Genomic DNA, 57,671 nt, shown 5'->3' on the forward strand with positions numbered 1-57,671 from the left:
CCCGGCCCCGCACCACGCCATCGACAGCAATCAGGATCTGCACGCCATGGCAGATGGTGAAGATCGGCTTGCCGGCCTCGTGAAAATGCCGCACCAGCGCCTGCACCCGCTTGTCGATGCGGATGTATTCCGGGCCGCGCCCGCCCGCCGCATAGACGGCATCGTATGCAGCTGGGTCCACCTCGGAAAACGTCTTGTTGAGGATGTAGTCGTGGCCGAGCTTTTCCGTGTAGGTCTGGTGGCCTTCGAAGTCGTGCAGCGACGTTTTCAATATATCGCCCGCCTTCTTGTCCGGACAGACGACATGCACGGTGTGGCCGACCGCATGCATCGCCTGCTCAAAGACGAAAATCTCATATTCCTCGCTGAACTCGCCAACGAGCATCAGTATCTTCTTGCCAGCCATTCCCGGTTCCTCCCTTGTGGCCATATTTATTTCGGATCACGAAATAATGAACCTATCCTAAGGGCAGGATGGCGAAAGGGAAAGCACAAATCGCACAATTGGTAAGACCAGTTGATGTCGATTGGCACCGGCATCGTCACAGGGTATTCCACAGCAGGCAAAACCAGCACCACTGGTTCGACCAGAATTCTGATCAGGCAGCCTTGATCATGTCAGCGGCCTTTTCGGCGATCATGATGGTCGGCGCGTTGGTGTTGCCGCCGATCAGCGTCGGCATCACCGAGGCATCGACGACACGCAAGGCCTGCATGCCGCGCACACGCAATTGCGGATCGACCACCGCCATATCATCGATGCCCATCCTGCAGGTGCCGACCGGGTGATAGATCGTGTCGGCTCGGGCTCGGATATGCGCCATCAGCTCGGCATCGCCCGAAACGCTGGCGGTGTAGATTTCCTTGTGGCGGTATTTGGCCAGCGACGGCGCCTCCAATATGCCGCGCATCATTCTGGCGCCCTTGAGCAAAAGCTCGGCGTCGCGTTCGTCGGACAGAAATCGCGGATCGATGCGCGGTGGCGCCAGCGGGTCTGGCGTCGACAGCCCGACCTCGCCGCGCGACTGCGGCCGCAGCACGCAGACATGGCATGAGAAGCCATAGCCCATATGAAGCTTGCGGCCATGGTCATCGACGATGGCGATGCAGAAATGCAATTGCAGATCGGGCCGATCGATCGCCGGGTCGGACTTGAGGAAGGCACCGCTCTCCGCGTAGGGCGTGGCGATCATGCCGCCGCCATCCTTGCGCCAGCGCCACAGATGCCGCAGCAGGCCAGGCAGACCGCGCAGGCCGATGCCCATCATGTCCGCATCCCTTGATGTCCAGCCCATGATGAAGTCGAGATGATCCTGCAGGTTCTTGCCGACGCCGGGCAACTCATGAACGATCGGAATTCCGTGCGCTGCAAGCTCGACAGCTGGCCCGATCCCGGACAGCAACAAGAGCTGCGGCGAGCCGAAGGCACCACCGCAGACGATGACCTCGCGCCTGGCTTTCGCAATGGCTTCGCCCTTGCCCGTGCGGTAGCGCACGCCGGCGGCCCGCTTGCCGTCAAGGACGATGCCCGTGGCATGCGCTCCGGTGATGACGGTAAGGTTTGGGCGGTCCATGGCCGGATGAAGATAGGCGGCCGCCGCCGAGCAGCGCTCGCCGTTGCGGCGTTCGCCCCAGAATTGCGTGACCTGATAGAGCCCCGCCCCTTCCTGCTCCGGTCCATTGAAATCGTCGTTGCGACGGATCTGGTTTTCGCCGCAGGCCTCGAGAAAGGCCCTCGAGAGAGCGCGCGGCTCCTGCTGCTCGGCGACCCGCAGCGGTCCGTCGCCGCCGTGCAGGCCATCCGCGCCGCGCTGGTTGCCTTCCGCACGCCGGAAATAAGGCAGCACCTCGTCCCATGACCAGCCGTCGCAGCCGAGATCGGCCCATTCGTCATAGTCGCCGTGGTGTCCGCGTGTGTAGAGCATGGCATTGATTGCGCTGGAACCACCCAGCGCCTTGCCGCGCGGCTGGTAGCCCTTGCGCCCGCCAAGCCCTTGCTGCGGCACCGTCTCGAACGCCCAGTTGTTGATCTTCGGCCGACCCGGCAGCAGCGCGATGACGCCTGCCGGGGCTCGGATGAGCAGATCTTTGCCCTCGCCGCCGGCTTCGATCAGGCAGACCGTTTTCGATGGATCCTCGGAGAGCCGCGCGGCAAGCGTGCAGCCGGCGGACCCGCCACCGGCAATAACATAGTCAAAATTCATGACCTCCTCCTCGCACCCGGCGGATATTTCCGTACGGACGACCAAGAGAAGGCCCGATCACAGCTGATGTAAAGACGCGCGGAATTACCGCAACGTCAGCTGTTGCGAACGCGCCGCCAGGAATATTTCGGCCCTTTTGGTTCCGGCACGGCGGCTGGCTGGTAGTAGAGCCCCAATCCGCCGGTACGTCCCTCCTCCAGCCGCTTCAACAGCACCGGATTCGAGATCTCGAACTCGTCGAAGCCCAGCCGCAGCATATGCGGCAACTGGTCGACCAGAACCTGCCCGGTGGCGCGCACCGCACCTTCGAAATCGTGGCGGCTGCGCAGCAACTCCCCCTTGGAGAAGGAGCGGCCATCGCTGAAGGCCGGGAAGACCAGCGCTACTAGCGAGAGCTGGTCGAGTAGATCGGCGATCTTCTCGAGCTGATCGCCGGGCTGCAGCACCACACCGAGCCGTTCCCTGGCGGAGCGGCGCACCTCCGGATCGAGATCGAGGAACGCCTGCAGCGGCAGGATGAAGCGGCCGTTGCCGGACAGCGCGTCCGCGCTTTCGGCATGAGCCCACTCGTCCTCGCGAAAACCCGTCGGGGTCCAGAGGCGGATCTCCGGTGTCGTCGGTTCAGTCATCAAAAATTCCTAAAAATTCAAAGAAGCTCATTGTGTGTTGAGGTTCAGGTCAGGCCGCGCCGAAAATGGTGGCTTCCGAGAACCGGAGGGAGCGTACTTGAAGTACGTGAGCACCGGAAGCTGCCGTTCGCAAGCCGGCCTCACCTGTATATCAACATACCCTAAAGGGATGCGTCGGTCAGCGACTTCTCCAGCCCCGACAGGTGAATGCCGCACTCGGTCTTGGCATGACCGGCCCAGCGGCCGCTGCGCGCGTCCTCGCCCGGCTGCACCGGCTGCGTGCACGGGAAGCAGCCGATCGACAGATAGCCATAAGCGACCAGCGGATTTTCGCGCAACGCATGCGCGCGCATATAGTCGGCCTGGTCCGATGTCGTCCAGTGCGCCAGCGGATTGATACGGATGCGCGGGCCGACCGCTTCGAACACCGGAAGTGCTGCCCGGGTCGAGGCCTGGAAGCGCTTGCGGCCGGTGAACCAGGCACGGAAGGGGGCGACGCCACGCGCCAGCGGCTCGACCTTGCGCACGTCGCAGCAGGCGTCGGTGTTGCTTTGATGCAGATTGCCCATCGGATCGATCCGTTTGAGCGCCGCTTCCTCGGGCTTGATCACCCTTATGTTGGTCAGCCCGAAATCGGCGGCAAGCGCGTCGCGATAGCCGAGTGTCTCTTCGAAATGCTTGCCGGTGTCGAGGAAGATGACCGGCAGCGTGCGGTCGATCTTGGCGATCATGTGCAGCAGCACAGCCGAGTCCGCACCGAACGACGACACTGCGGCGATCTCGTCATGGAACAGTTCGCGGGCCGAGCGTTCGATGATCTCGAGCGGGTTCAGATGACCGTAAAGCGCATCGAGCCCCGCCGCCTTGGCGGCGATGCCGTTATCGACATCGGCAATATGGTCAAGCGGCCTTGGCTTCGCCAGCATAGAGCGCCTCCTTGAACGGCGCAGGACCGACTCGGCGGTAGGCGTCGATGAATTTCTCTTGTGGGTCGAGCCGAAGGCCGAGATAAGTCTCGACGATCTGCTCGATGGCGTCGGTGATCTCATCCGATGAGAAGCCGCGGCCGATGATCTCGCCAACCGAGGTGTTCTCGTCGGCCGAGCCGCCCAGCGTCACCTGATAGAGCTCGGAGCCCTTCTTCTCGACGCCGAGGATGCCGATATGGCCGACATGGTGATGGCCGCAGGCGTTGATGCAGCCGGAGATCTTCAGCTTCAGTTCGCCGATCTCGCGCTGCCGCTCCAGCGAGGCGAAGCGGCGCGATATTTCCTGCGCGATCGGAATCGAGCGCGCCGTGGCCAACGCGCAATAATCGAGGCCAGGGCAGGCGATGATGTCCGATATCAGGTTGGAATTGGCCGTCGCCAGGCCGATGCCGACCAGCGCATCATAGACCGCCTTGAGGTCGGCGCGCGCCACATGCGGCAGGATCAGGTTCTGCTCATGGCTGACGCGCAGCTCGTCAAAGGCATATGTCTCGGCGATGTCAGCGACCGCTTCCATCTGGCTGTCCGAGGCGTCGCCCGGCACCTCGCCAATGCCCTTGAGCGAGATCGTCACTGCCGCGTAGTCGGGATGGCGGTGCGTCACCACATTCTGGTCGAGCCACTCCGAGAACCCCTTGGAATCCAGCCGCGCCAGCTTGACCGCCTGGTCGCCCTCCGGCCGCTCGGTCAGCGCCGGTGGTGCGAAATAGGCCTCGATGGCGCGGATATCGGCTTCCGGCAACTTCAACTCCGCGTCCTTCAATTCCTGCCACTCGGCTTCGACCTGGCGGGTGATTTCCTCGACGCCGGTCTCGTGGACGAGGATCTTGATACGCGCCTTGTACTTGTTGTCGCGGCGGCCATAGAGGTTGTAAACGCGCAGGATCGCCGTGCAGTAGGACAAGAGGTCGGCTTCCGGCAGGAAGTCGCGGATCTTGCGGGCGACCATCGGCGTGCGGCCCTGGCCGCCGCCGATATAGACGGCGAAGCCGAGTTCGCCGGCGGCGTTCTTCTTCAGGTGCAGGCCGATGTCGTGGGTCTGGATGGCGGCGCGGTCGCGCTCGGCACCCGTCACCGCGATCTTGAACTTGCGCGGCAGGAACGAGAATTCCGGATGCACCGACGACCACTGGCGCAGGATTTCCGCATAGGGGCGCGGATCGGCGACCTCATCGGCGGCGGCACCGGCGAAATGGTCGGCGGTGACATTGCGGATGCAATTGCCGCTGGTCTGGATGGCGTGCATCTCGACGCTTGCCAGATCGGCCAGGATCGCCGGAATGTCCGACAGCGCCGGCCAGTTGAACTGGATGTTCTGGCGCGTGGTGAAATGGCCGTAGCCCTTGTCGTATTTGCGGGCGATGTGGCCCAGCATGCGCAACTGCTTGCCGTTCAGCGTGCCATAGGGCACCGCGATGCGCAGCATGTAGGCGTGCAGCTGAAGGTAGACGCCGTTCATCAGCCTCAGCGGCCGGAACTGGTCCTCGGTGATCTCGCCGGCAAGGCGGCGCTGGACCTGGTCGCTGAACTCGGCGACGCGGGCCTGGACAAAATCGTGGTCGAACTCATCGTAACGGTACATGCTTCGTCTTTCAGGGCGCGTCCGCCCATGCCTGGTGTCTTGGTTATGCTGCCCAAGTTGACTGCTTGCCAGCCTGCTTGCCGAGATCGTTGCGGATGGTCGGGCCTGCGGCGCGGATTTTCTCGCGCAACCGCACCGGCTCGACGACGCCGTTGACGACGTCCGCATCGATCAAATTGACGTCGACCACTTCGTTGGCGGCGTAGGCCTTGGCGCCGATCGCCTCGAGCCTATCCTCGGCTGCCTTGTCATGGGCGAGGTCGGCATGGTCCACCGTCTCGGCCCAGCCGCCATCGGCATACCAGACGGCAATGCCGTCGGTCAGGCGGTTGGCGGTCAGTATCTTCATTGCTGAACTCCTTCGGCGACCGAACTGGACGCGCCTTCATGCCTGTGTGCCGCGAGCGGCTCGGACCGTTCAAAGTTGGCGCCGGCGACCGCATCGCCGATGATGGTCATGACCGGACCGGAAAGATCGGCGCGCGCTTCCAGCGACGGCAGGTCGGCAAGCGTACCGTGGAAGCGGCGCCGGTTGGCAAGGCTGGCATTCTCGACCACGGCCACCGCCGTATCCGGCGACAGCCCGGCCTCGATCAGCCGGCCGGCAACCTCGGCCGCCACCGAGCGGCCCATATAGACGGCGACGGTGGCGCCCGAAATAGCGAGCTTGGCCCAGTCGGGCAGCGAATTGCCCTTGAGGTCGTGGCCCGTGGTGAACACCATCGACGAGGAAACACCGCGCAAGGTCAGCGGCAGTTCAAAATCGGCGGCGGCGGCAAAGGCCGCGGTGACGCCCGGAACCACCTCATAGGCGATGCCGGCATCGCGCAGTGCCGCCATCTCTTCGCCGGCCCGGCCGAACACCAGCGGATCGCCCGACTTCAGCCGCACGACACGCTTGCCTTCACGGCCAAGCTCGACCAGCAACGTATTGATCTCGGCCTGGCTCTTGGTGTGGCAGCCCTTGCGCTTGCCGACCGGCAGGCGCTCAGCATCGCGGCGACCCATGGCAACGACCGCCTCCGGCACCAGCGCATCATGAACGATGACATCGGCTTCCATCAGCAAACGATGGGCACGCAAGGTCAAAAGATCCTCGGCCCCAGGGCCGGCGCCGACCAGGGCGATGTGGCCGCAAGCCGGCACATTCGACAGCAAAAGATCGACGGCGGCATCGTGCGCCTGCGAAAGCTGGCCGGCTTCAGCCGCGCGGGCAGGAGCGCCAGCGAAGAAATCATTCCAGAAGCGACGGCGGGCACTGCCTCTCGGCAGCAGATTCTCGGCAGCCCCGCGAAACGAAGCGGCAAGAATTGCCAGCGGCCCGAGCGACGGCGACAGCATGCGGTCGATGCGGCCGCGCAGCATCTGGGCAAGCACCGGGCCTGCACCTTCCGTGCCGATGGCGATGGCGACCGGTGCGCGGTTGACCAGCGCCGGGGTGAAGAAATCGCAAAGCTCAGGCCGATCGACGGCATTGACCGGAATGCTTAAGCGGCGCGCATCCGTGACCACGCGGCGGTCGAGTTCCTCGTCGCCGCTGGCGGCAAACACCATGACCGCGCCTTCGAGCTGCGATGCCTCGTAAGCGGCGGCAAAATGGTTCGTGCCAGTCTGAGCGATGAAGGCCAGCAGGGCCGGCTCGGCATTTTCCGCGATGATCCGCAGGACCGCGCTCGACTGTCCGATCAGCCGCGCCTTGGCCAGCGCCTCTTCGCCGCCGCCGACGATGGCCACGGTCTGCCCCTCGACCCGCATGAAGACGGGGAAGGCATTGAGCTTGGGAGTAGTGTGCGACATGGGCGCGAGCGGAATCCTGAACAGGCTTGCAGTTCTACGCGCGAGCGCGAGAAACCAGAAGGAACGCACTCGCGCATCGCCTGTCGGGATGCAATCGCTTTTCTGAAAGCATCCCGGCCAACAGAAAAATATTCCTCATTGGTGGATGGAGCGGATTCAAGCTGTCGCACGCCTTGATTTACAGCTCTTTTAGCGCTCGGCGAGAAATGCCGCAAAACAGTTTTTTCTAAATTCTACCAATTTAGTAGATTAAAGCCACAGGCATTGGACAACCGAATTGCCAACACCCGCGAGGGTCTGGTTGGAACATTACCGGCTCGGGGCGCGTTCCCCAAAAAGCCCATCGCGTCAGATCGAACCCGGCCGCGGCATGTCACAAGATGCCCCGAGCGGCCCAAGAAGGAACCTGTCATCATGAGCACAATCAACCTGAAGCACGGCATCTGGGTCATGGTGGCCGATGGCGAGAAGGCGCTTTTCCTCAGGAACGCCGGCGACAACAAATATCCGAATCTCGAGGTGGTGCAGGAAATGCAGCAGGACAACCCGCCCACCCGCGAGCAAGGCAGTGACAGCCCGGGCCGATACAATGATGGTCCCTCCGTACACCGTAGCGCGGTCGAAGATACGGACTGGCACCGCATCGGCAAGGAGCGTTTCGCCGATGAGATCGCCGCCCGGCTCTACAAGCTCGCACATAGCGGCGAGTTCAACGAGATCGTGCTTGTCGCACCGCCGATGCTGCTTGGGACAATGCGCAAGAAGCTGCACAAGGAAGTCGGGGACAAAGTGACCGCCGAAATTCCCAAGACACTGACCAACCACGCCATATTCGAGATCGAGGCCCTGCTGCAGGCAGCCTGATTGGTGTCGATCGAACGCGCCGGATCGAAACCGAATATCATCGCGCGACTTCAAATTCGACCGGCGGCTTCTCCGCCGGCCGACCAAGTTTTTGCGGCCGCACCGTCGATTTCATGGCTTTGCGGGTTGCATCGCCGACACCCCATCCACCATATTGCAACCAGGCGGCGGCTCCGGGCGGCGCCCATCCAACATCGCTGGTTTTGAAAGGCGCTCCATAGACAATGCCGCATGACACGCCCCTTATCGCCACCATCGTCGCCGGTCTGGGGCTGGCTTTCGTCTTCGGCGCTCTCGCCAACCGCTTCCGTATCCCGCCGCTGGTCGGTTATCTCGTAGCCGGCGTGCTGGTCGGGCCGAACACGCCCGGCTTCGTCGCCGATGCCGGCCTTGCCAACGAACTGGCCGAAATCGGCGTCATCCTGCTGATGTTCGGCGTCGGCCTGCACTTCTCGTTGAAGGATCTGCTGTCGGTGCGCGCCATCGCCGTGCCCGGCGCCATCGTCCAGATCGGCTTTGCCACCGCGCTCGGCGCCGGGCTGTCGTGGATGCTCGGCTGGTCGATGGGCGCGGGGCTGGTTTTCGGCCTGGCGCTGTCGGTCGCCTCGACCGTGGTCCTGCTGCGCGCGCTGCAGGAGCGGCGGATGATCGAGACCGAGCGCGGCCGCATCGCCGTCGGCTGGCTGATCGTCGAGGACCTGGCCATGGTGCTGGCGCTGGTGCTGCTGCCGGCGGTGGCCGGTGTGCTCGGCGGCCAGGAGCAGGCGGACGCCCATGCAAGCAGCCTGCTGTCGCTGCCGGCCAGCTACGGCATCTGGGGCGTCGTCGGCATCACGCTGGCCAAGGTCGCCGCTTTCGTCGTCGTCATGCTGGTGGTCGGCCGCCGGGTCATTCCCTGGATCCTGCACTATGTCGCCCACACCGGCTCGCGCGAATTGTTCCGGCTGGCGGTGCTCGCCATAGCGCTCGGCGTCGCCTTTGGCGCAGCCAAACTGTTCGGTGTCTCGCTGGCGCTGGGTGCCTTCTTCGCCGGCATGATCATGAGTGAGTCCGAACTCAGCCACCGCGCGGCGGAAGAATCGTTGCCGCTGCGCGATGCCTTTTCCGTGCTGTTCTTCGTCTCGGTCGGCATGCTGTTCGACCCGTTCAGCCTGATCAGCAATGGCTGGCCGATCCTGGCGACGCTGGCCATCATCGTCATCGGCAAATCGTTGGCGGCGTTCGTCATCGTAGTTGCCTTCGGCTATCCCCTGGCCACCGCACTGATGATCTCGGCAAGCCTTGCCCAGATCGGCGAATTCTCCTTCATCCTGGCCGAGCTCGGCGTCGGGCTGAAACTGTTGCCCGAACAAGGTCGCGACCTCATCCTGGCCGGCGCCATCCTGTCGATCGTGCTGAACCCGCTGATGTTCCTGGCCATCGACTGGATGAAGCCATGGCTGGAGCGGCGCGCCGCCAGGACGGCACCGCCTGTCGAGGCAAAGCCGGTTGGCCCGGCGACGGAACCGGGCCAGGTGGCCTCTGTTGCAGCCACGACGAAAGCGGAAGACGGGCCGCCGCCCAGGACAACCCTCACCGACCACGCCATCCTGATCGGCTATGGTCGCGTCGGCAGTCTCGTCGGGGCGTCGTTGAAAGAGGCCGCCCTGCCCTTCCTCGTCGTCGAGGATGCCGACAAGACACTGGCGAGGCTGAAAGCCGACGGTATCGAGACCGTCTCCGGCAACGCGGCCAACGCCGAAGTGTTCGCCGCCGCCAATCCCGAAGGCGCAAAGCGGCTGATCCTGGCCATTCCCAACGCCTTCGAGGCCGGCCAGATCGTGCTCAGGGCACGTGCCGCCAACCCCGGCATCAACGTCATCGCCCGCGCCCATTCCGACGCCGAGGTCGAGCACCTCAAGGGCCTTGGCGCCAACACGGTGATCATGGGCGAGCGCGAGATCGCCCGCGGCATTGTCGAAGAGGTGCTTGGCCACAAGCCGTGGGCTGCCGAACCGTCCGCGGCCTGAGCCGACCGTGATTGGCGACAGGTTGCCGTGTCGATCGTCTGCTCGCAGGCGGGTTGATCACGCGACGAATGCAGAGCCGCCATGGAGCACGACACTGCTGAGGTATTTTGCCGGAGGCTTCCCCAGCGCCTTCTTGAACATCGTGATGAAGGCCGTGACAGATCCATAACCGAGATCGCCCGAAACCTGCTGCACGCTGGCGCCGGAGGCCAGCTCTCGTATTGCGACGATCAGGTGCAATTGCTGACGCCAGCGCCCGAAGCTTAAGCCAGTCTCCTTCACCACGAGACGGGCGAGACTGCTCTCACTGAGCGCAACGCGATTGGCCCATTCTGCCAATGTGCTGCGGTCGGCAGGATCTTGCGCCAACGCTTCGGCGATCCGCCGCAAGCGCGGCTCCGATGAGATCGGCAGATGCAGTTGCTGGACAGGCATGCGCGGCAGCTCGGTGAGCAGGGTTCTGGTCAGAAGCTCATCCCTCGCCTGATCGTCCTGCACACCATCGGACAGCTCGATGATCAGTTCGCGCAGCAGCGGCGAGATCGAAAGCGTGCAGCAGCGGTCTGGCAGATCTGCGGCTCCCGGCTCGATATACACGAAAAAAATCCGGGCGTTGGCCGTCGCGACATTGCTGTGCTCCATGTCGCCGGGAATCCACACCCCGCAATACGGCGGCACCATCCACAGGCCTCTGGGGACGCGGCATGTGACGCCGCCTCCGAGCGCGAAGACGAGTTGGCCTTTGCGGTGCCGATGGGCGGGTACCTCCGCTCTGGTCTCGGGGACGTCGACGCGCACGGCAATCGCCGGCGCGGAAAGGTCATCCACATCGAAATTGAACCAGGGGTAGCGGAGGGGTTGTCTCATGATTGACTGTTTTTAGCGATCAGATTCTTTGATCTCTAAATTATTCAAAGGCAAAAATCGATAGGTTCCACTGCCGTGCGTCCAACGCGCAACAGTGAGGTGTGAACCATGCTTGCCCTAGCCATCTCTTCCGATAGCGCGACCGGACTGAGGATCGCGGAGCTTGCCGAGCCTCAAACGGCCTCGAACGAGGTGCTTGTCTCGGTCCGCGCAACCTCGTTGAACCGCGGCGAACTGCGCCTGCTCGCCATCCGTCCGAACGGCTGGATACCCGGCCAGGACATCGTCGGAGTTGTCGAACGGGCAGCAGCCGATGGCTCCGGGCCAGCCGTGGGCGCCCGGGTTGCAGCTCTGGTCGACCAGGCCGGGTGGGCTGAACGGGTCGCCGTTCCAACCGACCGTCTCGCGGTCCTGCCTGATGACGTCAGCTTCGTTTCCGCAGCCACGCTTCCGGTCGCCGGCACGACGGCGCTGAGGACTTTGCGCCATGGCGGCGACCTGACCGGCCAGCAGGTCCTGATCACCGGCGCAAGCGGTGCGGTCGGTCGTTTCCAGATCCAGATCGCCCGCGAGCAAGGCGCCTCGGTGACCGTGGTCGCCGCCTCCCGGCACGGCGAGGACCTCCGCGGCCTTGGAGCCGAGCAGGTTGTCGAAGCGATCGAACTGGCCGAGGGACCGTTTTCGCTGATCATGGAGTCGGTGGGCGGCAAAAGCCTCGCCCACGCGATCGAACGCGTCGCACCCGGCGGGACCATCGTCATGTTCGGTTCGAGCAGCGGCGAACTCACGCCCATCGGATTCCGCCAGTTCGTTCCGGATCATGAAGGGGCGAGGCTTCAGACTTTTGCATACTACACGTCAGGTCCAGGCATTGGCGAGGACATCGCCTCGCTGCTCGCTCTGGTCGCCGCTGGCCGGCTCGAAACGCGCGTGGCCCTGACCGTGCCGTGGACCGACATCGCCCAAGCCCTGGACGCCCTACGACAGCGCAGCTTCAGCGGCAAGGCTGTTCTCACCATGGCCGAATGAGCAGTCCGCGGCCTGAAGCCGGCCGCTCACACGTGCTGGCCGCCATTGATGTGGATTTCAGAACCCGTCACATAGGACGCCTGTTGCGAGCACAGGAAGAAGATGATGTCGGCGACTTCCGCCGTGGTGCCAAGCCTTCTCAACGGGATCGTCTCGACGATCTTGTCCGTGCCCGGCGACAGGATCGCGGTGTCGATCTCGCCGGGCGCAATCGCGTTGACGCGAATGCCATGCGGGCCGAAATCATGCGCCATCTCGCGCGTCAGCGAGCCAAGTGCCGCCTTCGATGTCGCATAGGCGGTGCCGGCAAAGGGATGCACGCGGGTTCCGGCGATCGAGGTGACGTTGACGATCGAGCCCTTGGCCGCCGCCAGTTCCTTGAACAGCCCGCGCGCCAGCATGATCGGCGCGAAGAAATTGACCTGGAACACGTCGCGCCAGACATGCATCGGCGTGTCGATCGAGTCCATGCGGCTGTTGCCGTCCTTCAGCTTCGGCGAGATGCCGGCATTGTTGACCAGCGCATGCAGCTGGCCGCCATGCGCTTCCAGCCGGCGGCGGATTTCCGACACCGCGATGCCGACATCCTCCTGATCGGCGAGATCGACCTTGATGTGGTCCTCAGGACCTGCCGGCCAGGGACAGTCCTCGGCAAAGGCCTGGCGCGAGCAGGTGATGACGCGCCAGCCCTCGCGCGAAAAACGCTTGACCGTGGCGTGGCCGATGCCGCGGCTGGCGCCGGTCAGCACGATGGTCTTTCTGGTGTCGAGTTCAGCCATTTCAGGGTCTCCGGCCGGCAGATGTAGCCGAACGCCGCCGAGGTGGCGAGAGGCGAGTCGCCGCTAATGCATGTCGCTCAAAAGCGGCCCCGGTTTTGAGGCAACGACATGCATACAAACAAAGAGCTAAAGCGCGCGACGCGCTTGTCTTATGACATTATTTGGCGGAGAGGCGAGAATGAACCGCTGGGAGAGAGTAGCAGCTCTCTCGTCAGCGGCGAGGGATGGATCGTCGACGCGCTGGCCGTTTGAGGGGCCGAGCTAAAGTTTGATCACCCTCGTCTTTTTCCGAAGGCCTGAACGGATACGCGCAGTTTAAGCTGCGCATGACAAGCAGAGGCACGGCAAAAGATGACCGAGATTACCATTGGCGTTGACGTCTCGAAAGAGGCGCTGGATGCCTATCGCTTCCCCGATGGCGAGAGCCGCCACTTCGACAACAACGCCAAGGGTCACAAGGCGCTGATGCGCTGGATCGGCTCCGAAGTCACCCGGATCGTCTACGAGCCCACCGGGGCTTACCATCGCGGGTTTGAGTGCAGGCTTGCCGAGGCCGGACTGCCCCTGGTCAAGGTCAATCCGCGCCAGGCGCGCCGCTTCGCGGAGGCGACCGGCAAGCTGGCCAAGACCGACCGATGCGATGCTGCGATGCTGGCGCGTATGGGGGCAGTGCTGGCTTTGACGGCGCGGCCGCTTCGCGGCGCACTGCTCAATGAACTCAAGGATCTACACATGGCCCGTGCGGCTCTGATCAAGGATCGCACCGCAGCCAGGAACAGAGCCAAGACCCTGACCCTTGCCTTGCTCAAGCGCCAGAACGGCGAGCGGTTGAAGCAGATCCAACGTCACCTCGGCGATCTCGATCAGACGATCCTTGCGCTCATCAAAACCGATCCCGACCTTGCCCAGCGCCTCGACATCCTGACCAGCATACCCAGCGTTTCGCACGCGACCGCATGCGCGCTCATCATCGATATGCCCGAACTCGGAGCCCTCCAGCCGTCAGAGGCCGCAAGCCTTGCCGGCCTCGCTCCGGTCGCTCGTCAATCGGGCACATGGACCGGCCGAGCCTTCATTCGCGGCGGCCGGGCCAATGTTCGCCAAGCTCTCTACATGCCGGCCCTCGTCGCCATGCGCTTCAACCCGGATCTCAAGGCAAAATACCAGGCGCTAAAGGCGGCAGGCAAACCTCCAAAGGTCGCCATCACCGCCTTGATGCGTAAGCTCATCATCCTCGCAAACGCGCTCATCAAGGCACAGCGAAAATGGGCCCCTAAAACACCTTGATCAAAACGGATACTTTAGCCGCCAAGGAGATCGAGGATCGAAGTCTGACGCTTCTTGCGCGGACCGCCGACGTTGCCTGGCGGCACCGGGTGCTTGATCGACGCGGTGGCCCCGTCATCCTCTGGCATGGAAAGACCATCGGCATCGACGGTCTGGGCAGGACGGGCCGCGCGGACCGGTGCTGGCGCTTGGGCGACCGGCGCGGCCGGCCGCGCCTGCGGCGCCTGCTGGCCGACGGACACGGATGGAACCGGCGCCGGCGGCGCGTTGTTTGCCGAGGGTATCTCGTCGGGCACGATGGTGTCGGCCGGCGTCGATTTCCAGGTGCCGGGCAGCGGCCGCACAGGCACGCCCTCGTGGGCTGCGACCATGAATTCGTGCCAGGCCTGCGCCGGCAGCGCGCCGCCGGTGACCTTCTTCATCGGGCTGCCATCATCATTGCCGAACCACACACCGGTGGTGAGGTTGGCGGTGTAGCCGACGAACCAGGCATCGCGCGAATTCTGGCTGGTGCCGGTTTTGCCGGCCGATGGCCAGGCGAAAGCCGCTTTCCGGGCGGTACCGATCTCGACCGTACCCGTCATCATCGAGTTCATCATGCCGACGATCTCGGGCTTGACGACACGCGGCGCGCTGCCGCCACTGCTGTCGTAGAGCACCTTGCCTTCGGTGGTCGTCACGCGGCGGATGAAATGAATGTCCGGCTTGTAGCCGCCATTGGCGAAGGGCACATAGGCCGATGTCAATTCCAGCGGCGTCACTTCCGAAGTGCCGAGCGCGATCGAGGTGTTGGCTATCAGGTCGGACTGGATGCCCATGCGGTGCGCCGCCTCGACAACCGCGTTCGGCCCGACCTCCATGGTCAGCTGGGCCGCGACCGAATTCAGCGATTTGGCCAATGCGGTGGCCAGCGTCACCTTGCCGAAATACTTGCCGCCATAATTGTCGGGCGTCCAGTTGCCGATCTTGATCGGCGCGTCGTTGCGCACGCTGTCGGGTGTGCGGCCGGCCTCAAGCGCGGCCATATAGACGAACGGCTTGAACGCCGAGCCCGGCTGGCGGCGTGCTTCCGAGGCGCGGTCGAACTGGCTGGTCGAATAGTCGTAGCCGCCGACCATGGCGCGCACTGCGCCGGAATCGTCGATCGACACCAGGGCGCCCTGGGTGACGTTGAGCTTCTTGCCGCTGTCGTCGATCAGCCTGCGGATCGACTGTTCGGCGAGCTTCTGCAGATTCAGGTCGACGGTGCTGTCGATGACGATATCGCCGCGCACGTCGCCGATCAGGTCGGGCAGTTCCTCCATGATGGTGTCGGCAACGTAGTTTTCCGAGCCGGTCCAGTAGGACGGCGCACGCGTTGCCGGCGCGCTCATCGCCGAGGTCAGTTCCTTGGCGCTGATCTTGCCCTCGTCGCGCATGGCGGCAAGCACCAACTGCGAGCGTTCCTCGGCAGCCTTCGGATCGCGTGCCGGCGACAGCCGCGACGGCGCCTTCAACAGGCCGGCAAGCAATGCGGCTTCCGACAAGGTGACGTCGCGCGCGCTCTTGCCGAAATAACGCCGCGAGGCCGCTTCGACGCCATAGGCACCGGAACCGAAATAGACCCGGTTCAGATACATTTCGAGGATCTGGTCCTTGGTGTGCTTGTGCTCCAGCCAAAGTGCCAGCAGCACTTCCTGCACCTTGCGCTCCAGTGTGCGGTCGGGCGTCAGGAACAGGTTCTTGGCCAATTGCTGGGTCAGCGTCGAGCCGCCCTGCGAGAAATGTCCGCCAAGCACATTGGTTACCATGGCGCGCGACAGGCCGATCGGGTCGATGCCGAAATGCGAATAGAAGCGGCGGTCCTCGATGGCGATGACGGCCTCCGGGATATAGGGCGACATTTCATGCAGCCCGACCGCCTCGCCTCCGCTCATGCCGCGATTGGCGAGCAATTGGCCATCGGCCGAGACGATCTTGATGTTGGGCGCGCGGTCGGGGATCGACCAAGTCGTCGCCGCTGGCATCTTGGCGCCGTAGTAGACGACGATGCCGGCCACCGCGATGCCGCCCCAGATGGCGAGCACGAAGCACCAGTAGAACAGCCGGCCGAGGACCCCGAACAGGCCGCGCCGGCTCCTGTCGCGCTTGACCCGCGACGATTTCCCTTTGGCCGGCTTGCGTTTGGCGGAGGCTTTGCGATTGCTCGGCACGACGCGATCCTCCTCGTTCGCCGAAAGCCCCGCTGAGGATCGCGCCTGCGGCGGTCCCTCGAAACTGGGTTCGATGCGACTGTCTCTGCGGTTCGCCATGCGCTGTGCTTGATATCCCCGATGCCTATGGCGTTCGGGTTGAAGAGTAGATGCGGCGATTTAAGGGCGGGTTAAGTCTCGCCGAGTTCGATCATCGAGGGGCCAACCAGCGACGCCAGCGCGAAAAAGGCCATCGGCTGCTCTTCGCAAGTCACCGCGACGACGCTGTTGGACCGGTCGATATCGAGGCCTTTCGGCCCGCCCTCGTCAAAACTGGCCCTGCCCCGCAGGAAGGTTTCTTCATCGAGCACGGCAATAGAGCGCTCGGGCGTGCGACGGCCGTCCCAACCAGTGCCGCGATCATAGACATGCAGCATCGGGCTGCCGGCGTCGGCAACCACGATGTGCCGATCATCGCTCGTAAAGCGCACACCGTGCGGATAGCCGGCATTCTGCAGGATACCGGCCGGTTCACTGTCCGGTCCAAGCGACGCCGACATGCTGTAGATCTTCACATCCTTTGTGCCGTGGCTGCTGACAGCGATCCACTTTCCATCATGGCTGAGCGCAATGCCGTCAGGGATATCGAGACCACACTTTAGAAGCAGCTGATTGCTTGTAGCGCGATAGCCAAGCCACTGGTTGACCACATGCCGGGTGACCAGATGCGCGTAATTGTTGCAGACCAGCAGACTGACGCGGCCGTGCGACTCCTGCCTGACGGCGACGGAGCCCGGCGAATTCAGTTTGTAGGGCCGCCTGCCTCGGATCTGGCGAATGGCCGCGATCTCACGACACTGGCCAGCCGGTTCTTCACGCGGCAGAGCAAATAGCGCAACCCGCCCATCGCGATTGGCGACTGCCAAGGTTCGGTCATCGATGAAATCGAGGCCATGGACTTCACCCATGTCGTCCGACGTCAACTCCATGAAATTGTGAAGTGTGACGCCTGGCCCATCAGGTCCCGTCTCGACGTCGATGCGCAGGATCAGGCAGCGCTTGCGCGCATATCCGGCAATTGCCAGCAGCCGGTTATCAGGCGAAAAACGCAGGTCCTCGGTGCGCCCGATTTCCGCAAGCGCGGCCCGCACGGCATCGCCTGCCTTGAAATCGATCTGGTGTATCGTCATGCGCCTCTCGTTGGCATTGAAGGCCGAAAATCTGTCTCATCGGCCTGGCCCTTGCCAAACCCCTGCCCGGCTTTGATGTCTCGTTCAGATAGGCTCGAACTTCACATCCGGCTGGTCGGGACCGCCGGCTTGCCGCAACAGCGCGAGAATGTGTTCGCCCCTGTCAACCTGCTGTCGTCTCCAGTTCGAGGCGTTCGTCACATGCAGCCAGCCATCGACCACCATGAAAAAATCCTCGGATTGATCATGTCCCGCGCCGAAGCGAAGCGATTTGTTTTCAGCGAACCGAACCAGCGCCGGATCGATCGACCTGTAGAGCACCGGCCAGTTGCCGCCGCCGGAATCCATATGAAACTTGTAGCTGGGGGCGAAATCCAGCCTTCGCCGCAGCAGGCTTCCGTCGAAAAAACAGAAACCGGGCCACAGGAACCAGCCGCCCGGCGTCGGTGTATCGCGCCGCACGCTGCCGTAGAGGCTTTTGCCCTCCATCCGGGCGCGGATCGAAAATGGTTCAGTCGGAAAGATGTCATGGTCGATGAAACCGAAGAGCTTCGGCCCGAACCTGGGCAAGAAATTCCGCACGATCCAGTTGAGCGCTTGACCGTGCGACCTGCTGACGACCAGCCTGTTCCTCGGCAACGCGACATAAGGGACATGCTGGCGGCGGCAAAGGTCGCGGATTGCCTCCCTTGCCTCGTCCTTCTTGCTGTTGTCGAAGACGATGTAGCTGTCGCGCTCGGCCAGGTGTCGGCGCACGAGGTGGATCTGCCATTCGATCACGTCGGGCCGGTTGAAGGCCACGCTAGCGATGATCGCATCGCGGAAAGCCTGCTCTCGCCCCTGCAATTCGCTGACCGGCGCGGATGTCCTCAGGAAGCAAAATACCCGCCAATGATAGCGTAACAGTGCCTCGCGCCTTGGCGGCCTGTTCAGCCTCTCCCATTCCGCAACGGTAATCCTGGGCTGATCGACGTCTCCCGGAGCGTCAGAAGCCACCATGTCGCGCTCCCGCATCCACCGATCGACGGTTCAGTTCTGCTGGATCGATATGCCCTTGTCGTCGATCTTGAGCTCGACGCCCTTGGGTTTGGTCTGCTCGCGATAGACATAGATACCGAGCGCGATAACCACGACGACGAGCGCGCCAATGACGAGATAGAGCGTATTCTGTTTCATGGCGCGCTCTTTGCGTTGTCGAGCCTCAGGCTCGTTTCAGGACCTTGACCAGCACCAGCAGGATGATGGCGCCGATGGTGGCATGGATGATCGAGGCGAGAATGCCGCCGCCGATGGAGAAGCCGATCCGTGGAAACAGCCAGCCGGCGATGAACGCGCCGACGATACCGACAATAATGTTGCCGATCAGACCGAAGCCGAAGCCGGAAACGATAAGACCGGCGAGCCAGCCGGCGATGGCACCGATGATGATGAAGACGAGCAGGCTTTCGACACCCATAGCGATTTCCTCCGAGCAAGAGGCGACGGCGGAACGGAAAGCTCCGAATCGGCCTCGATATCAACAGCTTCAGGCTATTCGAAAGCGGCCGGCCTCGCCAGCGGCGCGCTCACTAGAGTAATTCCAGGAGAAGTGTAAAGCGGTTTTCCCGGGAAAAGCGCGTAGCGCTTTCCCTAGAGAATTGCGTCAAAACAAAGAGTTAGAGCAGCTCGCCGTTTCCGTGAAACGGTGAACTGCTCTAATCGTCACCGTCGCTTGCAGCAGGCCGCCAACTGGTCGGCTCGACCTTCTTTTGCGTGTGACTGTCGGTGTAGACCCACCAGCCGTCGTCGCGATATTGTGCGATGGATTCGTTGATCACGCCGTCGCTGTCCTTCCACGTGACAGAGACCTTGGAGCCGTCGGTCGGCGCGGTCGCTATGGACTTTCTGTCCGTCATGTCATCCCCCATTTGAGCCGACAAAACGCGGCAGCCTGCATCTGGTTCCAACCGGCCATCGGCAGCAGCTCGCGGAGACGACCGTCAGCTATGGGCGAAGATATCCTCTTCATCCCAGCCCATCAGATCGAGTTTGGCACGCGTCGGCAGGAAGCGGAAGCAGGCATCGGCCTCCTTGGTCCGCCCATCGCGCGCCAACCGTCCGGCCAGCACATCGCGCAACCGGTGCAGATAGAGCACGTCGGAAGCGGCATATTCGAGCTGTTCGGGCGACAGCGTTTCGGCCGCCCAGTCTGACGATTGCTGCGCCTTGGACAGGCCGACGCCGAGAAGCTCGAAGCAGATGTCCTTCAGCCCGTGGCGGTCGGTGTAGGTGCGGGTCAGCCGCGAGGCGATCTTGGTGCAGAACACCGGCTCGGGCATCACGCCGAACGCATTGTAGAGCACGGCAAGGTCGAAGCGTCCGTAGTGGAACAGCTTGGCTATGCCGCGGTTCCTCAGCAGGCTGACGAGGTTCGGCGCCTTCTTCTGGCCGGGCGCGATCTGGATGACATCGGCGCTGCCGTCACCAGGCGAAATCTGCACCACGCACAGCCGATCGCGATGTGGGTTGAGCCCCAGCGTCTCGGTGTCGATGGCCACTGCCCCGACATTGTAGTGCGAGAGGTCGGGCAGATCATGCTTGTGGAAACGGATGTCGGCCATTGTCTTCTCCGGTCGAGCCTTGCGCGTCCCTTGACCCGCAAGGGACGCTATAGCGCTTTTGTCTTGTGGCCCGTCCTCGCCGCGATCCGCTGAAAAATCAACAGGAAAACGAGGGTCCCGCCGCTCAGCGCGTCACGGCATCGAGAATCCGCGCCCAGGAGCGCTGGCCCTTGTGGAAGGAGCTGAGCTCGTATTTCTCGTTGGGCGAGTGGATGCGGTCGTCGTCGAGGCCGAACCCGACCAGGAGCGATTCCATGCCGAGATAGGTCTGGAAGTCGCCGACCACCGGAATCGACCCGCCGCTGCCCGTCGTCACCGCCGGCTTCGGCCATTCGTCGGACAGCGCATCCTTGGCCTTGGCCAGGAACGGCGAATCGTAGGAAAGCTGGATTGCCGGCGAGCCGCCATGCGGATGGAATTCTACCGAACAGTCGGCCGGAATCCGTTCCTTGACGAATTTCTGGAACGCCGCTCGGATTTTCTTGGGATCCTGCTTGTGGACGAGGCGGAAGGAGACTTTTGCCGAGGCTTCCGCCGCGATCACCGTCTTGAAGCCCTTGCCGGTATAGCCGCCGATGATGCCGTTGAACTCGGCCGTCGGCCGCGCCCAGGTGAGTTCCAGCACCGAGCGCCCCTTTTCGCCCGACGGGATCGACAGGCCGACTGGTCCGAGGAACGTCTCGGCCGTCTCGCCAAGCGTCTCCCAGGATTTCAGGATCTGCGACGGCGTTTCCTCGACCCCGTCATAGAAGCCGGGAATGGTGATATGGCCGTCCTTGTCGTGGATATCGGCCAAAACCTTGACCAGGATGCGGATCGGGTTGGCGGCAGCACCGCCATAGAGGCCGGAATGCAGGTCACGGTCGGCGGCCTTGATCGTGATCTCCTCGCCGACCAGCCCGCGCAATCCGACGCAGATCGACGGCGTATCGCGGTCCCACATGCCGGTATCGCAGACCAGCGCGAAATCGGCCTTGAGTTCGTCGGCATTGGCCTCGAGGAACGGCTTCAGCGACGGCGAGCCGGATTCCTCCTCGCCCTCGAACAGGATGGTGATGCGGCAGGGCAGATTGCCGTGCACCTGCTTCCAGGCGCGGCAAGCCTCGACGAAGGTCATCAACTGGCCCTTGTCGTCGGCCGAGCCGCGTCCCGTGATCACCTTGTGGTCCGGTCCGACCTCCTTGACCGCGGGCGCGAACGGATCGCTTTCCCACAATTCGATCGGGTCGACCGGCTGTACGTCGTAATGACCATAGAACAGCACATGCGGCGCACCCGCCGGCCCGTCGTGATGGGCGACTACCATCGGGTGTCCCGGCGTATCACGCACGCTGGCGTCGAAGCCGATCAGCTTGAGTTCGGCCACCAGCCATTCCGCCGCCTTGCGGCAGTCGGCGGCATAGGCCGGATCGGTTGAGATCGACTTGATCCTGAGCAGGCCGAACAGGCGTTCGAGGCTCTGGTCGAGATTCTTGTCGAGACGGTCGAGGACAGGGGAAACTGCGGACATGTGTGAAGCCTTTCGATTCAGAACCGGAACCGTAAAGGCAGGACAGGAAAACGAAAAGCCCGCGATCGTTGGACCACGGGCTGCAAACGTCTGTCTGAGGTAAAAAAAGACCGCCGTGGTGGAGGGGGAACCACGGCGGCCTTCTACTCGAAACGATGCGGCAGCCCGGAGAGGGGGATAGGCTGCCGCAGGTGTCCGGGATAGGCGGGGGACGGGCCTTGCTCCGGACTCGGCGAAAACTGCCGATGGCCTTTATTTGTGTCTTTGAACGTGGCGATTCAAGGGCACGAAAATTACACTTTTGTAACATGGCCGTGAGCGGGGTGGCCTGTCAGCGGTCTGTCAGGGTGTTGCCGGAACCGATATTTGAAGCCGCCTTTGGCATGGACCAAGCCGCCGCGCCGCGCTATCCCTGCCGACATGAAAAAAGGCGATCATCTCTTCCTTATCGACGGCTCCGGCTACATCTTCCGTGCCTATCACGCGCTGCCGCCACTGACCCGCAAATCCGACGGTCTGCCGGTTGGGGCCGTTTCCGGCTTCTGCAACATGCTGTGGAAGCTGATGCTCGACGCCCGCAACACCGATGTAGGCATTGTGCCGACGCATTTCGCCGTCATTTTCGACTATTCGTCGAAAACCTTCCGCAACGACCTCTACCCCGAATACAAGGCCAACCGCTCGGCCCCGCCGGAAGACCTGATCCCGCAATTCGGCCTGATCCGCCAGGCGACCAGGGCGTTCAACCTGCCTTGCATCGAGATCGAAGGCTACGAGGCCGACGATCTGATCGCCACCTATGCCAGGCTTGCCCGTGAAGCAGGCGGCGACACCACCATCATCTCCTCCGACAAGGACCTGATGCAGCTGGTCGGCGACACGGTCGGCATGTACGACCCGATGAAGGACCGCCAGATCGGCATTCCGGAGGTCATCGAGAAATGGGGCGTGCCGCCGGAGAAAATGGTCGACCTGCAGGCACTGACCGGCGATTCCGTCGACAATGTGCCTGGTGTGCCCGGCATCGGGCCGAAGACGGCGGCACAACTGCTCGAGCAGTTCGGCGACCTCGACACGCTGCTGGCCCGCGCCGGCGAGATCAAGCAGGACAAGAGGCGCGAATCCATCATCGCCAACGCCGACAAGGCGCGTATTTCGCGTCAGTTGGTGACGCTGATGAACGACGTGCCGGTGGCCGAGGGGCTGGACGATTTCGTCCTGCATGCGCCGGACGGACCGAAGCTGATCGGCTTCCTCAAGACGATGGAATTCACCTCGCTGACCCGCCGCGTGGCGGAGGCGACCAGCACCGAGGTCGGTGACGTCCAGGCCGTCGCGGTGACCGTCGAGCGCGCCGATAACGCGCATGGCCCCGATGTCGGTGCTGGAGCTTCCAGCGAGCCGCGACCTGCCGGGACCGGCCAAGACGGCGCGGCAGACGGGGCGCCGGGCACCGAGAAACCCATCAGCGGCGACACCCCTTCCCTGCTCGCCGCGCTGCGGCTGGAGCGTGCGGCCACCCGCAAGATCGATACATCAGCCTATCACTGCATCCGCGATGTCACGACCTTGAAAGCTTGGGTCGCGGAGGCAACCGGCACTGGCCTTGCCGCTTTCGACGTCAGGGCGACGTCGGCCGATCCGATGCAAGCCGAGTTGATCGGCATATCCATCGCCACGGCGCCCGGCCGCGCCGCCTACATTCCTTTCACCCACAAGAGCGGCAACGGTGACCTGCTCGGCGGCGGCGTGGTCGAAAACCAGATTCCTCTCCGCGAGGCGCTGGCCCTACTGAAACCGCTGCTGGAAGACAGGTCGGTTCTCAAGATCGCGCAGAACTTGAAATACGATCTTGTCGTCATGAGCCGCTACGGCATCGATGTCGCACCGTTCGACGATACCATGCTGATCTCCTACGTGCTCGATGCCGGCACGCCCCATGGTCACGGCCTGGACTCGCTTGCCGAGAAATGGCTGGGTCATACCCCTCTCCTGCTCAAGGACGTCACCGGCTCCGGCAAAAGCTCCGTCGGTTTCGATCAGGTCGACATCGACAAGGCGACCGCTCATGCCGCCGAAGACGCCGACATGACGCTGCGGCTCTGGCTGGTGCTGAAACCGCGGCTCGCCGCCAAGGGGCTGGTGTCGGTCTATGAGCGGCTGGAACGGCCGCTGGTGCCGGTGCTGGCGCGCATGGAACAGCGCGGCATCTCGGTCGACCGTCAGATCCTGTCGCGGCTCTCGGGCGAACTGGCGCAGGGCGCCGCCCGGCTGGAAGAGGAAATCTACCAGCTCATCGGCGAGCGCATCAACATCGGCTCGCCAAAACAGCTCGGCGACATCCTGTTCGGTCGCATGGGTCTGCCCGGTGGCTCTAAAACCAAGACCGGCCAGTGGTCGACCTCGGCGCAACTTCTCGAAGACCTCGCCGCCGAGGGCCATGAACTGCCGCGCAAGATCGTCGACTGGCGCCAGCTGACCAAGCTCAAGTCGACCTATACCGATGCGCTGCCAGGCTTCATCCACCCCGACACCAAGCGCGTCCACACCTCCTACGCGCTGGCCGCGACGACGACGGGACGCTTGTCATCCTCCGACCCGAACTTGCAGAACATTCCGGTGCGCACCGCCGAAGGTCGCAAGATCAGGACCGCCTTCATCACCGACAAGAGCCATCGGCTGGTCTCGGCCGACTACAGCCAGATCGAGTTGCGCGTCCTCGCCCATGTCGCCGACATTCCGCAACTGCGGCAGGCCTTTGCCGACGGCGCCGACATCCACGCTATCACTGCGTCGGAAATGTTCAATGTGCCGGTCGAGGGCATGCCTTCGGAAGTCCGCCGCCGCGCCAAGGCGATCAATTTCGGCATCATCTACGGCATTTCGGCCTTCGGTCTCGCCAACCAGCTGTCGATCCCGCGCGAGGAAGCGAGCAACTACATCAAGAAATACTTCGAGCGCTTCCCCGGCATCCGCGACTACATCGAGGAGACCAAGGCCTACGCTCGCGAGCACGGCTTCGTCGAAACCATCTTCGGGCGCCGCATCCATTACCCGGACATCCGCTCGTCGAACCCGTCGCTGCGCGCTTTCAACGAGCGCGCCTCTATCAACGCCCGCCTGCAAGGCACCGCCGCCGACATCATCCGCCGAGCCATGATCCGCATGGAGGAGGCGCTGGAAAAAGCAGACCTTTCGGCACGCATGCTGCTGCAGGTGCATGACGAACTGATCTTCGAGACCGTCGAGGCCGAAGTCGAGGCGACGATCCCGGTCGTGCGTCATGTCATGGAAAACGCGGCGATGCCTGCGGTATCGATGTCGGTGCCGCTACATGTCGACGCGCGCGCCGCCAACAACTGGGACGAGGCGCATTGAGGTGGACATCTATCTCACCTACCGCGGCCAAATTCCTTCGAAAAAAAGCAGCCTGGACGCGATTTGGGCCATGCGAAGGAGCTTCCATGGCCAGTTGGTGAAGCTGTGGGGCAAAGAGCCTTTCGCAATCCTCAAAAAATGGGAAGATTCGAATTTCGCTGCAGAGGCACCGAACTTTCTGCGCAAAGTCGGCGACCAACTGTTCGTTCCATTTTACAGTGAGGCGATCGGCGTCGGTGTGAAACTAGAAATCAATCTACTGACTGGTTTTCCGCAGCAGCAGGCGGTTATCAGCAGCGGCGATTTGGACAATCGAGTAAAGCGAATAATCGACGCCCTTCGCGCACCTACTCAAAAAGGCGAACTTATTGCAAGCCTTGAGCCGGACACTCGTTGGTACTGCGTAATGGACGACGATAGCTCTGTAAAAGAGGTAACTGCCTCGCTAGCACCATACCTAGATTCGAACGATCCTAGCGTATCGTTTGTATTTGTGAGGATCAGGACGTCGCCCTCGGCCGTCACATTTGCAAACCTAGCAATGCTGTTTTGAATTAGCAGTCACGCTGCTTCGGCCAGGCACTTGGCACACGTCCCGCGAAACTCGATCACCGCCTTCTTGGCGGCGAAGCCGGTGGAGCGCACCCATTCGTCCAACTGGTGGCCGACATCGTGGTCGGACATTTCGGTCACCTGCCCGCATGTGTCGCAGATGGCGAAAGCGGTCATCGAGTGGCTGTGGTCGTGCGGCTCGGCACAAGCGACGAAGGAGTTGATGCTCTCCAGCCGATGCACAAAGCCGGACTTCACCAGCGTGTCGAGCGCCCGATAGACCTGCAGCGGTGCACGAAAGCCCCGCTCGCGCAGTTGGTCAAGCAAGGTGTAGGCGCTGAGCGGGCCGCTAGCGGCCTCAAGCTTTTCGAGCACGCACACCTGGTTCTTCGTCAGCACATCCCTTGCCGCCATGGTCCTGATCCACTCGTCTTGCGTCGCTCGCGCATCATTTCCGCGCGCAAACGATCCCTGTCCCACCCAGATAGCGACGAACAGGCATTTTTGCTACTGTTTCCAACATCTGCCCGGAAGAGACCGCTATCATCAACCGGATTGGGATAACAGGCAGGTTGCTCTCCGATGCAACATTCAAAATACTGACAGAATCTTCGGCAAGAGTTGCCGCGCTTGGAAATTCGATCGGGCTTGGGGAAGCAATCATGATCAAATTGACGCGGCGGACGCTGCTGGTCGGCACGTCCGCGGTGACGATGGCCGGCATGGTGTCGTTCCGGGCCATGGCCGCATCGCGCACTTACCATGCCCTGCTGGTGGCCTGTACCGAATATCCTGCCCTGCCGCAGAGGAACTGGCTTATCGGGCCGAAGAACGATGCCGGCCTGGTGCACGAGTATCTCCTGAAGAACGTGCCCGACCCGGTGCGGTTCGCGCCGGAAAACGTTACGCTGCTCGCCAAGGACGTTCCCGGCGCCAGTGGCCTGCCGACCCATGCGGCAATCAAGGCGGCACTCGCCGACCTCGCAGCCAAGGTTCAGCACGACGATTTCGTCTACCTGCATCTGTCCGGTCATGGCGCCCAGCAACCGCAGAGGGTCAAGGGCGATGAGACAGACGGGCTCGACGAGATCTTCCTGCCCGTCGACATCGAAAAGTGGATCAACCGTGATGCCGGCGTGCCGAACGCGCTGGTCGACAACGAAATCGGCGACGCGCTCGACGCCATCCGCAACAAGGGCGCCTTCGTCTGGGCCCTGTTCGACTGCTGCCATTCCGGCACTGCGACCCGCGCCGTCGAAGTCGATGACGAGCTGGAGCGCAAGGTCGAGTTCGCCGACCTGGTCGGCGGCAACGAGGCGGAGCGGGCCGCTGCAATCAAGGCCTATGACGAGGTGACCTCGGCAGCCGGCTCGCGCGGCGTCGACGACAACGGCACGCGCAAGCCCGCCTTCAACCTGACCCCGACCGGCGGCGAACCGATCACCAAGGGCAAGCTGGTCGCCTTCTATGCCGCGCAGACGGTGGAGACGACGCCGGAAATGCCGCTGCCCAAGGGCACGGCGGATGCGCCCCGGTTCGGCCTATTCACCTTCACCATTCTGTCGAAACTGGCCGAGAATCCCAACGTCACTTATCGCCAGCTCGGCCAGGCCGTGCTGCAGCAATATTCGGCCGACAGCCGCACCCGGCCGACGCCGCTGTTCGAAGGCGAACTCGACGCGCGGGTGTTCGGCACCGACAAGACCGACGCGGTCATGCAGTGGCCTGTCGTCATCAAAGATGGCGAGGCGACGATCGGCGCCGGGCTGCTGCACCGCCTCACCCCCGGCAGCAAGCTCGCCATACTGCCTTCGGCGCTGTCGCCACTTTCCGACGCGGTCGGTTATCTCGAAGTGCAGTCAGCCAAGAACCTGGAAAGCCGCGTCAAGCCGGTCGAGTTCGACAAGAAGCCGGCGCTCAAAGTCGCCGACATTCCCGCCAATGCCTATGCGCGGGTGGCGGAGATCGCCGTCGACTACAAGCTCGTCGTGGCACGTCCGGCTGCCATCAAGGGACTTGAGAAGGAAACCGCGCTGGTCAATTCGGTTCTCGACGAACTGGCCACGGCCAAGGAGACGGGTTTCACCATCGAGCTGGTCGAGCCCGGCAAAAGTGCCGAGCTTCGCTTTGCGGTGATGCGCGAGAATGCTGTTCCCGGCGCCGCCAAGGATGCGACCGACAAGCCGGCGCTGTGGTTCCTGCCGGCGTCGGGCGACGTGACCTTGAAGGACGGCGGCAAGCCGCCGCTGATCATCATCCACATGGATGACCGCCAGAAGCTGGTCGAGGCAACGACCAGGAACCTGCGCACCATCTTCCGCGCCACCGGGCTTTCGCGGCTGGCGGCGGCCTCCGACTACAAGCCCGAGGACGTCGACGTCCAGTTCCAGGTCAAACGTCGCGACAAGGATGGCCTCGAACCGCTGCAGGCTTCGGTGGTGCCGCGCGTCTGGCCGGGCGACGAAGTGCATGTGCTGGCCAAGAACAGCTCGGACCTTCTGGTCGACATCAACGTGCTCTATGTCGGCAGCGACTATTCGATCACTCATATCGTTGCCGAACGCCTCGCCCCGCAGGCCACGCTCGAGGAGGGGCTGCTGGCCTTCACCGACACCAGCTTCGGCATGGAACGGATGATCGCGGTTTTGACCGAGGCGCCGCCGGAGAGCGAGAAGGAGGATCTGGGCTTCCTGGCGCAGGACGGCGTCGCCTCGGCGACACGCGGAACAGGCTCCTCCGGCTTCTCCGACATGCTGACCGATCTCGGTATGGCGCCGGCAACCCGCTCGGTGATGCGGCTTGCCGACAAGAGTGGGCCGAAAGGCGCGGTGATGATCTTCCCGATGGAAACGGTACCACGCGCCTGAGCGGATGCCGGCGCCAAAGCCTCACGGCCATGTTGCGCCGGCTCTTGCGCGATCGGTGCGATATGAGAACATTCCCGGCCGCAGCCTTGGCGCATGACGGTCGGATGAAACGGATAGGATCGATTGTGAAGAATTCTGTGTTTTCCTGGCGTGGAACGGTGACCGGCCTTGCCGGCAGCCTGTTGCTGATCGCCAACGCTTCGGCTGACGAGGCCTGCGGCCTGTGCGTCAAGCAGATCGTCACCAACTCGGAACTGGCGACGTGTTTTCTCGATCAGTACGACCAGATCGCCAAAAGCGGCAGCGGCGCCGTTGTCGTCGATCTCAGCAACTGCGCCTCGCGCGGCGTCGTCGAAGCCTTGCCGTCACCGAACAAGGGGGCGGCGGAGCCCGACGTACAGTTCATGATTTCGCGCCTGCAGTTGCAATGCCTGAAAAAGAAGCTGGAGGCGCCAGGCATCGTGCTTGATCCCTCCGCCACCATTGAACTGGACACCTGCGGATGAAGAAACCGGCGGGCAACACCAGGCAAACAGCAGCAGCCGCGCCCGCAAAGGCGCCGGCCGGCAAACCGGCGCTGCCGGAAACCACTGAAGGCTTTCCGTGGCCGAGCAGCCACGAGATCAAGAAGGAGAGCAATCCCTTCACCGACCGCGACTGGCGCATGCTGATCTATGCCTGGTCGGGCCTGGCAGTTCGTCTCGCCATCATCTTCACCTTGATGTTCTCGATCTATCAGTTCCTGGCCAACCAGGAGCAGAAGCGCGTCGAGCAGACCATGTCACTGGTCGAACTCTGGGAAAACAAGGACTACCAGCAAGCGCAGCGTGCCCTGAAGGATCGTCTGACGGCCCTCAACGCCAAATATGACAATCTGCTCAGCGCCAACCCCTCGCCGACCGAGGAGCAGGTGTTCCGGCAACGGATCGGCATCGAGGCGATGACCGCCTCCGGTGGTGACATGCCGCTCGCCGATTTCAGCGAGAATTTCGATCGCATCGTCTATTTCCTCAACCGCCTGTCCTTCTGCGTCGACGGCGACCTGTGTTCGCGCAAAGTGACCGATGCCTATTTCCGTGACTACGCCGTCTCGTTCTGGAGTTATTTTGCCGGCTACATAGACAAGCAGCGCAAGGCGGGGTCGCCCACTTTCGCCTCGGCAATCGAGGTCTATGTGCGCAATGGGCCGCCCACGGCCGAAGCCAAATAGCGATGAGAAAACTCGGCCTCCGCCTGATGCGCACCTGTCGCTGGCTGGCCATGGCCGGGGCTTTGATTGCGAGCTCGGCGGCCCGTGCAGAGGACGCACCGGATTTCCACCTCGATCTCGACACCGGCGGGCACAGTGCGCAGGTCACCGACCTCGCCTTTACGCCTGATGGCGAGGACATCGTCTCGGCATCCAATGACAAGACCATCCGTGTCTGGGACTGGCAGAGCGGAGTGACTCTACGCACCATTCGCGGCTATCTCGGCAATGGCAGCGACGGCAAGATCTTCGCGGTCGCGATCTCGCCCGACGGCAAGACGATCGCCGCCGGCGGCTATTTCGGCGCCAGCCTTGGTGACAAGCCGCCCTATGGCGACATCAGGTTGTTCGACTTCGCCACAGGCAAGATGAAGGCGGCGCTTAAGGCCGCTGACTACGCGACCTACGATCTCGCTTTTTCTCCCGATGGCAAGACGCTGGCTGCCGGTGGCGCCGACGGCGTCGTCTATCTCTGGCGACCAGACGACAAATCCGCGAGCGGCTGGACGCTGGACAAGAAGCTCGACGCCGATTCCTGGCACATCGACAAGCTCGCTTTCGCCGCCGCGGGAACCCGGCTGGCAGCGACCACCACCGACAACGGCATCCGGCTCTGGGACGTCGTGAAGGGCGAAGAGATCGCACTGCCTGACGAAGTCGAGCCGTTGCGGGACATCAGCGTGATGGCGCTGGCCGTTTCGCAGGACGGCAGCCTGTTTGCCACCGGTAGTAAGGATGGGCTGGTACAGCTCTGGCGGGCTGCTGACGGCACGCCGGTGCGCGCCATGCCGACGCAGGATTTCCTCATCGGCTCGCTGACCTTTGCCAAGGGGTCGCGGTTGGTCGCCTCCTGTGGCTATCGCTGTGCCGACAAGCACCGTTCCATCGTCTGGAACACCGACACCGGCGAGAAGGTGCTCGACTACACCAGCCATGACGGCACGGTCTATGCCAGCGCCGCCAATGCCGATGGCTCGCTGGTGGCGACGGCTGGCGGCACGCGCAACGCCATCCAGGTCTGGGACCCCGCGACCGGTGAGCGTAAGGCCCTGTTGCAGGGAATGGGCGAACCGGTGACCGCGGTCGGCATCGATGCGGCGAACGACGTCATCGCCTGGGGCAACGCCAACCCTTGTCCCGATCGCGTGGCCTGCGCCGAACAGCAGGGCGTGCTGGACAACACACTGGCGCTGCCGACCACCGAACGGTTCTTCGAGGATCCGCAGCCGTTGACGGAGCCAGCCTCATTTGCGCGTGCCACGCTTGCCGACGGCCAGTGGTCGCTGCGCGTCACGGCGGGCGGTAAGGACGCGCTGGAAAATGCCGTGCTGGAGATCGTCAATGGCGGCAAAATGGTGCGCGGCATCGAGAACGACGCCACCAATGGCTTTGTCCATTCGGCCTATACGCTGATCGACAAGGGCCTCGGCCTGATCACCGGCGGCAATGACGGCACGCTGATCGAGTACAGAACGGCGACCGCGAAAGTGTCGGGCGAGTTCACCGGCCACACCGGTGAGATCAACGCCATGGTCGCCTCGCAGAAGACCGGCCTGCTGGTCACCGGCAGCGCCGACCAGACGCTCAGACTGTGGAACCTGAAGACGCATGAGCTGATCGTGTCGATGTTCTTTGCCGGCTCGCAATGGATCGTCTGGATGCCGCAGGGTTACTACTATTCCTCCGACGAGGGCGACAAGCTGATCGGCTGGCAGGTCAACCAGGGCCGCGACCATGAAGGCCGCTTCATCCGCGCCGGCCAGTTGAAGAAATACCTCTGGAGCCCGGAAATGGTGCGCCGGGCGATCATCCTGCGCAGCGCCAAACAGGCGGTCAAGGAGATGCGGCCTGGCGTGGACAACGAATTGCAGAAGCTGCTGCAGCGCAAGCCGCCGGAGTTCGCCATCCGCGTGGCAGACGACCAGAGCAAGGTCCGCGACGGTTATGTCGCCGTCGAGATATCAGGCGCCAAAGAGGCTGGAACGGATGTCGCAGGCTTCTCGATCCTGTCGAACAGCCGCAATGTCGGCGATGTCACCGCCCGCTCGGTGGATGGCAACAGCACCATTGTCGAGATACCGGTCGAGAACGGCGAGAACACCATCCGCATCACCGGCACCAACGAATTTGGCTATCTGACCGAACGCAGCGTGACGGCACTGGCGAGAAAGACCGAGAAGGCCGAGGCCAAGGGCAAGCTCTATGTCGCGGTCATCGGCGTCGACAAATATCCATTCCTGACCGATGCCTGTTCGGGCCGCGCCTGCGACCTGCGCTACCCCGTCGATGACGCCACCGAGTTCCTCAAGGTGATCTCGCAGAAATCGGCGCCGCTGTTCTCGTCGATGGAAACGCTGGTTCTGGTCAACCGCGAGGCGCTCGACGAGAGCCCCGACAAGGCCAAGCAGACCTACGCCGTCGCCAGTGCCGACAACATCATGGAGCCCGACTCCGACACCATCGACGACCAGCTCGCCGATTTCCTCGACAGGCCGGGCGAGCACGACACCACCATCATCTTCGTCGCCGGCCACGGCATCAACATCGACGAGGACTATTATTTCATCCCGACCGATGGCCGCAAACAGGATGCCGAGCGCTGGAAGCGTTCGTCGCTTGTCCACTGGTCGGACATCCAGAAGTCGGTCGAGCGGGCAAAAGGCATGCGCTTCATGCTGCTCGACACCTGCCATGCCGCCAACGCCTTCAATCCACGCCTGGAAAAAGACGCGCAGGACGCACGCATCGTGGTGTTTTCGGCGACCGCCGCCAACAACACTGCCGCCGAACTGCCGGAACTCGGCCACGGCGTCTTCACCTATTCGATCCTTGAAGGCTTGCGCGGCAAGGCCAGGACTTCGGACGGCGGCGTCACGCTGTTCGGCCTTGCCGACTATATTTCGCGCGAAGTGGTGCGGCTGACGTCGTCGAAGCAAAAGCCGTTCTACTATGTCGGCGGCGTAGAGAACATTGTGCTCGCCGAGCCATGATTGCCCGCCTGCTGACGACTATCGCCTTTTCGTTGATTGTCAGCGGCGCGGTACACGCCGCGCCTGTCGTCTGCCCACCGGGCACCGATAGCTTTCCGCCCTTCTACGACGACGCCACTTTGTTCAAGGATGCCATCGCCAGCGTCGCCGATGTCGAGCCATCCAACCAGCGGTTGACCGGCATCACCGTGCCGCACCATCTTCTGGCCGCCGACCTGGTGGCGCTCGGTTTCCGGGCGGCGTCCGGCTTCCGCTACAAGCGCATCGTCATCCTGTCGCCGGACCATTTCCACAAGACGCACAAGCTGTACGCCACCTCATTGCGCGGCTTCGACACCGTGCTTGGCCCGGTGGCAGCCGACACCGACGCCGTGCGGCGGCTTGAGACGAACAGCGACATGGTCGAGGAGTCCTGCCTGTTCGACAAGGAGCATGGCGTGCGCGCCATGCTGCCCTTCCTGCACCAATATTTCCCCGAGGCGAAAATCGTGCCGGTGGCAATGTCGGTCAAGGCGCGCCGCGGCGACTGGGACAGGCTGGCCGAGGCTTTGAAGCCGATTGTCGACAAGGACACACTGATCGTCGAATCCACCGACTTCTCGCACTATCTGCCACAGCATGACTCCAGGCGCTTCGACCAGCAGTCCCTGAACATGCTGGCCGCCGGTTCGCTCGACGGCATAGCAGCACTTCGCCAGCCCGATCATGCCGATTCCGTCGGTGCGCTCTATATCCAGACCCGGCTGCAGCGCGAGCTGTTCGGCGCCCAGCCGCTGGTCATCGCCAATGAGAACTCGCAGGAGCATACGTCCGACTATGTCGAGCGGACCACCAGCTATGTGGTAGCGCTGTTCGGCGCCTTCGGCCCCGGCTTCAACAACCCGGCGCGGCCAAAGGACAGAATCTACTACCTCGCCGGTGACATGAATTTCGGTCGCGCCATGAAGAAGATACTGGTCCGCGACGGTGTTGCCGACCGGATCGTCGACAGCGTTCTGGCCCTGACCGGATCGCGGCCGCTGATCGTCAACCTCGAAGGCGTCATCCTGCCCAACGTGCCGGAAGCGATCGACGACATGACACTGGCGATGCCGCAAGACCTGGCTGGCTACATGCTGAAGCGGCTGCATGTCGCCGGCGTCGGGCTCGCCAACAATCACGCCTATGATCTCGGACCATCCGGCTATGTGGAGACCCTGCGTGCACTGGATGAAGCCGGCATTCCTCACTTCGGCCAAGGTGAGACGCTAGCGCTCGCCGATATCGATCTTGTCGGCCTGACCGACATCGACACCAACGGCTCCAAGAACACCGACCTTATCACCCCTGCCCTGCTCGACCGACTGCTGCACGAGGATGCCGAGCGGCCGGTCGTTGCCTTCGTCCATTGGGGCCGCGAGTACAAGACCGGGCCGTCGGAACGTGAAGACATGCTTGCCGACCAGATGCGGCTGCGCGGCGCTTCAGTCATCGTTGGCAGCCACCCACATGTATCGAGCGAGGCGATCGTCCCGCTGGCCGGCGGCGACGTGGCGGAGGTCTATTCGCTCGGCAATTTCCTGTTCGACCAGAGCGCCGAACGGTCGTCCGGATCGATGCTGGAACTGCGCGTCTTCGCCCAGGGCACGATCTTCACCAGGCTCATTCCGCTTCCCAACTATTTCGAGATGGGCAGAAAATAAACGCTCCCAAGGTGTGTTGAGATTCAGGTCAGGCCGAGCCGAGAATGGTGACCTTCGAGAACCGGAGCGGAGCGTACTTTTGGGTACGTGAGCACCGGAAGCGCAGGTATCAGCCATTCGCAGGCCGGCATCACCTGAATCTCGACATACCCTAGCCGCAGCCGACCATGTCGCGCGGCAAATAGCAGGCTGCCGGCTCGGTCTTGGTCTCGAACAGCGACTGCTTCGGCCGGAAATAGAAGAAGGTGACCGGCTTGCTCTCGCGCACGCTGCCATCGGCAAAATGCGCGGCAATGCTGAAGCGGTGGATCGACGACATTGACGACCACATCTTCAGCCGCGCCGTATAGGCGCTGATCTTCTTGTTGCCGCGCACCGGCATGGGGATGGTGTAGTCATGCTTGCCGATCGGAAACTCGATGTTCTGGTAGCGCATCGCTTCCGGCGTGCCGCCGCCGCCGTCGCCGCATTCGGCCATCGCTTCCGGCGTCTCGAAGACCGCCACGGTGATGGAGGCGCGGAACGGTTCACTCTGCTGGTAGACATGACCTTCGTCATCCGACCAGGAATAGTCGAACTTGCCGATCGCATTCAGCGTCATCGCCTGTTGCATATTGCCGAGATAATCGGCGACCTCGCCGAACTTAACCTTATTGGTCAACTGGCTGCGGCAGACATTGAGACTGTCCACCGAGGGACAGGGAAAACGCCCCGTCTCCAGGCCGGCCGTGTCGACGCCGGCCTCGGTGAGCACGCTCTTGACCGACACGTCGACACCGTCGCCGAAACTGCCGATGTCCTTGCTGTACATGCGGCTTGGCTTGCCGGTCGGATTGCCCTCGTCGTCAACCGCGGTGAACTGGATAGACATCTTCATGTCCTTGGCGTCACCCCAGCCGTTGTTGATGATGGAGAAATCCGGCCGGAAGCCGACGCAGCCGAAATGCTCCGATATCGACAGCATCGGCTTGCGATACGCATCGCTGGCGGCGACCTTCATCTCCAGGCTGTCGAGCTTGACCTTGGACTGGTCAGTGGTCTTGAGATCGACTTCGGCAAAGGCCGGCGCATCCCCCCAATCCGAGCCTTCATAGACATTGCCGGTGGCGACCTGGCCGGTGCCGCTCCAGCTGTCGTTGTACTGGTCGGACTGCGGATAGATCGCGATGTCTTCGTCACGCACCAGATGCTGGTACTGCATGTCGGATTGCTGGGTCATGCGCTGGTCGACCGCCACGCCGATCTCGACCTTGTCGGCATCGCCGCCACCGGTCTGCGCCTTGATGAGCCCGCCGACCCTGGCATCGGCCAGCATGTCGGGACGCGAGCCGCCAACCTCCTTGCCCCTTGCCCATTGCGAGTCGTAGACCGTGCCGCCGGCCAGCCGTGTGCGGCCCTTGCCGTTCTTCAAGCCGTCGACGAATGAGCCGACAAAAATCTCTCCGGTCCTTGACAACAACCGCCCCTCGCCATTCGGCACGCCGGCGACGAACTGTCCTTCATAGCGATTGCCGTCGGCATCGACATGGACGCCTTTTCCGTTGAGTTTCCCGGCAAGCCAATGCCCGTCGAAAACCTCGCCGGAGCGCAGCTCGAGCCGGCCTTGCCCGTCGGGCCGGCCATTCCTGATGTCACCGAAATAGCTGGAATAGATGGTTTTGGGATCATAGCTCGCCGAGCCGCGCACTCGCCACACCAGCCTGCCCTTGCCATTGATGGTGCCGTCTTCGGCAATCGTCCGATCAGGCGACTGGCCCGCCGCCGGCTCCCAGACGAAGTCGAGGTTCTTTTCCGGGTGGAAGTCCCACACCCGCACGGTCCGGCGCAGCACCGAGCGCGTGTCTGCCTGGTAGAGGATCTGCACCCGTTCCGCCCAGGCACCGCTGGCAGGGGCGGGTATGGGATCGGCAAAGGCCGGCGAAAGCACCAACGCGACCAGCATCGATGCGGCCGCGATCCCGAACACTGCTTTTGCCCGCGCCATCCCAAAAACCCCTTTGGATGCCAACCCCTTGGCCCCTCAAGCGTAGTCGGCGAGCCGGCCTCGTGCAAGAGAAGCAGCGCAGGAAGCATCGGCACGAAAAAAGGCGGCGGGATTGCTCCGCCGCCTTTGTCTCCGCCGCGAATGCGCGGCGACTATTTATACAGGCTGTTGATCCACTGGATGTTGGCAGCATTCAGGCGCACGGCGGTGTTCGCGTCGGGGCTTTCCGCCACGTTGACGCCGGTGATGATGCGCTGTTTGGAGTTGTTGTCATAGGCGTAGACCGAGCTGCCGCTCGACCCCGGGAACGTGTCGCAGTCGTACTGGAAATATTCCGGGGCGATGTTCTCGGCATGCACTTCGCAGCTTGCCTTCCACATCGTGCCCATCGGCTTGTCGCCGGGATAGCCGACGAGGTTGGCGGTGAAGTCGCCGAGATCGTCATAGTTGGCATAGCCCAGCCAGCCGAGGTTGGTGCCGACATCCTGCTTCAGCGTGATGATGCCCAGATCCCACGGGATCACCGAGCCATAATAGCCCTGGTAGTTGTCGATGAAGCCTTGCAGCACATAGGCGCTTTCAAAGGTGAAGGCGCCGAACGGTGCGTCATCGGCAGTGCTGCCGTTGAGGCCAGGCACGAACAGATATTCGGAGAGCCAGTCCTTGTCCTCATGGCTGTAGAGGCAGTGCGCTGCGGTCAGCACCGTGCGCGGGCCGATCAGTGTTGCCGAGCAGCTGCCGTAGCTGCCCGTCTTCGGCGATTTGGCTTCGAGATAGCCGATTGCCGAGAACGGATAGGTCTTGGTATTCTTGACCTGCTCGCGATCGTCGGCGCCGAAAACCTGGCGGCCGGCTTCGCCTTCACCAAGGTCAGGATCTTCTGTCTTGCGCGGACCACCTTCGGTTCCATTGGCCGGCGCGTTCAGTTCCTTGATGATGAGGTCCCGCAGCGCTTCGCTCGGCTCGATCTTGATTTCCTTGCCATCGGCGGACCGTCCGACGATGCCATAGGATTTGACAGCCGCTGCCTCGTCGGTAATCGGCGCGGCGCGATTGTCTTCGTCAGTAAGCTGCGGTGGTGCGATTGGCTTTGCCCGCCCGGGCTTGTAATCGCCTGAAGTCGCGTCCCGCATGCTTTCGCCATTGCCGGCACTGGCGGAGCCAGGATCGGCGGCGAAAACCGGGACGGCCCACATTGCGGTGGAAAGCAATGCGGACGCAATGAGTGCGTTTGTCAGTTTTGTCATGGTGAGACTCTCCCAAAAGTCAGCAAGGACTGGATCAAAATACAGAAATATTGTCGAGATCGTGGTGAAGTCGAAAAATGAATTTGGTTACCGGCGCCTGAACCTGATCATCACCCCATGCGGTCTGTCGAAGGCCCCCGCCAAAGATACCCGCGCGGATATATTGCCTAAATTAATACAACATTGGAATGACAAATCGCTTCCACGTAGCCCGTGGGGGGCTATAGGGTTTTGAGTGGGTTCCGCAAGGGAACGCGATCCGCGAAGCAACGCCTGCTTGCCGGCGACTGTTTCGTTGATCATGCGCCAGGGCTGGCTCGTTCGAGAACGTGTCTCAGGAGGATTTCAGGTGCACATCATCCATCGGTTCAGGCCGATCGCCGCCGCGTCTTTGCTCGGCATCGCTGCGGCCCTTGTGGCCGCCAACACTGCCCAGGCGGACGAAGGCGCCGCCCGACCGGAGGCAGCGGTCTCGCCAATGAAACGCGTGACGGAAGCCAGGGCGAAGGCCGCGGCGGAGAATCCCGGCGGCGCCGATCGCGTCTATGGCGGCAACCAGGCCGAAAAGGGTGCCTATCCGTTCCAGGTCGCGCTGCTCACCACCGACAGGCTGGACGAGAACCCGGCCTCGCAGGCCAATGCCCAATTCTGCGGCGGCAGCCTGATCGCCCCGCAATGGGTGCTGACGGCAGCACACTGCCTCAACGACAATGGCCAGCCGATTTCACCAGACTCCGTCACCGTGCTGACCGGCGCCACCGAGCTCAGCGAGGGCAGGCGCCACAAGGTGGTGGAGGTCATCGTCAATGAAGGCTACAGCGAGCAGACGCTCGACAATGATCTCGGCCTGCTCCGACTTGCCGAGCCGGCCGATGCGCCGACCATCAAGGTCACCCATGACGCAACGCCCGACACCGGCAAGACGACGGTCACCGGCTGGGGCAAGATGCAGGATGGCACCTTTCCAACCACGCTGATGGTTGCCGACCTTGATCTCCAGCCGAACACCGCCTGCAACAGCGGCATCAAGGCCATCTATGCGCATGATCTGAAGGCCGCACTTGGTGATCTGTCCCGCCGTATGCGCTATTCGGAAAAAGGCATCGAAGCGGCCGCCAATGCGATCGCAGCCGACATGACCGACCCGCTGACTGGCAACATGATCTGCGCTGGCACCACCAGCGGCGTGCGAGATGCCTGCAACGGCGACAGCGGCGGCCCACTGTTCATGACCGGTGCCGAAGGCCCGGTCCAGGTCGGCGTCGTCAGCTGGGGCGAAGGCCCGGCGGACGGCAGTGCGGCCTGCGGCCACAAGGACGCCTACGGCATCTACACGCGGCTCGCCAACTACACCGGCTGGATCGAGACGAAGATCAAAACCTCTGGCCCGGCGCCTGCCAAACCCAAGCCGGGACTGGGGACGGCGCAGAAGCCGAAGACGCCCTGAACCATGGCCGCTTTGCCTTCACATGAAAAACGGCGGGAGGTCCCGCCGTTTTTGTTTTGCCGGCTTATCGAGCGGGCTTATTTCCTTGGCGGGCCTTTGCGCTCGGCCGAAGCCGCCCACAGATTGATGTCGGATTCGCGCGCATAGGTATCGATCTCGGCGAGTTCGGCATCGCTGAAGTCGAGCACCTTGAGCGCGCCAACGCAGTCCTCGACCTGCTCCGGCCGGCTGGCGCCGATCAGCGCCGAGGTCACCCTGCCCTTGCGCAGCACCCAGGCCAGCGCCATCTGCGCCAGCGTCTGCCCGCGCTTGCCGGCGATGGCGTCAAGCGCCTTGATGTTGGCGATGGTCTTGTCGTTGATGAACGCTGTCTTCAGCGACTTGCCCTGGGAAGCACGGCTGCCGTCGGGAATGCCGCCGAGATACTTGTCGGTCAACATGCCTTGCGCCAGCGGCGAGAACACGATCGAGCCGACGCCGAGCCCTTCGAGCGTGTCGAGTAGGCCGTCTTCCTCCACCCAGCGATTCAGCATCGAATAGCTCGGCTGGTGGATGACGCAAGGCGTGCCAAGCTGCTTCAAGATATCGGCGGCCTCGCGCGTGCGCTGCGAATTGTAGGACGAGATGCCGGCGTAGAGCGCCTTGCCCGAGCGCACGGCATGGTCGAGCGCGCCCATGGTCTCTTCCAGCGGCGTGTCGGGATCGAAACGGTGCGAATAGAAGATGTCGACATAGTCGAGACCCATCCGCTTCAGGCTCTGATCGAGGCTGGCAAGCATGTATTTGCGCCCGCCCCATTCGCCGTAGGGCCCGGCCCACATCTCGTAGCCGGCCTTGGTCGAGATGATCAGCTCGTCGCGGTAGGCGGCGAAGTCGGTGCGCAGGATCTCGCCAAAAGCGGTCTCGGCCGAGCCGGGCGGCGGACCGTAATTGTTGGCGAGGTCGAAATGCGTGATGCCGAGATCGAAGGCCTTGCGCGCGATCGCCTGCTTGGTCTTGTGCGGCGTGTCATTGCCGAAATTGTGCCATAGCCCCAGCGAGATCGCCGGCAGCTTCAGGCCGGAGCGGCCACAGCGGTTGTAGATCATTTTCTCGTAGCGGTTTTCGGCGGGACTATAGGGCATCGGAAAATCCTCAAATGGAAACGAGCCAGGCTACTGCCATCGCGGCGAGTCGGCTCTGCCCCTCACCCTTACCCTCTCCCCGTCGGAACGGGGAGAGGGTTGAGGTGTGCCGCCTACTTCTTCTTTGCCAAAAGCTCTTTGGCTTCCTTGACGCCCAGTGCGGCCGGCCGTTCGCAGGTGGTCTGCATGGCGACGAACTTGCCGGTTTCGCCTGAGCGCAGCAGGCCGGTCATCACATCGACGGCGTGAAGCGCCAGTTCCATCGAGCAGCGGTGCGGCCGGCCTTCCGCGATCGCTACCGCCATGTCGGCGAGGCCTGACGTGCGGTAGTTGGCCATCATGCCTTGCCCATGCATTTCATTGGGGATACCGAACGGGTGCTTCCATTTCGGCAGCTTCTTGACCGGCTTGCTGTCTTGCGTGAAGCGCACATCGCCGCCGAAGAAATTCGGATCCGGCACGAACACCGTGCCCGTCTCGCCATAGAGTTCCATCGGCGCGTGACCATGGGTCCAGACGTCCCAGCTGGTGTTGAGCGTGACTACGGCGCCATTCTCGAACTCCAGCAGGCCATGGATGGTTGTGGGTGTCGCGACCGGAATCTTTTCTCCGGCGCGCGGTTTTGATGAAATCGTCCGTTCCTTGGCCGGTGTCGTCGCGAAGGCCGCGACCTGCTTCACCGGCCCGATCAACTGGATCAGATTGGTGATATAGTACGGTCCGATGTCGAGCACCGGACCCGCGCCCGGCTGGAAGAAGAAGTCCGGGTTGGGGTGCCAGTGCTCCATGCCGTGGCTCATCACATGGCAGGTGCCGCTGGTGATCTTGCCGAGCTTGCCGGTGTCGATCAGGTCGCGGACCAGCTGATGCGCGCCGCCCAGGAAGGTGTCAGGCGCCGAGCCGATGCGCAGGCCTTTCGCCTCGGCGCGTTTCTTCAGGTCGAGCCCTTCCTTGACCGACAGCACGAACGGCTTTTCCGAATAGACGTGCTTGCCGGCGTCGAGCACCTGCTTCGATACTTCGTAGTGCACCGCCGGAATGGTAAGATTGACGATGATGTCGATATCGTCGGCCTTCAGAAGTCCCTCGACGGTCTCGGCGCGCAGCTTGAACTCCTTCGCCCGCGCCTTGGCCGCCTCCATGTTGATGTCGGCGCAGGCACGCATCTCGATGCCGCGAAACAGCGGCGCCAGCGAAAAATATGCTTTCGAGATGTTGCCGCAGCCGATGACGCCGATGCCAAGTTTCTTTGCCATGCTGATTGCTCCTAGTAGGTCTTGACGGCTGCGATCGAGCGGCGGGCGAAGCGCTCGATGTCGTTGGGATTGTCCTGTTCCATGACGTAGTACTGGGCAGCACTCTTGTCGCGCAGCACCTTGATCAGGCCGGCCCAGTCGATGGTGCCATGGCCGACATCCGACCAGCCATCCTCGTCCAGCCCCTCACCGGGCTTGGCCATGTCCTTGACGTGAACCGCGCTGATCCGCTTGCCGTGCTTCTCAATCCACGGCAGCGGGTCATCGCCGCCGCGCACCACCCAGGCGACGTCCATCTCCCAGCTGATGTCGGGCGCGGACGACAGGATGTGGTCCTGTGGCACCGAACCATCGGCCAGTTTCTTGAACTCGAAATCATGGTTGTGCCAGGCAAAGCCGTAGCCGGCTTTTTTCGCGGCGTCGCCGACCTTGGCCAGACGATCACCAAAGCCGCGCCAGCCGGCGGCGTCGGATGGCCGCTGGTCGGGCATCAGGAAAGGACAGATGAGCAGCGTGATGCCGAGTGCGTCGGCTGTTCTGCGCACGCCGTCGAAATCGTTCTCGAGCGCGTCGATCGAGAAATGCCCCGTCGGCATGGCGAGCCCGTTCTTGTCGAGTTCGGTGCGGAAGGCCTTGGGATCGTCGTAGACGCCGCCGAAGCCCTCGACTTGCGTATAGCCGAGCTTGCCGAGCGTTGCGAGCACGCCTTCCCAGGGCAGGAAATTGCGGGCACTGTAAAGTTGGAATGACCAGTTCATCGTCTCTGTCCGTTTCTTTGGGCTTGGGAATTATAAGCGGTTGCCGGTGGCGGCATCGAACAGCGAAGCGCGTGCCGGATCGAAGCCGATCCGGATCGGATCGCCGTTGCGAAGCGTCCTTTCCGCCTCGACGCGGAAGGAAAGATTGTGGCCGCCGAGTTTCGTCCACACCAGCGTGTCCGAGCCCATCGGCTCGACAATCTCGACAGCCCCGTCAGCGACAAAGGGCATCGACCTCGCCGCTTCGCCGAAGGCAATATGTTCTGGCCGGATGCCCAGTACGCAAGCGCCGGTGGGGCTATCGCTGCCCTCGAAACCATAACGGTCAAGCGGCACCGCAACACCATCGGTCTTGAACACCGGGCCAGCGCCGGCCTGCAGCTCGCCATCGATGAAATTCATCGCGGGTGAGCCAAGGAAGCCGGCGACGAAGCGGTTGACCGGCCTGTTATAGATGGTCTGCGGCGCATCGAGCTGCTGGATGACGCCGCCCTTCATCACCGCGATGCGATCGGCCAGCGTCATCGCCTCGATCTGATCGTGCGTGACGTAGATCATGGTGTTCTGCAGCTTGCGATGCAGCAGCTTGATCTCGACGCGCAGTTCGGCGCGCAGCTTGGCATCGAGATTGGACAGCGGCTCGTCGAACAGGAACACGTCGACATCGCGCACCAGCGCCCGTCCGATCGCCACGCGCTGGCGCTGTCCGCCGGAAAGTGCTGCCGGTTTGCGCTGCAGCAATGGCTCGATCTGCAGGATTTCGGCCGCCCGCGCGATCCGCTTGGCGATCTCTTCTTTTGGCGTGCCGGCGACACGCAGGCCAAAGGACAGGTTCTTCTCCACCGTCATTTGCGGGTAGAGCGCATAGGACTGGAACACCATGCCGATGCCCCGGTCCTTGGGCTCTTCCCAGGTGACGTTCTTGCCCTTGATGAAGATGCGGCCCTCGGAGACGTCGAGCAGGCCGGCAATGCAGTTGAGCAAGGTCGACTTGCCGCAGCCGGACGGTCCGAGCAGCACGATGAACTCGCCATTGGCAACATCGAGATTGAGTGTCTCCAGGACGGTCACCGCGCCGAAATTCAGCGACAGGTCCTGGATCGAAACACTGGTGCCGTTGGCTGCCGTCATCGCCATCACCCCTTCACCGCGCCGGCAGCGATGCCGCGCACGAAAAGCTTGCCTGAAATGAAGTAGACGATGAGCGGCACAAGCCCGGTCAGGATGGTGGCAGCCATGTTGACGTTGTACTCCTTCACGCCTTGCACCGAGTTGACGATATTGTTGAGCTGCACCGTCATTGGATAGGTGTCGGGGCGGGTGTAGACGACGCCGAACAGGAAGTCGTTCCAGATGCCGGTCACCTGCAGGATGATGGCGACGACGAAGATCGGCAGCGACATCGGCAGCATGATGCGCAGGAAGATGCCCCAGAAGCCGGCGCCGTCGACACGCGCCGCCCGGAACAGCTCTTCCGGCATCGAGGAGAAATAATTGCGGAACAGCAGCGTCAGGATCGGCATGCCGAAAATGGAATGGACGACCACCAGACCACTGAGGCTGCCATAGAGGCCGATCTCGCGCAGGATGATGACGATCGGATAGATCATCACCTGGTAGGGAATGAAGGCGCCGACGATCAGGATGATGAAAAATGTATCGGCACCCTTGAAGCGCCAATTGGCCAGCGCGTAACCGTTCACCGAGGCGATGGCGATCGACAGCAGCACCGACGGCACGGTGATGCGCACCGAATTCCAGAAACCGCGCGAAAGCCCGTCGCAGTTGAGGCCGGTGCAGGCCGTCGACCACGCCTTGACCCACGGCTCGAAGGTGATCTCGAGCGGCGGCGAAAAGATGTTGCCGAGCCGTATCTCGGGCATTCCCTTGAGAGAGGTGACGACCATCACGTAGAGCGGCAGAAGGTAGTAGACCGCCATCACGATCAGCGTGCCATAGAGGAAGATGTTGCGGCGCGAGAAGGTGTGCCGCGGCCGCGGGCCGCGCGGTCCGGACGCATCGAGCCTGTTGGCGTTGGCGGCAATGGAAACGGCTTGCTCAGACACGCTTCCTGCCTCCGAATTCGAGATAGGCCCACGGCACGATGACGATCACCACCGAGAGCAGCATCATGGTCGAGGCAGCAAAACCCTGGCCGAGATTCTGGGCGAAGAACATGTAGTCGTAGACGTATTTGGCCGGCACTTCGGAAGCGATGCCCGGGCCGCCGCTGGTCTGGGCCACAACGAGGTCATAGACCTTGACGATGCCCGACGCGATAATGACCAGCGTGGTGATGAAGACCGGCCGCATCATCGGGATGACGATGAACAGATAGGTCTTCCACATCGGTATCCCATCCACCCGCGCCGCCTTCCAGATATCCTCGTCGATGCCGCGCAGGCCGGCCAGCATCAGGCACATGATGAGCCCAGTGCCTTGCCACAGTGCCGCGATCGATATGCCGTAGATGACGATACTGGAATTGTAGAGCGGGTCGAAGCTGAAGCTCGTCCAGCCGAGGTCCCGCACCACGTGCTGGACGCCGAAATCGGGATTGAGCAGCCATTGCCAGACCAGGCCGGTGACGATGAAGGAAAGCGCGAACGGATAGAGGAAGATGGTGCGGAACGTGTCCTCGAAGCGGATCTTCTGGTCGAGCAGCGCAGCAAGCAGGAAGCCGATGACCAGCGAGAACACCAGCGAGATCACGCCGTAGATCAACAGATTCTCGATCGAGATCAGCCAGCGCGGCGTCGCCCACAGCCGGTAATACTGGTCGAGCCCGACGAAATTCAGCCGCGGCAAGAGCTTCGAATTGGTGAAGGAATAGAGCACCGTCCAAACGGTGCCGCCGACGAAAACCACCACTGCGGTGAGGATCATCGGAATCGAGGCGACCTTCGCATTGAGGTTGCGGAACAGCGGATTGGGACGTTCGCTCTTGCTCATCTCGTCAGCCGGGCTGGGTAAGGGCATTGTGCTCCCGGCCTTGCATTCGCAAGGCCGGGAGCGAGGTGGGTTGCCTCCAACGTCAGTCCGCCGAAGCGATGAGGTCGGCGAAGCGCTTCTGCGCCTCTTCGACGGTCAGCTCCGGCTTGGCGAAGAACTCGGCGAAGAGATCTTCCTTCTGCTTCTGGGTGTCCTGCGAAAGCAGCTGGTCCGTCCACGGTATGACGGCGCCCTTGGCTAGGATGGCGAGGCCCTTCTTCATGCAGTCGTTCGCCGCATTGAGATCGACGTCGCCGCGCACCGGCAGGGAACCCTTCTTGAGGTTGAAGGCGACCTGCGTCTTGGGATCGAGCAGCGTCTCGGCCAGCACATCCTGCGCCTTGGACTTTTCGGCATCCTTGAGCACCGGGAAGTAGAAAGCGTCGCCGCCGGTGGCGATGACTTCGTTAAGCCCAAGGCCTGGCAGGCAGGTATAGTCCTTGCCGGCGGTCTTGCCGGCAACCTGGAACTCGCCTTGCGCCCAGTCGCCCATGATCTGGCCGCCGGCCTTGCCGGTGATGACCAGGTTGGTCGCCTGGTTCCAGTCCTGCACATTGGTGTTCTTCGCCATCTTGCGGGCATCGTCCGCGGCCTTGAAGACCTTGGCGACTTCGGGCCCGGCGGCGAACTTGGCATCCTTGTCCTTGTAGACCTTGAGGAACGTATCCGTGCCGCCCACTGCCGCAAGCAGCACGTCGAAGGCGCCGGAGGACTGCCAGGCCTGTCCGCCGACGGCGAGCGGGATGATGCCGGCCTTTTCCAGCGCGGGCGCTGCCGCGACGAATTCATTCCAGTCCTTCGGCATCGGCACGCCGGCCTTCTCGAAGGCCTCGTTGGACAGCCACAGCCACTGCCAGGAATGGATGTTGACGGGCACGCAATAGATCTTGCCGTCGATGGTGCAGCTGTCGAGCAGGCTCTTCGGCCGGACGACTTCCGTCCACTTACCCTTGGTGGCGACGTCAGTGAGGTCGCGCATCAGGCCGGCCTGCACCAGCTCTTCCGCCTGCCGGCCATGGTTGAATTGCGTGGCGCCCATCGGATCGCCACCGGTGATGCGACTGATCATGATCGGCCGCGCCGTGCCGCCGGAACCGGCAATGGCGCCGTCCACCCAATGATTGCCGGTCGCATCGAATGCCTTGGCAAGTTCCGCAACCGCCGCCGCCTCGCCGCCCGACGTCCACCAATGGGTGACTTCCAGGTCCGTCGCGGCGGCCGGACCGGCAAATTGCAGCGCAACCGTCGCTGCCAGCGCAGCGGTCAAAAGTTTGTATCGCATTTCGGCTCCTCCCAGAATCTGAAACGTTACAGATTTTCGATACGGCAATTGCGTGGGCTGCGCAACCCCTTGGGCAAAGGCGGTCCGATATTTTTTCGAAGCGCGAACAAATTCCTTGCGCGAGAACCAGCAAGCACGGCACGGACATCGTTGTTGCGCTGCAAAATCATGCTGCAGCGCAAGAAATCCGCTAAAGCCGCGTTTTGGTCGCGCGGCCCTGCTGGCCGCGGAAAACCTTGCCAAAACCACGGGCTGAGAGGCTTCGCGGTGGTGATATTGGCAATCTGTAACGTTTCAGTATATTGAGACTTTGCCGGGGCTAGAGCGCATATCGTATTGCAATGGCGGCGATTGCCGACCCGGCCTGCGACTGCTATGCGCCTGACGGGCGGGACGAATGGACAGACAGCGTACGGACAAGAACGAGGAGACCTCGGCGCAAAGGCAGCCGACGTTGAAGACGCTCGCCTTCATGACCGGGCTCGGCGTCACCACCGTGTCGCGGGCCTTGAAGGATGCTCCGGAAATCGGTGCCGAAACCAGGCGCCGTGTCCAGCTCGTCGCCAAGCAGATCGGCTACCGGCCGAACCGCGCCGGCGTACGCCTGCGCACAGGCAGAACCAATGTCATCAGCCTCGTGCTCAACACCGATCGCGAGATCATGAGCTTCGTCTCTGACATCATCTACGGCGTTTCGGAAGTGCTCGCCGAAACGCCCTATCATCTGATCGTCACGCCCTATTCCCGTTCTCAGGATCCGATGGAGCCGATCCGCTATCTCGTCGAGACCGGCTCGGCCGACGGCGTCATCATCTCGCGCACCCAGCCGAACGATCCGCGTGCCCGCTACATGCTGGAGCACGGCATGCCTTTTGCCACGCATGGCCGCACCGACATGGGTCTCGTCCACCCCTACCATGACTTCGACAACCATGCTTTCGCGATGGAAGCCGTGCGCCGGTTGGCGAGTATGGGCCGGCGCAGGCTGGCGCTTCTGTCGCCGCCGCCCGGGCTGACCTATTACGGCCATACGCTGAACGGCTTTGCCGATGCGCTGAGCGAGGTCGGCGCCAGCGAAATCCCGTTCAACACCGTTTCGATCGACCATACGATCGAGCAGATCAGGATGAGGACCGCGCAGGCGATGCGCCGGGACGTCAGGCCGGACGGCTTCGTCAGCAGCGCTGCCGCCGCGACACTGGCCATCGTTGCTGGCATCGAGGATGCCGGCCTCAAGCTCGGCCGCGACGTCGACGTGGTGTCCAAGCAGTCGTCGGACCTGCTGCACCTGTTCCGGCCGGAATTGCTGGTCGTCAACGAGAACTTCCGGCTGGCCGGCTCCGAGCTTGCCCGTTCCGTGCTCGGCTGGATCGGCGGCGCCGCGCCGGGCTCGTTGCAGAGCCTGGTCGTGGCCAGCAGCGTCCAGGCACTAAACCAGCCAGTGCCCGCTTAAAGCATGGCTTATGGGCTGGCTTTGCTAGCCAGCCGCACCACTTCCCCACGGCCCGTGGAAAGCGCCCTTGTCGTCGATGCGTTCGAAACCGTGCGCGCCGAAGAAGTCGCGCTGCGCCTGGATCAGGTTCGAAGTGCCGCGGCCCTGGCGGTAACTGTCGAAATAGGCCAGTGCGGAAGACAGCGCCGGCACCGGCGAACCGGCCTCCGATGCCCTCGCCACGATGCGCCGCAGCGACGGATGCGCCTCCTGCATCAACGCGATAAAGGCCGGCGCCATCAGAAGGTTAGTCGAGGCGCCGCCCTTGCTGAAGGCCTCCGCCATGGTGTCGAGCATTTGCGAGCGGATGATGCAGCCGGCGCGCCAGATCCTGGCGATGGTCGGCATCGGCAGGTTCCAGTTGAATTCCCTGGAGGCGCCGCTCATCACCGCAAATCCTTGAGCGTAGGCGGCGATCTTGCCGGCGAACAGCGCCAGTTCGAGATCATGCAGCAACGCGTCCTTGTCGCCGGAAATCTTGGTCACACCGGCGTTGCCATAGGCCTTTTCCGCCGCAAGCCGCTCGTCCTTGATCGACGACAGAACGCGGGCCGCCACCGCCGCCTCGATCGCGGTGGCCGGAATGCCGAGCTGCTGCGCCTCGATGACCGACCATTTGCCGGTGCCCTTCTGGCCGGCGCGGTCAAGGATGATGTCGACCACCGGCTTGCCGGTCTTCGGATCGTCTGATGCCAGCACCTTGGCGGTGATCTCGATCAGGTAGGAGTTGAGCCGGCCCTTGTTCCAATTGGAAAACACCGTGCCGATCTCTTTCGGGTCCATGCCTAGCCCGTCGCGCAGGATGCCGTAGATCTCGGCGATCATCTGCATGTCGGCATATTCGATGCCATTGTGGATGGTCTTGACGAAATGGCCGGCGCCATCGGTACCGAGCCACGCCGCGCAGGGTTCGTCCTTGAACTTGGCGGAGATCGCCGTCAGCACCTTCTCGACGCGCTTCCAGCTCTCCTCTGTACCGCCGACCATGATCGACGGTCCGTGGCGCGCACCTTCCTCGCCACCGGACACGCCCATGCCGATAAAGGTGAGACCCGAGCCGGAAAGCTCGGAGAAGCGCCGCATCGTGTCGCGGAAATTGGCGTTGCCGGCATCGATGACGATGTCGTTGGCCGAAAGCACGCCGCGCAGAGCCGCGATCTGCTCATCGACCGGCTTGCCGGCCAGCACCATGATGATGATCGGACGCGGCGGCCGGATCGCGGCGGCGAGCTCTTCCAGGCTGTAGCACGGCACGACCATGTCCTTCAGCGCGCCGGCATTCTCGACGAAAGCGTCGGTGCGCGCCCTGGTGCGGTTGAAGACGGCGATGCGATGCCCATGCTCGGCGATGTTGAGCGCAAGGTTGGAGCCCATCGTGCCAAGGCCGATCAGGCCGATTTCGGCTTTTTCCATCGTTTCTTCCCTGCTTTCGGATCTTGTTGGTTGGAGCTCGCGATGTGCGGGATCCCATTCTTCACGGGATGATTGACGGGCCTTTCGGGCCGCGTCAACCGCCTCGCCGAATTGTGTTGCACGGATGGTCGGCCAAGCTCGTGCCAGTCCGGCTTTACGGCCTGATGTCGACGGGCGCCTCGATCTTCACCATTTCGAAGTCCGAGACCAGGATGTCGATGCGCACCGTCCACCGGCCAGGCACCGGGATGACGAGGTTGTCGACACGCCAGCTGCCGTCGCCGGGCTTGGTCGCCGCGCGCTTCAGCGGCTCGATGCCGGAATCGGGCTTCGACAGCACCAGCGTCACCTCCTTGGCGTCGAGTGGCCCGAAATCGCCCGTCATGATGATCATCGAGGCGGCAACCGTTCCGGCATGGCCAGGCGCAATGCTGAGATCGGCCATCGCTTGCAGCGCGTGGATATGGACCGAGACCGGTTGGGCCGCGGCGATCGCCAGGGCCCGTGGCGGCGGTGTGAAGCGCCAGCCCGCGGCAACGCCGAAGATGGCCAGCACGATCAGCAGTTCGACGCCGATCGAACGGGAGAGCCTGCGTTGCACCTCCGTCGATCCGGCCTCCGCCGACGCAGTGAGTTTCCAGCGGTTGACGGCGGCGAGCGTGAAGAGAAAGACCAGCAACCCGAGCTTGACCAACAGCAACCGCCCATAGGCAGTGTTGACCAGCGCCGTCGGTGTCTGCACCTGGATGACGGCAAGCACGATGCCGGCAGCGGCAAGCACGGCCACCACAGGCAGGATCAGGCGAGAAAACCGCCGCAGGAATGGCGCGGCCTCCGCCGATTGCCCTTTCAGCGCCAGGCCGAGCGGCACCAGTGCACCGGCCCAGAAGGCGATGCCGACGCCGTGCAGGAACACCATCGGCCGTGTCAGCCATTGCGGTTCGGCAGCGCTGGCATGGCCGCTGGCGGCAAGGGCAATCCCCACCCCGGCCAGGCCGGCCAGCGCGAATGGTTTGGCGGTGGTGCGGGGGCCGGCCAGCGACAGCAGGCCAAGCCCGAGCGCGATCAGCGCGACCAGCGCCGTCCAGCCGAAACTGGTGCCGAGCCCGGTCCGCCAGATGACCGCCTGCGCCAGATGGGAAAGCGGCGCCCCAAGTGCGTCCAGCCCCTGGAGACCGAGCGACAAGGGTGCCGCTACCAGCCCGCACAGGATTGCAACGATGACGAAACGCCGGCCAGCCTGTCCGTCCCCGGCCAGCCAGGCGAGCGCGAAGGCGCCGCCGACGCCGAGGAAAAGGCCGATGTAGAGAAAGACCTTGCCGAGCCAGATCGCGGACCGCAGTTGCCAGTCGATGGCCTCGGACGCGACCGGCGGCGCGCTGGGCGCGCCGATGGAAAACAGCAGCGATCCGCCGACCGGATGGCCGTCGGCGGAAATGACGCGCCAGCTCAGCACATGCGTACCGGACGCAAGCTTCTGCGGATTGTCGATCTCGACCGTCTGGTCGCTGAGGCGGAAGGCGGTCAACGGGACCGGCGTTCCGTCGGGCTTCACCAGGGTCAGCACCAGCGGCGAGACCGGTTCGCTGAAGGTCAGCGAGAATTGTGCCGGCCCCTGTTCCAGCACCGCGCCGTCGGCCGGATCGGTCTTGATCAGCGCGGCATGGGCAAAGGCCTGATCTGGCCCGGCCATGATGGCAAGAAGCACGATCAAGGCCAACAGGCCGACGACAAGCCGGCCAGCGCGTTGGCCGGCCATGGAAGCCGTTTGCAGGAAGGACGTCGTGCTCATGTCACCGCCACGGAGAATAGCGGCGCGCTTTTGCGAGCGCGCCGCCCGAACGATCATTTCTTCGGCAACAGCTTGATGCCGGGCGCCGGGTTTTCCAGCGCGTCTTCATCCTGGCCGGCTGCCGGGATCTCGATCCAGCGATCGGCAGCGCCATCGCATTCCTGCACCACCGGGAAGTAAAGTTTTTGGCCCACCGGGAGATCCGCCGCCAGTGTCGCGCGGAAAACGAACTCGTCGTAGAATTCATCCGGCAGGCTGCCGCCGCTCCAATCGACCTCCTTGACTCCATCGGTCACCGCCTGACCGTAGAGCTGGTAGGATTTGTCGTACTTGCCCTTCTTGGTCTGCAGCGTCCAACCCGGCTTCGGCATCGGCTTCACCGCGATCACGCCTTCCGGGATCTGCACACGCACGGCGGTCGTCGCCTTGCCGTCGCAACCATGCGGCACGCGCAGGATCGCCTTGTAGGTCGAGCCGACGGCCGCTTCCTGGGTTTCGAGCGTGATATGCGCGAAGGCGGCACTCGTCCCGAGCACGAAAAGTGCTGCGGCCGCCAGAAAATACTTGTTCATGATGGTCCCTCAGATCTTCAAAATTTGTCTAACTGGCGCGATCAATTGGCGTGGTCGTCCATGGCACCACCACCCATGCCTTCGACGGCAAAATCGACGCTGACGGCGCCGGCCTTTTCGAAGGTCAGCGTGGCGGAAAACTTCTCGCCCTGCTTGGGTTGGCGCTTCAGACCGATGAACATCAGATGATAGCCGCCGGGTGCAAGCGCGACCTTGCCGCCGGCCGGAATCTCCAAGCCGCCGGTAACCGGCCGCATGGTCATGACGCCGTCCTTGACGCCCATCTCATGCAGCTCGGCCTTTTCAGAAACATCGGAGGAAATCGACACCAGCCGGTCCGGCGCACTGCCGTTATTGGTGATGGTGAAATAGCCGCCGGCCACCTTGGCACCGGCCGGCGTGGCACGCGACCAGGGATGGCCGATCTCGAGATCGCCAACCTTGAATTCATGCGCAGAGACAGTCGGTGCGCCGACGAACAGCAGTGCAAGAGCCAGCACGGCAATGCCGACACGCTCTTCGATGCTGCGCAGAATGCTGCCGAGCAGAGGACGCGCGGCGTCACTGAAAAAATAGGACATGGTTGCTCCATGAAGTGGTGGTCGCGCCGTTGCCGGTCGCGAGCAGTTTGATCTTTGGATGGGTACGCCCACGAAAGGTTCCGCCGGGCAAACAGGCTCAAGCCGTCAGCGGCGGCGCACGCGGGTTCGACGGCGAGCGCTCACGCGCAAAATCGAGATGGACGGCTGCAGGGAAGACAAAGGCGACCGTTTCAAAGGAAAGGCTGCTCAGCGCCAGGCCGGCATCGGGCGGCGGCGCAAAGGTCGGCGAAAACATGCTGCAGCCGAGCACGCAGCATGCGGGCAGATGGGATGGCGGCTGGTTGCCGCCGGGAAGCTGGGTTGCGCCCTCATGGGTACAGATGACGTTGCCGAAGGCATCCAGTTGCGACGCATTTGGCCCGGCGCCGAAGGCGAAGGCACCAAGCGTCGACTGAAGCAGCAGCAGATAGGCCGCGACCAGCGCGACCGGCATGCTCCATCGTCTCCTCGGTATGGTCAAAGCCCTGCCTCTTCGCAGCAACCCAGCATACCTAGCACGCGGCCAGCAGCTGGAAAATCGCCAATTCGATGCTGCGGCAACGCGGCATATCAATGCATGTCGCCCAAAAGTGTGCAGCGGTTTTGGGACACCGACATGCATGAAACAAGACTCTGAGCCGCGACGTGGCTCAGGATTTTTGTGGCGACCGGCTCTCCGGGATCGAGGTCAGCAAGGTCTGGCGCGCCGACTTCAGGTGCTTGCGGCAGGCAGCGTCGACCTTGCCGAGGTCACGCGATTTCAGCGCCTCGATATAGACCAGATGCTCACCTATCGCGACTTCGTTGCGCTCGCGTTCCTGCGCCTTGTTCCACTGGTAGTGGTAGTGGAAGATCATGGCGATCACGTCGTAGAAATCGACGATGAAGCGGTTGTGCGATGCCCGGTGGATGAGCCGGTGGAGGCGCTCGTCCAGCTCGGAGAATTCGTTGAAGCGGGTGGCGATCTCGCTTGCCAGCTGGCGATGCTCGTCTTCCAGACGGTCGAGATCGGCCCAGACCGCGCTGTCCTGCGGCAGAGCAGCGAAGGCGGCTGCCGAGCGCAGTTCGAACATTTCGCGGATTTCGGTCAGCTCCAGCGCGAAGGCGCGCGTAAAGCCCTTCAGCACCCAATGGCTATTGCGGCGCTTCTCGATCAAGCCGAAACGGGAGAAGCGGATCAGGAACTCACGCACGCTGGTGGTGCCGACGCCGATCTCGCGCGCCAGTTCGAGTTCGTTGATCTGCATGCCGGCTTCGGCGCCGCCGGCAAGCAGCCTGCGCATGAACGACCGCTCGATGATTTCGGCCAGCGTGTCTGTTTCTTCCTCGGGGAAGAAATCATCCGGACGCGGTTCGCGCAGCACCGTCTTGGCACGCTTGTTCCAGGCGATTAGTCCGGTCTCTTCCATGCGCGCAAGAATGGTGCGGACGGTGGTACGGCTGACGCCAAGCAAGGTGCCCAGTTCCGGCTCCGAAGGCAGGCTGCGCGTTTCGTCGAGCAGCCGCAGGCAGCGGTTATAGGCATCCTTGTAGACGTTGTTGCTCTTCGACATTCCTAACCCATTGCACGCCGTCGCTTGCGGCGGCCGGTTTGAAGCGCAATATGACGTTCCCATGACCCTGAAAAGCGAAATCGCTTTCCGGAACACCCAAGGACATGCGGAACTCCCCAGCGAAAAAACAATTGACGCAAAACTGTTTTTTCACGATAAAAGACATTATCTTTAAACAGGCGCGTGTCAATCCGCCCGCGCATCCCAGGATCACCCAGGAAACCGCCCGTGAACGCCTCCAACTGCATTCTTCTGTCCCCCGCCGACAATGTGGCAGTCGCCAACGGCCGCATCGAGATCGGCACCGCGTTGCCGAACGGTGCCGTCGCCAGTGTGTTGATCGAGCCCGGTCACAAGGTGGCGATCAAGCCGATCGCCGCCGGCGAGGCCGTGGTGAAATACGCCCAGGCGATCGGTCGCGCCACACAGGATATTGCAGCGGGCGAGCACGTTCATTCGCACAATCTGGTTTTCGAATCCGGCCGCTTGCCGGTCGTGCCGCCGAGCGAGGCCGAGCACGCGACGGAGGCCGACCGCGCCCGCACCTTCATGGGCTATCGCCGCGCCGACGGCCGCGCCGGCACGCGTAATTTCATCGGCATCGTCGCCAGCGTCAATTGCTCGGCCACCGTCTGCCATTCCATCGCCGACACCGCCAACCGGACGCTGCTGCCGAAATATCCCGGCATCGACGGCTTCGTGCCGATCGTCCACGGCCAGGGCTGCGGCATGAGCGGCACCGGCGACGGCATGATGGTGCTGCACCGCACGCTTGCCGGCTACGCCCGCCACCCGAATTTCGGCGGCGTGCTGATGGTCGGCCTCGGTTGCGAGGTCAACCAGCTCACCCTCTACGGCCAGAAGGGCGTCGCTGCCGGCAAACGTCATTTCAACATCCAGGACGCCGGCGGTTCGCGCAAATCGGTGGAAAAGGCAATGGGCGTGCTGGCCGAGATTGCCGAGGAAGTCGGTCAGCTGAAGCGTGAGCCGATCCCGGTCAGCGAGATTGTCGTCGGCCTGCAATGCGGCGGCTCCGACGGCATGTCGGGCATTACGGCCAATCCGGCGCTGGGCGCGGCCGTCGATATCCTGGCCGGCGTCGGCGGCATCGGCATCCTCTCCGAGACGACGGAAATCTATGGTGCCGAACATCTGCTTGCCTACCGCGCGGCAACGCCGGAGATCGCACAGAAGCTCGACGGCTTCGTGAAGTGGTGGGAGGATCACGTCGCCAAGCATGGCGCTTCGATCGACAACAACCCCTCGCCCGGCAACAAGCGCGGCGGCCTCACCACCATCCTGGAGAAGTCGCTCGGCGCGGTCGCCAAGGGCGGGCAGACGCCGCTCAACGGTGTCTTCGGCTACGCCGAAAAGGTCACCGGCAGCGGCCTGGTGTTCATGGACACACCCGGCTACGACCCGGTCTCGGCCACCGGCCAGGTGGCGGGCGGCGCCAACGTCATCGTCTTCACCACCGGCCGCGGCTCCTGCTTCGGCTGCCGTCCGACGCCGTCGATCAAGGTCGCCACCAATTCGACCATGTATTACCAGATGGAAGAGGACATGGACGTCAACTGCGGCGTCATCGCCTCCGGTGAAAAGACCATCGCCGGCATGGGCCGCGAGATTTTCGAACTGATCGTCGAGACGGCTTCCGGCCGCAAGACCAAGAGCGAGGATTTCGGCTACGGCGACAACGAGTTCGTGCCCTGGCATCTTGGCGCAACGCTCTAGATCATACTGAAGATTGTACTGATATCGAGTAGACTGCCGAGCCGAACAGCGGACGGCAACGGGGAGGCTTTGCATGGAAAAACGCCGCATTGGCAGGACGGCGCTCGAGGTCACCGAGGTCAGCTTCGGCGGTGCCGCGATCGGCGGTCTCTACCGCGCTTGTTCGCGTGAAGCGGCGATGGAGGCGCTGCAGGGCGCCTGGGAAGCCGGCCTGCGCTATTTCGACACCGCACCCTTCTACGGTTTCGGTCTGTCGGAGCGCCGCTTCGGCGACTTCCTGCGCTACAAACCGCGCGATTCCTACGTGCTGTCCACCAAGGTCGGCCGCCTGTTCCGCCCGGTGCCGGAAGATCAGGTTCCCGATCACTCCTATGTCGATCCGCTGCCCTTCGCGCTCGACTACGACTACTCCTATGACGGCATCATGCGATCGGTCGAGTTCAGCTATGCGCGGCTTGGTCTAAACAAGATCGACATCCTGTTTGTCCACGACATTGGCGTCTACACACATGGTGTCGAGAAGACCAAGCTGCACTTTCGCGAGCTGATGGATGGCGGCCTCAAGGCGCTCGAAGAGTTGAAACGGTCCGGCGTCATTTCCGCTTATGGGCTCGGCGTCAACGAGGTGCAGATCTGTCTCGACGTGATGCGCGAGGCGCCACTCGACTGCATCCTGCTTGCCAGCCGCTATTCCCTGCTCGACCGCAGCGCAGAAGCGGAGTTGCTGCCGCTCTGCCGGGCGCAACAGACGTCCTTGGTCATCGGCGGCGTCTTCAACTCCGGCATCCTGGCGACCGGGCCCGTGCAAGGCGCGCATTTCGATTACCGCCCTGCCAGCCATGACGTGCTCGACCGCGTCGGAGCGATGGAACGGATCGCCGCCGAGGGCGGCTATCCGCTGGCTGCCGCGGCGTTCCAGTTCCCCTTGCATGAACCCGCGGTCGCCACCGTGCTGACCGGCACTGCCAAGCTGGCAAACCTGACGCGCAACCTCGAACTGCTCGACATCGACGTGCCGGAGACGGAATACGCCAAATATCGCCCCTATACGCTGGTGCAGGAGCTGGCGTGAAACGCGTATCCACCCGCAGTGAACGGTGACCCGGGCTTCACATTCTTGCGATCTCAAAAAGAATGAACATTCCATGTTGACGAATTGGTGGAATTAATATTCCATATACTCACGGAACGGGAACGGGAACGGGAGCGTTTGACGACGGCACGGGAGTAGCGGCGCACGATCTTACCCTGCCCAGACCTCGGCAGGGACTGGCGTCAAACACCGCTTGCATCGGCTGGATCGATGCACTATCAAAACATGGCAACTGTTTTTTATTGATAAAGTTCTGTTTGGGCCACGCCTATCCGGACGGAGCTTCCGTAACGTTCACCGGGCGACTTAGGGAGGAACCTCATGAAATTCGTGACCAGCATTCTCAACCGCCGCGCCGTCATGGCGCTGGCAGCAGCTTCAATGCTCGCCGGCGTCATGCACTCAGCACCGGTTTCGGCGGCGGACGTGACCATTCCGATCATCGTCAAGGACACCACATCCTTCTACTGGCAGATCGTTCTGGCCGGCGCCCGCAAGGCCGGCAAGGATCTCGGCGTCAACGTGCCGGAACTCGGCGCCCAGGCCGAGACCGACGTCAACGGCCAGGTCTCGATCCTCGAGAACGCCGTTGCCAGCAACCCGGCGGCGATCGTCATTGCGCCCACCGAGTTCAAGGCGCTTGGCAAGCCGATCGATGAAGCCGCTGCCAAGGTCAAGGTTATCGGCATCGACTCCGGCGCCGACTCCAAGGCCTTCACCTCGTTCCTGACCACCGACAATGTGCAGGGCGGCCGCGTCGCCGCCGACGGCCTCGCAGCCGCCATCGGCGCCGCCAACGGCGGCAAGATCGAGGGCGACGTCGCCCTGATCACCAACGCACCGGGCGCCGGCTCGCTCGAACAGCGCAAGCAGGGCTTCACCGAACAGCTCAAGGCCAAATATCCGGGCCTCAAGCTGGTCGCCGACAAATATGCCGACGGCCAGGCCACCACCGGCCTCAACATCGCCACCGACCTGATCACCGCCAACCCGAACCTCAAGGGCATCTTCGCCTCCAACCTGATCATGGCGCAGGGCGTCGGTCAGGCTGTCGCCGAAAACAACCTTGGCGGCAAGCTGGCGCTGGTCGGTTTCGACAGCGACGAGAAGCTGATCAAGTTCCTCAA

Annotated in this window: 49 protein-coding genes (2 of these 49 only partly in view); 16 read left to right on the forward strand and 33 right to left on the reverse strand. The window is 62.9% G+C overall.

What is annotated here, in order from left to right; all coding sequences use genetic code 11:
- From EJ076_RS31875 to cysG, 7 genes are all read right to left on the reverse strand, one after another.
- Positions 1 to 406, reverse strand: the 5' portion of a protein-coding gene (locus EJ076_RS31875; RefSeq protein WP_109658827.1) for a DJ-1/PfpI family protein. The gene continues 215 nt to the left of window position 1, outside the view; the window shows 406 of its 621 coding nt (coding positions 1-406); it begins with the start codon at positions 404 to 406; its stop codon lies beyond the left edge, outside the window.
- A 193-nt stretch (positions 407 to 599) separates the two neighbouring features.
- The gene (locus EJ076_RS31880; RefSeq protein WP_126070543.1) at positions 600 to 2,204 is read right to left on the reverse strand and encodes a GMC family oxidoreductase N-terminal domain-containing protein; all 1,605 of its coding nucleotides are present in this window, start codon (positions 2,202 to 2,204) and stop codon (positions 600 to 602) included.
- Positions 2,205 to 2,299: 95 nt separating this feature from the next.
- Positions 2,300 to 2,833, reverse strand: a complete 534-nt coding sequence (locus EJ076_RS31885; RefSeq protein WP_109658826.1) for a DUF934 domain-containing protein — start codon at positions 2,831 to 2,833, stop codon at positions 2,300 to 2,302.
- A gap of 161 nt (positions 2,834 to 2,994) precedes the next feature.
- On the reverse strand, positions 2,995 to 3,759 hold the full coding sequence (locus EJ076_RS31890) for a phosphoadenylyl-sulfate reductase (protein ID WP_126070544.1): 765 nt from the start codon (positions 3,757 to 3,759) through the stop codon (positions 2,995 to 2,997).
- On the reverse strand, positions 3,734 to 5,404 hold the full coding sequence (locus tag EJ076_RS31895; RefSeq protein WP_109658824.1) for a nitrite/sulfite reductase: 1,671 nt from the start codon (positions 5,402 to 5,404) through the stop codon (positions 3,734 to 3,736). The genes EJ076_RS31890 and EJ076_RS31895 overlap by 26 nt, the downstream gene beginning before the upstream one ends.
- Before the next feature lie 43 nt (positions 5,405 to 5,447).
- Entirely contained in the window at positions 5,448 to 5,753 is a 306-nt protein-coding gene (locus EJ076_RS31900; RefSeq protein WP_109658823.1) for a DUF2849 domain-containing protein, read from the reverse strand.
- Positions 5,750 to 7,201, reverse strand: coding sequence for a siroheme synthase CysG (gene cysG / locus EJ076_RS31905; RefSeq protein WP_126070545.1), 1,452 nt, complete (start codon positions 7,199 to 7,201; stop codon positions 5,750 to 5,752). The genes EJ076_RS31900 and cysG overlap by 4 nt, the downstream gene beginning before the upstream one ends.
- 414 nt (positions 7,202 to 7,615) lie before the next feature.
- Between cysG and EJ076_RS31910 the strand changes: the two genes are divergently transcribed.
- Positions 7,616 to 8,065, forward strand: coding sequence for a host attachment protein (locus EJ076_RS31910; RefSeq protein ID WP_126070546.1), 450 nt, complete (start codon positions 7,616 to 7,618; stop codon positions 8,063 to 8,065).
- A gap of 224 nt (positions 8,066 to 8,289) precedes the next feature.
- Entirely contained in the window at positions 8,290 to 10,074 is a 1,785-nt protein-coding gene (gene ybaL, locus EJ076_RS31915; RefSeq protein ID WP_126070547.1) for a YbaL family putative K(+) efflux transporter, read from the forward strand.
- 57 nt (positions 10,075 to 10,131) lie between these two features.
- Here the strand turns inward: ybaL and EJ076_RS31920 are convergent, their stop codons facing one another.
- Positions 10,132 to 10,941 (reverse strand): helix-turn-helix transcriptional regulator, encoded by an 810-nt coding sequence (locus EJ076_RS31920; RefSeq protein WP_126070548.1) that lies wholly within the window; start codon positions 10,939 to 10,941, stop codon positions 10,132 to 10,134.
- Between the two features lie 108 nt (positions 10,942 to 11,049).
- Between EJ076_RS31920 and EJ076_RS31925 the strand changes: the two genes are divergently transcribed.
- On the forward strand, positions 11,050 to 11,970 hold the full coding sequence (locus EJ076_RS31925; RefSeq protein ID WP_126070549.1) for a zinc-binding dehydrogenase: 921 nt from the start codon (positions 11,050 to 11,052) through the stop codon (positions 11,968 to 11,970).
- Between the two features lie 26 nt (positions 11,971 to 11,996).
- On the opposite strand, the gene EJ076_RS31930 is transcribed toward EJ076_RS31925, so the two are convergent.
- Positions 11,997 to 12,749: an SDR family oxidoreductase gene (locus tag EJ076_RS31930; protein ID WP_109658817.1), complete on the reverse strand. Its 753-nt coding sequence runs from the start codon at positions 12,747 to 12,749 to the stop codon at positions 11,997 to 11,999.
- Between the two features lie 351 nt (positions 12,750 to 13,100).
- On the opposite strand from EJ076_RS31930, the gene EJ076_RS31935 reads away from it, so the two are divergent.
- Entirely contained in the window at positions 13,101 to 14,036 is a 936-nt protein-coding gene (locus EJ076_RS31935) for an IS110 family transposase (RefSeq protein WP_126070550.1), read from the forward strand.
- Between the two features lie 14 nt (positions 14,037 to 14,050).
- Here EJ076_RS31935 and EJ076_RS31940 read toward each other — a convergent pair whose 3' ends face one another.
- The 8 genes from EJ076_RS31940 to EJ076_RS31975 form a co-directional block, all read right to left on the reverse strand.
- Positions 14,051 to 16,327 carry a transglycosylase domain-containing protein gene (locus EJ076_RS31940; RefSeq protein ID WP_126070551.1) on the reverse strand — a complete coding sequence of 759 codons (2,277 nt, stop codon included), beginning with the start codon at positions 16,325 to 16,327 and terminating at the stop codon, positions 14,051 to 14,053.
- Positions 16,328 to 16,398: 71 nt separating this feature from the next.
- Positions 16,399 to 17,397: a hypothetical protein gene (locus tag EJ076_RS31945; protein ID WP_126070552.1), complete on the reverse strand. Its 999-nt coding sequence runs from the start codon at positions 17,395 to 17,397 to the stop codon at positions 16,399 to 16,401.
- 84 nt (positions 17,398 to 17,481) lie between these two features.
- A complete protein-coding gene (locus EJ076_RS31950; RefSeq protein ID WP_126070553.1) occupies positions 17,482 to 18,396 on the reverse strand; it encodes a hypothetical protein in 915 nt (304 codons plus the stop codon).
- A 30-nt stretch (positions 18,397 to 18,426) separates the two neighbouring features.
- Positions 18,427 to 18,573, reverse strand: coding sequence for a hypothetical protein (locus EJ076_RS31955; protein ID WP_013529552.1), 147 nt, complete (start codon positions 18,571 to 18,573; stop codon positions 18,427 to 18,429).
- A 25-nt stretch (positions 18,574 to 18,598) separates the two neighbouring features.
- The gene (locus tag EJ076_RS31960) at positions 18,599 to 18,853 is read right to left on the reverse strand and encodes a GlsB/YeaQ/YmgE family stress response membrane protein (RefSeq protein ID WP_056594910.1); all 255 of its coding nucleotides are present in this window, start codon (positions 18,851 to 18,853) and stop codon (positions 18,599 to 18,601) included.
- A gap of 238 nt (positions 18,854 to 19,091) precedes the next feature.
- A complete protein-coding gene (locus EJ076_RS31965; protein ID WP_109661129.1) occupies positions 19,092 to 19,292 on the reverse strand; it encodes a hypothetical protein in 201 nt (66 codons plus the stop codon).
- Positions 19,293 to 19,376: 84 nt separating this feature from the next.
- On the reverse strand, positions 19,377 to 19,997 hold the full coding sequence (locus EJ076_RS31970; protein WP_126070554.1) for a ribonuclease D: 621 nt from the start codon (positions 19,995 to 19,997) through the stop codon (positions 19,377 to 19,379).
- A 124-nt stretch (positions 19,998 to 20,121) separates the two neighbouring features.
- Positions 20,122 to 21,507 (reverse strand): M20/M25/M40 family metallo-hydrolase, encoded by a 1,386-nt coding sequence (locus tag EJ076_RS31975; RefSeq protein ID WP_126070555.1) that lies wholly within the window; start codon positions 21,505 to 21,507, stop codon positions 20,122 to 20,124.
- A gap of 420 nt (positions 21,508 to 21,927) precedes the next feature.
- Here EJ076_RS31975 and polA point away from each other — a divergent pair, with 420 nt between their 5' ends.
- The gene (gene polA / locus EJ076_RS31980) at positions 21,928 to 24,885 is read left to right on the forward strand and encodes a DNA polymerase I (protein WP_164548916.1); all 2,958 of its coding nucleotides are present in this window, start codon (positions 21,928 to 21,930) and stop codon (positions 24,883 to 24,885) included.
- 1 nt (position 24,886) lies between these two features.
- Positions 24,887 to 25,438 (forward strand): hypothetical protein, encoded by a 552-nt coding sequence (locus tag EJ076_RS31985; RefSeq protein WP_126070557.1) that lies wholly within the window; start codon positions 24,887 to 24,889, stop codon positions 25,436 to 25,438.
- An 8-nt stretch (positions 25,439 to 25,446) separates the two neighbouring features.
- Here the strand turns inward: EJ076_RS31985 and EJ076_RS31990 are convergent, their stop codons facing one another.
- The gene (locus tag EJ076_RS31990; protein WP_027043292.1) at positions 25,447 to 25,851 is read right to left on the reverse strand and encodes a Fur family transcriptional regulator; all 405 of its coding nucleotides are present in this window, start codon (positions 25,849 to 25,851) and stop codon (positions 25,447 to 25,449) included.
- Positions 25,852 to 26,099: 248 nt separating this feature from the next.
- Here EJ076_RS31990 and EJ076_RS31995 point away from each other — a divergent pair, with 248 nt between their 5' ends.
- The 5 genes from EJ076_RS31995 (at position 26,100) to amrB (ending at position 34,225) form a co-directional block, all read left to right on the forward strand.
- Positions 26,100 to 28,304: a caspase family protein gene (locus EJ076_RS31995; RefSeq protein ID WP_126070558.1), complete on the forward strand. Its 2,205-nt coding sequence runs from the start codon at positions 26,100 to 26,102 to the stop codon at positions 28,302 to 28,304.
- A 125-nt stretch (positions 28,305 to 28,429) separates the two neighbouring features.
- On the forward strand, positions 28,430 to 28,810 hold the full coding sequence (locus EJ076_RS32000) for a hypothetical protein (RefSeq protein ID WP_109661125.1): 381 nt from the start codon (positions 28,430 to 28,432) through the stop codon (positions 28,808 to 28,810).
- Positions 28,807 to 29,514 (forward strand): hypothetical protein, encoded by a 708-nt coding sequence (locus tag EJ076_RS32005; protein WP_109658717.1) that lies wholly within the window; start codon positions 28,807 to 28,809, stop codon positions 29,512 to 29,514. Before EJ076_RS32000 ends, EJ076_RS32005 begins: the two co-directional genes overlap by 4 nt.
- 2 nt (positions 29,515 to 29,516) lie before the next feature.
- Positions 29,517 to 32,543, forward strand: coding sequence for a caspase family protein (locus EJ076_RS32010; RefSeq protein WP_245462925.1), 3,027 nt, complete (start codon positions 29,517 to 29,519; stop codon positions 32,541 to 32,543).
- On the forward strand, positions 32,540 to 34,225 hold the full coding sequence (amrB, locus tag EJ076_RS32015) for an AmmeMemoRadiSam system protein B (RefSeq protein WP_126070559.1): 1,686 nt from the start codon (positions 32,540 to 32,542) through the stop codon (positions 34,223 to 34,225). The genes EJ076_RS32010 and amrB overlap by 4 nt, the downstream gene beginning before the upstream one ends.
- A 151-nt stretch (positions 34,226 to 34,376) precedes the next feature.
- Here the strand turns inward: amrB and EJ076_RS32020 are convergent, their stop codons facing one another.
- Positions 34,377 to 36,209, reverse strand: coding sequence for a hypothetical protein (locus EJ076_RS32020; RefSeq protein WP_126070560.1), 1,833 nt, complete (start codon positions 36,207 to 36,209; stop codon positions 34,377 to 34,379).
- A gap of 152 nt (positions 36,210 to 36,361) precedes the next feature.
- Entirely contained in the window at positions 36,362 to 37,456 is a 1,095-nt protein-coding gene (locus EJ076_RS32025; RefSeq protein WP_109658714.1) for a serine protease, read from the reverse strand.
- Positions 37,457 to 37,805: 349 nt separating this feature from the next.
- Here EJ076_RS32025 and EJ076_RS32030 point away from each other — a divergent pair, with 349 nt between their 5' ends.
- Complete coding sequence (locus EJ076_RS32030) at positions 37,806 to 38,903, forward strand: trypsin-like serine protease (RefSeq protein WP_126070561.1); 1,098 nt, start codon at positions 37,806 to 37,808, stop codon at positions 38,901 to 38,903.
- A 77-nt stretch (positions 38,904 to 38,980) separates the two neighbouring features.
- Here the strand turns inward: EJ076_RS32030 and mgrA are convergent, their stop codons facing one another.
- From mgrA to EJ076_RS32065, 7 genes are all read right to left on the reverse strand, one after another.
- On the reverse strand, positions 38,981 to 40,027 hold the full coding sequence (gene mgrA / locus EJ076_RS32035; RefSeq protein WP_126070562.1) for an L-glyceraldehyde 3-phosphate reductase: 1,047 nt from the start codon (positions 40,025 to 40,027) through the stop codon (positions 38,981 to 38,983).
- Positions 40,028 to 40,140: 113 nt separating this feature from the next.
- Positions 40,141 to 41,283 (reverse strand): Gfo/Idh/MocA family oxidoreductase, encoded by a 1,143-nt coding sequence (locus EJ076_RS32040; protein WP_126070563.1) that lies wholly within the window; start codon positions 41,281 to 41,283, stop codon positions 40,141 to 40,143.
- Positions 41,284 to 41,294: 11 nt separating this feature from the next.
- The gene (locus tag EJ076_RS32045) at positions 41,295 to 42,041 is read right to left on the reverse strand and encodes a sugar phosphate isomerase/epimerase (protein WP_126070564.1); all 747 of its coding nucleotides are present in this window, start codon (positions 42,039 to 42,041) and stop codon (positions 41,295 to 41,297) included.
- A 30-nt stretch (positions 42,042 to 42,071) separates the two neighbouring features.
- The gene (locus EJ076_RS32050) at positions 42,072 to 43,172 is read right to left on the reverse strand and encodes an ABC transporter ATP-binding protein (RefSeq protein WP_126070565.1); all 1,101 of its coding nucleotides are present in this window, start codon (positions 43,170 to 43,172) and stop codon (positions 42,072 to 42,074) included.
- Positions 43,173 to 43,177: 5 nt separating this feature from the next.
- Positions 43,178 to 44,107 carry a carbohydrate ABC transporter permease gene (locus EJ076_RS32055; RefSeq protein ID WP_126070566.1) on the reverse strand — a complete coding sequence of 310 codons (930 nt, stop codon included), beginning with the start codon at positions 44,105 to 44,107 and terminating at the stop codon, positions 43,178 to 43,180.
- Entirely contained in the window at positions 44,100 to 44,993 is an 894-nt protein-coding gene (locus EJ076_RS32060) for a sugar ABC transporter permease (protein WP_126070567.1), read from the reverse strand. Before EJ076_RS32060 ends, EJ076_RS32055 begins: the two co-directional genes overlap by 8 nt.
- A gap of 82 nt (positions 44,994 to 45,075) precedes the next feature.
- Positions 45,076 to 46,314 carry an ABC transporter substrate-binding protein gene (locus EJ076_RS32065; protein ID WP_126070568.1) on the reverse strand — a complete coding sequence of 413 codons (1,239 nt, stop codon included), beginning with the start codon at positions 46,312 to 46,314 and terminating at the stop codon, positions 45,076 to 45,078.
- Between the two features lie 397 nt (positions 46,315 to 46,711).
- Between EJ076_RS32065 and EJ076_RS32070 the strand changes: the two genes are divergently transcribed.
- Positions 46,712 to 47,767 (forward strand): LacI family transcriptional regulator, encoded by a 1,056-nt coding sequence (locus EJ076_RS32070; protein WP_126070569.1) that lies wholly within the window; start codon positions 46,712 to 46,714, stop codon positions 47,765 to 47,767.
- A gap of 24 nt (positions 47,768 to 47,791) precedes the next feature.
- On the opposite strand, the gene gndA is transcribed toward EJ076_RS32070, so the two are convergent.
- From gndA to EJ076_RS32100, 6 genes are all read right to left on the reverse strand, one after another.
- The gene (gndA, locus tag EJ076_RS32075) at positions 47,792 to 49,219 is read right to left on the reverse strand and encodes an NADP-dependent phosphogluconate dehydrogenase (protein ID WP_126070570.1); all 1,428 of its coding nucleotides are present in this window, start codon (positions 49,217 to 49,219) and stop codon (positions 47,792 to 47,794) included.
- A 154-nt stretch (positions 49,220 to 49,373) separates the two neighbouring features.
- Positions 49,374 to 51,011 (reverse strand): copper resistance CopC/CopD family protein, encoded by a 1,638-nt coding sequence (locus tag EJ076_RS32080; protein WP_126070571.1) that lies wholly within the window; start codon positions 51,009 to 51,011, stop codon positions 49,374 to 49,376.
- A gap of 53 nt (positions 51,012 to 51,064) precedes the next feature.
- On the reverse strand, positions 51,065 to 51,583 hold the full coding sequence (locus EJ076_RS32085; protein ID WP_126070572.1) for a YcnI family protein: 519 nt from the start codon (positions 51,581 to 51,583) through the stop codon (positions 51,065 to 51,067).
- Positions 51,584 to 51,624: 41 nt separating this feature from the next.
- Positions 51,625 to 52,164 carry a copper chaperone PCu(A)C gene (locus EJ076_RS32090; protein ID WP_109658704.1) on the reverse strand — a complete coding sequence of 180 codons (540 nt, stop codon included), beginning with the start codon at positions 52,162 to 52,164 and terminating at the stop codon, positions 51,625 to 51,627.
- 97 nt (positions 52,165 to 52,261) lie between these two features.
- Positions 52,262 to 52,618, reverse strand: coding sequence for a DUF2946 family protein (locus EJ076_RS32095; RefSeq protein ID WP_126070573.1), 357 nt, complete (start codon positions 52,616 to 52,618; stop codon positions 52,262 to 52,264).
- A gap of 196 nt (positions 52,619 to 52,814) precedes the next feature.
- The gene (locus tag EJ076_RS32100) at positions 52,815 to 53,717 is read right to left on the reverse strand and encodes a GntR family transcriptional regulator (protein ID WP_126070574.1); all 903 of its coding nucleotides are present in this window, start codon (positions 53,715 to 53,717) and stop codon (positions 52,815 to 52,817) included.
- A 228-nt stretch (positions 53,718 to 53,945) separates the two neighbouring features.
- Here EJ076_RS32100 and EJ076_RS32105 point away from each other — a divergent pair, with 228 nt between their 5' ends.
- The 3 genes from EJ076_RS32105 to EJ076_RS32115 form a co-directional block, all read left to right on the forward strand.
- Positions 53,946 to 55,451 carry an altronate dehydratase family protein gene (locus tag EJ076_RS32105; protein ID WP_109658701.1) on the forward strand — a complete coding sequence of 502 codons (1,506 nt, stop codon included), beginning with the start codon at positions 53,946 to 53,948 and terminating at the stop codon, positions 55,449 to 55,451.
- Between the two features lie 73 nt (positions 55,452 to 55,524).
- On the forward strand, positions 55,525 to 56,523 hold the full coding sequence (locus tag EJ076_RS32110) for an aldo/keto reductase (RefSeq protein WP_126070575.1): 999 nt from the start codon (positions 55,525 to 55,527) through the stop codon (positions 56,521 to 56,523).
- A 342-nt stretch (positions 56,524 to 56,865) separates the two neighbouring features.
- Positions 56,866 to 57,671 carry the 5' portion of an ABC transporter substrate-binding protein gene (locus EJ076_RS32115; protein WP_109658699.1) on the forward strand. It continues 190 nt past the right edge of the window, so the window shows 806 of its 996 coding nt (coding positions 1-806); the start codon lies at positions 56,866 to 56,868; the stop codon falls past the right edge of the window.

The sequence above is a fragment of the Mesorhizobium sp. M7D.F.Ca.US.005.01.1.1 genome (assembly GCF_003952545.1).
In the GTDB taxonomy this organism is placed as follows: Bacteria; Pseudomonadota; Alphaproteobacteria; order Rhizobiales; family Rhizobiaceae; genus Mesorhizobium; species Mesorhizobium loti.

Bases quoted from the DNA above. Each gene is read 5' to 3' on its own strand.
- EJ076_RS32065 (WP_126070568.1), bottom strand. From the start codon at position 46,314: ATGCGATACAAACTTTTGACCGCTGCGCTGGCAGCGACGGTTGCGCTG.
- EJ076_RS31945 (WP_126070552.1), bottom strand. From the start codon at position 17,397: ATGACGATACACCAGATCGATTTCAAGGCAGGCGATGCCGTGCGGGCC.
- EJ076_RS32095 (WP_126070573.1), bottom strand. From the start codon at position 52,618: ATGCCGGTCGCGCTGGTCGCGGCCTATCTGCTGCTGCTTCAGTCGACG.
- cysG (WP_126070545.1), bottom strand. From the start codon at position 7,201: ATGTCGCACACTACTCCCAAGCTCAATGCCTTCCCCGTCTTCATGCGG.
- EJ076_RS31930 (WP_109658817.1), bottom strand. From the start codon at position 12,749: ATGGCTGAACTCGACACCAGAAAGACCATCGTGCTGACCGGCGCCAGC.
- EJ076_RS31990 (WP_027043292.1), bottom strand. From the start codon at position 25,851: ATGGCGGCAAGGGATGTGCTGACGAAGAACCAGGTGTGCGTGCTCGAA.
- EJ076_RS31955 (WP_013529552.1), bottom strand. From the start codon at position 18,573: ATGAAACAGAATACGCTCTATCTCGTCATTGGCGCGCTCGTCGTCGTG.
- EJ076_RS31890 (WP_126070544.1), bottom strand. From the start codon at position 3,759: ATGCTGGCGAAGCCAAGGCCGCTTGACCATATTGCCGATGTCGATAAC.
- polA (WP_164548916.1), top strand. From the start codon at position 21,928: ATGAAAAAAGGCGATCATCTCTTCCTTATCGACGGCTCCGGCTACATC.
- EJ076_RS32045 (WP_126070564.1), bottom strand. From the start codon at position 42,041: ATGAACTGGTCATTCCAACTTTACAGTGCCCGCAATTTCCTGCCCTGG.
- EJ076_RS32050 (WP_126070565.1), bottom strand. From the start codon at position 43,172: ATGACGGCAGCCAACGGCACCAGTGTTTCGATCCAGGACCTGTCGCTG.
- EJ076_RS32070 (WP_126070569.1), top strand. From the start codon at position 46,712: ATGGACAGACAGCGTACGGACAAGAACGAGGAGACCTCGGCGCAAAGG.
- EJ076_RS32020 (WP_126070560.1), bottom strand. From the start codon at position 36,209: ATGGCGCGGGCAAAAGCAGTGTTCGGGATCGCGGCCGCATCGATGCTG.
- EJ076_RS32110 (WP_126070575.1), top strand. From the start codon at position 55,525: ATGGAAAAACGCCGCATTGGCAGGACGGCGCTCGAGGTCACCGAGGTC.
- EJ076_RS31975 (WP_126070555.1), bottom strand. From the start codon at position 21,507: ATGTCCGCAGTTTCCCCTGTCCTCGACCGTCTCGACAAGAATCTCGAC.
- EJ076_RS31935 (WP_126070550.1), top strand. From the start codon at position 13,101: ATGACCGAGATTACCATTGGCGTTGACGTCTCGAAAGAGGCGCTGGAT.
- EJ076_RS32080 (WP_126070571.1), bottom strand. From the start codon at position 51,011: ATGAGCACGACGTCCTTCCTGCAAACGGCTTCCATGGCCGGCCAACGC.
- EJ076_RS31910 (WP_126070546.1), top strand. From the start codon at position 7,616: ATGAGCACAATCAACCTGAAGCACGGCATCTGGGTCATGGTGGCCGAT.
- EJ076_RS32090 (WP_109658704.1), bottom strand. From the start codon at position 52,164: ATGTCCTATTTTTTCAGTGACGCCGCGCGTCCTCTGCTCGGCAGCATT.
- EJ076_RS31970 (WP_126070554.1), bottom strand. From the start codon at position 19,997: ATGGCCGACATCCGTTTCCACAAGCATGATCTGCCCGACCTCTCGCAC.
- EJ076_RS32085 (WP_126070572.1), bottom strand. From the start codon at position 51,583: ATGAACAAGTATTTTCTGGCGGCCGCAGCACTTTTCGTGCTCGGGACG.
- EJ076_RS32025 (WP_109658714.1), bottom strand. From the start codon at position 37,456: ATGACAAAACTGACAAACGCACTCATTGCGTCCGCATTGCTTTCCACC.
- EJ076_RS31965 (WP_109661129.1), bottom strand. From the start codon at position 19,292: ATGACGGACAGAAAGTCCATAGCGACCGCGCCGACCGACGGCTCCAAG.
- EJ076_RS31900 (WP_109658823.1), bottom strand. From the start codon at position 5,753: ATGAAGATACTGACCGCCAACCGCCTGACCGACGGCATTGCCGTCTGG.
- EJ076_RS31950 (WP_126070553.1), bottom strand. From the start codon at position 18,396: ATGGTGGCTTCTGACGCTCCGGGAGACGTCGATCAGCCCAGGATTACC.
- EJ076_RS31995 (WP_126070558.1), top strand. From the start codon at position 26,100: ATGATCAAATTGACGCGGCGGACGCTGCTGGTCGGCACGTCCGCGGTG.
- EJ076_RS31920 (WP_126070548.1), bottom strand. From the start codon at position 10,941: ATGAGACAACCCCTCCGCTACCCCTGGTTCAATTTCGATGTGGATGAC.
- amrB (WP_126070559.1), top strand. From the start codon at position 32,540: ATGATTGCCCGCCTGCTGACGACTATCGCCTTTTCGTTGATTGTCAGC.
- gndA (WP_126070570.1), bottom strand. From the start codon at position 49,219: ATGGAAAAAGCCGAAATCGGCCTGATCGGCCTTGGCACGATGGGCTCC.
- EJ076_RS32010 (WP_245462925.1), top strand. From the start codon at position 29,517: ATGAGAAAACTCGGCCTCCGCCTGATGCGCACCTGTCGCTGGCTGGCC.
- EJ076_RS32100 (WP_126070574.1), bottom strand. From the start codon at position 53,717: ATGTCGAAGAGCAACAACGTCTACAAGGATGCCTATAACCGCTGCCTG.
- ybaL (WP_126070547.1), top strand. From the start codon at position 8,290: ATGCCGCATGACACGCCCCTTATCGCCACCATCGTCGCCGGTCTGGGG.
- EJ076_RS31885 (WP_109658826.1), bottom strand. From the start codon at position 2,833: ATGACTGAACCGACGACACCGGAGATCCGCCTCTGGACCCCGACGGGT.
- EJ076_RS31940 (WP_126070551.1), bottom strand. From the start codon at position 16,327: ATGGCGAACCGCAGAGACAGTCGCATCGAACCCAGTTTCGAGGGACCG.
- EJ076_RS32005 (WP_109658717.1), top strand. From the start codon at position 28,807: ATGAAGAAACCGGCGGGCAACACCAGGCAAACAGCAGCAGCCGCGCCC.
- EJ076_RS31895 (WP_109658824.1), bottom strand. From the start codon at position 5,404: ATGTACCGTTACGATGAGTTCGACCACGATTTTGTCCAGGCCCGCGTC.
- EJ076_RS31880 (WP_126070543.1), bottom strand. From the start codon at position 2,204: ATGAATTTTGACTATGTTATTGCCGGTGGCGGGTCCGCCGGCTGCACG.
- EJ076_RS32040 (WP_126070563.1), bottom strand. From the start codon at position 41,283: ATGGCAAAGAAACTTGGCATCGGCGTCATCGGCTGCGGCAACATCTCG.
- mgrA (WP_126070562.1), bottom strand. From the start codon at position 40,027: ATGCCCTATAGTCCCGCCGAAAACCGCTACGAGAAAATGATCTACAAC.
- EJ076_RS32060 (WP_126070567.1), bottom strand. From the start codon at position 44,993: ATGAGCAAGAGCGAACGTCCCAATCCGCTGTTCCGCAACCTCAATGCG.
- EJ076_RS31925 (WP_126070549.1), top strand. From the start codon at position 11,050: ATGCTTGCCCTAGCCATCTCTTCCGATAGCGCGACCGGACTGAGGATC.
- EJ076_RS31960 (WP_056594910.1), bottom strand. From the start codon at position 18,853: ATGGGTGTCGAAAGCCTGCTCGTCTTCATCATCATCGGTGCCATCGCC.